This is a genomic window from Rhizobacter koreensis (genome assembly GCF_013366375.1).
In the GTDB taxonomy this organism is placed as follows: domain Bacteria; phylum Pseudomonadota; class Gammaproteobacteria; order Burkholderiales; family Burkholderiaceae_C; genus Schlegelella_A; species Schlegelella_A koreensis.
Genome location: NZ_JABWMJ010000008.1, coordinates 1 through 55793, shown reverse-complemented (window position 1 = coordinate 55793; position 55793 = coordinate 1). Strand labels below are relative to the sequence as shown.

At 69.4% G+C, this 55793-nt stretch carries 54 protein-coding genes, 4 pseudogenes and 1 riboswitch (1 of these 59 running past the window's edge); of the genes and pseudogenes, 38 read left to right on the top strand and 20 right to left on the bottom strand.

Features of this window, described 5'->3' with window-relative positions; translation table 11 throughout:
* The 4 genes in view from HQN59_RS16795 to HQN59_RS16780 are tightly spaced (at most 16 nt apart) and all read left to right on the top strand, a layout consistent with a single transcriptional unit that may run on beyond the window.
* On the top strand, positions 1-1478 hold the 3' portion of the coding sequence (locus HQN59_RS16795) for a 4Fe-4S dicluster domain-containing protein (protein ID WP_176070509.1). The gene continues 196 nt to the left of window position 1, outside the view; 1478 of the gene's 1674 nt are visible here — the last part of the coding sequence; its start codon lies beyond the left edge, outside the window; the stop codon is at positions 1476-1478.
* A gap of 16 nt (positions 1479-1494) precedes the next feature.
* The gene (locus tag HQN59_RS16790) at positions 1495-2370 is read left to right on the top strand and encodes an SDR family oxidoreductase (RefSeq protein ID WP_246294979.1); all 876 of its coding nucleotides are present in this window, start codon (positions 1495-1497) and stop codon (positions 2368-2370) included.
* Positions 2367-3257 (top strand): SDR family oxidoreductase, encoded by an 891-nt coding sequence (locus tag HQN59_RS16785; RefSeq protein WP_176070279.1) that lies wholly within the window; start codon positions 2367-2369, stop codon positions 3255-3257. The genes HQN59_RS16790 and HQN59_RS16785 overlap by 4 nt, the downstream gene beginning before the upstream one ends.
* On the top strand, positions 3254-4492 hold the full coding sequence (locus HQN59_RS16780; RefSeq protein WP_176070278.1) for a CaiB/BaiF CoA transferase family protein: 1239 nt from the start codon (positions 3254-3256) through the stop codon (positions 4490-4492). Before HQN59_RS16785 ends, HQN59_RS16780 begins: the two co-directional genes overlap by 4 nt.
* Positions 4493-4558: 66 nt before the next feature.
* On the opposite strand, the gene HQN59_RS16775 is transcribed toward HQN59_RS16780, so the two are convergent.
* The gene (locus HQN59_RS16775; protein ID WP_176070277.1) at positions 4559-5743 is read right to left on the bottom strand and encodes a CaiB/BaiF CoA transferase family protein; all 1185 of its coding nucleotides are present in this window, start codon (positions 5741-5743) and stop codon (positions 4559-4561) included.
* A gap of 233 nt (positions 5744-5976) precedes the next feature.
* On the opposite strand from HQN59_RS16775, the gene HQN59_RS16770 reads away from it, so the two are divergent.
* The 11 genes from HQN59_RS16770 (at position 5977) to HQN59_RS16720 (ending at position 18434) form a co-directional block, all read left to right on the top strand.
* A complete protein-coding gene (locus HQN59_RS16770; protein WP_176070276.1) occupies positions 5977-6441 on the top strand; it encodes a MaoC family dehydratase in 465 nt (154 codons plus the stop codon).
* A gap of 24 nt (positions 6442-6465) precedes the next feature.
* The gene (locus HQN59_RS16765) at positions 6466-7623 is read left to right on the top strand and encodes an acyl-CoA dehydrogenase family protein (RefSeq protein ID WP_176070275.1); all 1158 of its coding nucleotides are present in this window, start codon (positions 6466-6468) and stop codon (positions 7621-7623) included.
* 52 nt (positions 7624-7675) lie between these two features.
* The gene (locus HQN59_RS16760; RefSeq protein WP_176070274.1) at positions 7676-8833 is read left to right on the top strand and encodes an acyl-CoA dehydrogenase family protein; all 1158 of its coding nucleotides are present in this window, start codon (positions 7676-7678) and stop codon (positions 8831-8833) included.
* Positions 8834-8887: 54 nt separating this feature from the next.
* Positions 8888-9862 (top strand): NAD(P)H-dependent flavin oxidoreductase, encoded by a 975-nt coding sequence (locus tag HQN59_RS16755; protein ID WP_176070273.1) that lies wholly within the window; start codon positions 8888-8890, stop codon positions 9860-9862.
* A 420-nt stretch (positions 9863-10282) separates the two neighbouring features.
* Positions 10283-11074, top strand: coding sequence for an ABC transporter ATP-binding protein (locus tag HQN59_RS16750; RefSeq protein ID WP_176070272.1), 792 nt, complete (start codon positions 10283-10285; stop codon positions 11072-11074).
* The gene (locus HQN59_RS16745) at positions 11064-13037 is read left to right on the top strand and encodes an AMP-dependent synthetase/ligase (RefSeq protein ID WP_176070271.1); all 1974 of its coding nucleotides are present in this window, start codon (positions 11064-11066) and stop codon (positions 13035-13037) included. Before HQN59_RS16750 ends, HQN59_RS16745 begins: the two co-directional genes overlap by 11 nt.
* A 2-nt stretch (positions 13038-13039) precedes the next feature.
* Positions 13040-13927, top strand: coding sequence for a branched-chain amino acid ABC transporter permease (locus tag HQN59_RS16740; RefSeq protein ID WP_176070270.1), 888 nt, complete (start codon positions 13040-13042; stop codon positions 13925-13927).
* 5 nt (positions 13928-13932) lie between these two features.
* Positions 13933-15006 (top strand): branched-chain amino acid ABC transporter permease, encoded by a 1074-nt coding sequence (locus HQN59_RS16735; RefSeq protein ID WP_176070269.1) that lies wholly within the window; start codon positions 13933-13935, stop codon positions 15004-15006.
* A 47-nt stretch (positions 15007-15053) separates the two neighbouring features.
* Positions 15054-16298 carry an ABC transporter substrate-binding protein gene (locus tag HQN59_RS16730; RefSeq protein WP_176070268.1) on the top strand — a complete coding sequence of 415 codons (1245 nt, stop codon included), beginning with the start codon at positions 15054-15056 and terminating at the stop codon, positions 16296-16298.
* The gene (locus HQN59_RS16725; RefSeq protein ID WP_342451234.1) at positions 16199-17611 is read left to right on the top strand and encodes an ABC transporter substrate-binding protein; all 1413 of its coding nucleotides are present in this window, start codon (positions 16199-16201) and stop codon (positions 17609-17611) included. Before HQN59_RS16730 ends, HQN59_RS16725 begins: the two co-directional genes overlap by 100 nt.
* A gap of 28 nt (positions 17612-17639) precedes the next feature.
* Positions 17640-18434: an ABC transporter ATP-binding protein gene (locus HQN59_RS16720; RefSeq protein ID WP_176070267.1), complete on the top strand. Its 795-nt coding sequence runs from the start codon at positions 17640-17642 to the stop codon at positions 18432-18434.
* Positions 18435-18470: 36 nt separating this feature from the next.
* On the opposite strand, the gene HQN59_RS16715 is transcribed toward HQN59_RS16720, so the two are convergent.
* From HQN59_RS16715 to HQN59_RS16675, 9 genes are all read right to left on the bottom strand, one after another.
* Positions 18471-18869, bottom strand: coding sequence for a Zn-ribbon domain-containing OB-fold protein (locus HQN59_RS16715; protein WP_038200800.1), 399 nt, complete (start codon positions 18867-18869; stop codon positions 18471-18473).
* Positions 18866-20032: a thiolase domain-containing protein gene (locus tag HQN59_RS16710; protein ID WP_176070266.1), complete on the bottom strand. Its 1167-nt coding sequence runs from the start codon at positions 20030-20032 to the stop codon at positions 18866-18868. Before HQN59_RS16710 ends, HQN59_RS16715 begins: the two co-directional genes overlap by 4 nt.
* Positions 20029-20418 (bottom strand): MaoC/PaaZ C-terminal domain-containing protein, encoded by a 390-nt coding sequence (locus HQN59_RS16705; protein WP_176070265.1) that lies wholly within the window; start codon positions 20416-20418, stop codon positions 20029-20031. Before HQN59_RS16705 ends, HQN59_RS16710 begins: the two co-directional genes overlap by 4 nt.
* Positions 20419-20440: 22 nt before the next feature.
* Complete coding sequence (locus HQN59_RS16700; RefSeq protein WP_176070264.1) at positions 20441-20842, bottom strand: MaoC family dehydratase; 402 nt, start codon at positions 20840-20842, stop codon at positions 20441-20443.
* On the bottom strand, positions 20839-21252 hold the full coding sequence (locus HQN59_RS16695) for a Zn-ribbon domain-containing OB-fold protein (RefSeq protein WP_176070263.1): 414 nt from the start codon (positions 21250-21252) through the stop codon (positions 20839-20841). The genes HQN59_RS16700 and HQN59_RS16695 overlap by 4 nt, the downstream gene beginning before the upstream one ends.
* Positions 21253-21254: 2 nt before the next feature.
* Positions 21255-22406, bottom strand: a complete 1152-nt coding sequence (locus tag HQN59_RS16690) for a thiolase family protein (RefSeq protein WP_176070262.1) — start codon at positions 22404-22406, stop codon at positions 21255-21257.
* Between the two features lie 23 nt (positions 22407-22429).
* On the bottom strand, positions 22430-23545 hold the full coding sequence (locus tag HQN59_RS16685; RefSeq protein ID WP_176070261.1) for a nitronate monooxygenase: 1116 nt from the start codon (positions 23543-23545) through the stop codon (positions 22430-22432).
* A 28-nt stretch (positions 23546-23573) separates the two neighbouring features.
* On the bottom strand, positions 23574-24335 hold the full coding sequence (locus HQN59_RS16680) for an enoyl-CoA hydratase/isomerase family protein (protein ID WP_176070260.1): 762 nt from the start codon (positions 24333-24335) through the stop codon (positions 23574-23576).
* A 202-nt stretch (positions 24336-24537) separates the two neighbouring features.
* Positions 24538-25437 (bottom strand): SDR family oxidoreductase, encoded by a 900-nt coding sequence (locus tag HQN59_RS16675; RefSeq protein WP_246294978.1) that lies wholly within the window; start codon positions 25435-25437, stop codon positions 24538-24540.
* A 96-nt stretch (positions 25438-25533) separates the two neighbouring features.
* Between HQN59_RS16675 and HQN59_RS16670 the strand changes: the two are divergent.
* From HQN59_RS16670 to HQN59_RS16660, 3 genes and pseudogenes are all read left to right on the top strand, one after another.
* A pseudogene (locus HQN59_RS16670) lies at positions 25534-26498 on the top strand (IS5 family transposase).
* A 204-nt stretch (positions 26499-26702) separates the two neighbouring features.
* Positions 26703-26873, top strand: coding sequence for a hypothetical protein (locus tag HQN59_RS27045; RefSeq protein WP_425342738.1), 171 nt, complete (start codon positions 26703-26705; stop codon positions 26871-26873).
* A 184-nt stretch (positions 26874-27057) separates the two neighbouring features.
* Positions 27058-28095: a porin gene (locus tag HQN59_RS16660; protein ID WP_176070258.1), complete on the top strand. Its 1038-nt coding sequence runs from the start codon at positions 27058-27060 to the stop codon at positions 28093-28095.
* Between the two features lie 383 nt (positions 28096-28478).
* On the opposite strand, the gene HQN59_RS16655 is transcribed toward HQN59_RS16660, so the two are convergent.
* Together HQN59_RS16655 and HQN59_RS16650 are read right to left on the bottom strand one after the other, a co-directional pair.
* Positions 28479-28910 (bottom strand): Zn-ribbon domain-containing OB-fold protein, encoded by a 432-nt coding sequence (locus HQN59_RS16655; RefSeq protein ID WP_342451233.1) that lies wholly within the window; start codon positions 28908-28910, stop codon positions 28479-28481.
* Positions 28907-30133 carry a thiolase C-terminal domain-containing protein gene (locus HQN59_RS16650; RefSeq protein ID WP_342451232.1) on the bottom strand — a complete coding sequence of 409 codons (1227 nt, stop codon included), beginning with the start codon at positions 30131-30133 and terminating at the stop codon, positions 28907-28909. Before HQN59_RS16650 ends, HQN59_RS16655 begins: the two co-directional genes overlap by 4 nt.
* Before the next feature lie 150 nt (positions 30134-30283).
* Here HQN59_RS16650 and HQN59_RS16645 point away from each other — a divergent pair.
* The 4 genes and pseudogenes from HQN59_RS16645 to HQN59_RS27035 all read left to right on the top strand — a co-directional run.
* A pseudogene (locus tag HQN59_RS16645) lies at positions 30284-31225 on the top strand (IS1380 family transposase); the annotation flags it as partial.
* A 98-nt stretch (positions 31226-31323) separates the two neighbouring features.
* Positions 31324-31758, top strand: a complete 435-nt coding sequence (gene tnpA / locus HQN59_RS27040) for an IS66-like element accessory protein TnpA (RefSeq protein ID WP_425342743.1) — start codon at positions 31324-31326, stop codon at positions 31756-31758.
* Positions 31755-32102, top strand: a complete 348-nt coding sequence (tnpB, locus tag HQN59_RS16635; protein WP_176070255.1) for an IS66 family insertion sequence element accessory protein TnpB — start codon at positions 31755-31757, stop codon at positions 32100-32102. Before tnpA ends, tnpB begins: the two co-directional genes overlap by 4 nt.
* Before the next feature lie 81 nt (positions 32103-32183).
* A pseudogene (locus tag HQN59_RS27035) lies at positions 32184-32459 on the top strand (hypothetical protein); the annotation flags it as partial.
* A 651-nt stretch (positions 32460-33110) separates the two neighbouring features.
* On the opposite strand, the pseudogene HQN59_RS26550 reads toward HQN59_RS27035, so the two are convergent.
* The 7 genes and pseudogenes from HQN59_RS26550 to HQN59_RS16600 form a co-directional block, all read right to left on the bottom strand.
* Positions 33111-33629: pseudogene (locus HQN59_RS26550) on the bottom strand (TonB-dependent receptor plug domain-containing protein); the annotation flags it as partial.
* Between the two features lie 174 nt (positions 33630-33803).
* Positions 33804-34217 carry a DUF2946 family protein gene (locus HQN59_RS16625; RefSeq protein WP_176070253.1) on the bottom strand — a complete coding sequence of 138 codons (414 nt, stop codon included), beginning with the start codon at positions 34215-34217 and terminating at the stop codon, positions 33804-33806.
* 248 nt (positions 34218-34465) lie between these two features.
* Positions 34466-34963, bottom strand: a complete 498-nt coding sequence (locus tag HQN59_RS16620) for a copper chaperone PCu(A)C (RefSeq protein ID WP_176070252.1) — start codon at positions 34961-34963, stop codon at positions 34466-34468.
* A complete protein-coding gene (locus HQN59_RS16615; RefSeq protein WP_176070251.1) occupies positions 34960-35583 on the bottom strand; it encodes an SCO family protein in 624 nt (207 codons plus the stop codon). The genes HQN59_RS16620 and HQN59_RS16615 overlap by 4 nt, the downstream gene beginning before the upstream one ends.
* Before the next feature lies 1 nt (position 35584).
* Entirely contained in the window at positions 35585-35797 is a 213-nt protein-coding gene (locus HQN59_RS16610; RefSeq protein ID WP_176070250.1) for a hypothetical protein, read from the bottom strand.
* Positions 35798-35883: 86 nt separating this feature from the next.
* Positions 35884-36174, bottom strand: coding sequence for a hypothetical protein (locus tag HQN59_RS16605; RefSeq protein ID WP_176070249.1), 291 nt, complete (start codon positions 36172-36174; stop codon positions 35884-35886).
* A gap of 99 nt (positions 36175-36273) precedes the next feature.
* Positions 36274-36657, bottom strand: a complete 384-nt coding sequence (locus HQN59_RS16600; protein WP_176070248.1) for a DUF2946 domain-containing protein — start codon at positions 36655-36657, stop codon at positions 36274-36276.
* A 246-nt stretch (positions 36658-36903) separates the two neighbouring features.
* Positions 36904-37170: riboswitch (cobalamin riboswitch) on the top strand.
* A gap of 146 nt (positions 37171-37316) precedes the next feature.
* On the opposite strand from HQN59_RS16600, the gene HQN59_RS16595 reads away from it, so the two are divergent.
* From HQN59_RS16595 to HQN59_RS16520, 16 genes are all read left to right on the top strand, one after another.
* Positions 37317-39086: a TonB-dependent receptor domain-containing protein gene (locus tag HQN59_RS16595; protein WP_246294976.1), complete on the top strand. Its 1770-nt coding sequence runs from the start codon at positions 37317-37319 to the stop codon at positions 39084-39086.
* A 46-nt stretch (positions 39087-39132) separates the two neighbouring features.
* Positions 39133-40560, top strand: coding sequence for a cobyrinic acid a,c-diamide synthase CobB (locus tag HQN59_RS16590; RefSeq protein WP_176070246.1), 1428 nt, complete (start codon positions 39133-39135; stop codon positions 40558-40560).
* Positions 40557-41138, top strand: coding sequence for a bifunctional adenosylcobinamide kinase/adenosylcobinamide-phosphate guanylyltransferase (locus HQN59_RS16585; protein ID WP_176070245.1), 582 nt, complete (start codon positions 40557-40559; stop codon positions 41136-41138). Before HQN59_RS16590 ends, HQN59_RS16585 begins: the two co-directional genes overlap by 4 nt.
* Positions 41135-42106: an ABC transporter substrate-binding protein gene (locus HQN59_RS16580; protein ID WP_342451231.1), complete on the top strand. Its 972-nt coding sequence runs from the start codon at positions 41135-41137 to the stop codon at positions 42104-42106. The genes HQN59_RS16585 and HQN59_RS16580 overlap by 4 nt, the downstream gene beginning before the upstream one ends.
* 10 nt (positions 42107-42116) lie before the next feature.
* Positions 42117-43181 carry a FecCD family ABC transporter permease gene (locus HQN59_RS16575; RefSeq protein ID WP_176070244.1) on the top strand — a complete coding sequence of 355 codons (1065 nt, stop codon included), beginning with the start codon at positions 42117-42119 and terminating at the stop codon, positions 43179-43181.
* Entirely contained in the window at positions 43178-43981 is an 804-nt protein-coding gene (locus HQN59_RS16570) for an ABC transporter ATP-binding protein (protein WP_176070243.1), read from the top strand. The genes HQN59_RS16575 and HQN59_RS16570 overlap by 4 nt, the downstream gene beginning before the upstream one ends.
* A gap of 31 nt (positions 43982-44012) precedes the next feature.
* A complete protein-coding gene (gene cobO / locus HQN59_RS16565; RefSeq protein ID WP_176070242.1) occupies positions 44013-44579 on the top strand; it encodes a cob(I)yrinic acid a,c-diamide adenosyltransferase in 567 nt (188 codons plus the stop codon).
* Positions 44580-44634: 55 nt separating this feature from the next.
* On the top strand, positions 44635-44808 hold the full coding sequence (locus HQN59_RS16560) for a hypothetical protein (RefSeq protein WP_176070241.1): 174 nt from the start codon (positions 44635-44637) through the stop codon (positions 44806-44808).
* Positions 44805-45749: an adenosylcobinamide-phosphate synthase CbiB gene (gene cbiB / locus HQN59_RS16555; RefSeq protein ID WP_176070240.1), complete on the top strand. Its 945-nt coding sequence runs from the start codon at positions 44805-44807 to the stop codon at positions 45747-45749. Before HQN59_RS16560 ends, cbiB begins: the two co-directional genes overlap by 4 nt.
* Positions 45746-46846 (top strand): aminotransferase class I/II-fold pyridoxal phosphate-dependent enzyme, encoded by a 1101-nt coding sequence (locus HQN59_RS16550; RefSeq protein ID WP_342451230.1) that lies wholly within the window; start codon positions 45746-45748, stop codon positions 46844-46846. Before cbiB ends, HQN59_RS16550 begins: the two co-directional genes overlap by 4 nt.
* Positions 46843-48387, top strand: coding sequence for a cobyric acid synthase (locus tag HQN59_RS16545; protein ID WP_176070239.1), 1545 nt, complete (start codon positions 46843-46845; stop codon positions 48385-48387). The genes HQN59_RS16550 and HQN59_RS16545 overlap by 4 nt, the downstream gene beginning before the upstream one ends.
* Before the next feature lie 3 nt (positions 48388-48390).
* Complete coding sequence (cobT, locus tag HQN59_RS16540) at positions 48391-49449, top strand: nicotinate-nucleotide--dimethylbenzimidazole phosphoribosyltransferase (protein WP_176070238.1); 1059 nt, start codon at positions 48391-48393, stop codon at positions 49447-49449.
* Positions 49446-50237 (top strand): adenosylcobinamide-GDP ribazoletransferase, encoded by a 792-nt coding sequence (gene cobS, locus HQN59_RS16535; protein ID WP_246294975.1) that lies wholly within the window; start codon positions 49446-49448, stop codon positions 50235-50237. Before cobT ends, cobS begins: the two co-directional genes overlap by 4 nt.
* Positions 50234-50785, top strand: a complete 552-nt coding sequence (locus HQN59_RS16530) for a histidine phosphatase family protein (protein ID WP_176070237.1) — start codon at positions 50234-50236, stop codon at positions 50783-50785. The genes cobS and HQN59_RS16530 overlap by 4 nt, the downstream gene beginning before the upstream one ends.
* Positions 50782-51438 carry a 2'-5' RNA ligase family protein gene (locus HQN59_RS16525; RefSeq protein WP_176070236.1) on the top strand — a complete coding sequence of 219 codons (657 nt, stop codon included), beginning with the start codon at positions 50782-50784 and terminating at the stop codon, positions 51436-51438. Before HQN59_RS16530 ends, HQN59_RS16525 begins: the two co-directional genes overlap by 4 nt.
* 127 nt (positions 51439-51565) lie before the next feature.
* Positions 51566-53128 carry a hypothetical protein gene (locus HQN59_RS16520; protein ID WP_176070235.1) on the top strand — a complete coding sequence of 521 codons (1563 nt, stop codon included), beginning with the start codon at positions 51566-51568 and terminating at the stop codon, positions 53126-53128.
* A gap of 270 nt (positions 53129-53398) precedes the next feature.
* Here HQN59_RS16520 and HQN59_RS16515 read toward each other — a convergent pair whose 3' ends face one another.
* Positions 53399-55705, bottom strand: a complete 2307-nt coding sequence (locus HQN59_RS16515; protein WP_176070234.1) for a coiled-coil domain-containing protein — start codon at positions 55703-55705, stop codon at positions 53399-53401.
* Positions 55706-55793: the final 88 nt, after the last annotated feature.

Here is a 55793-nt window from a genome sequence, read left to right as displayed (position 1 = left end):
CGCGCGCCATCACCGAGCTGCTGCCTGACTGGAAGGCGCGCGACGCCCCGTTGCTGCAGCCGGTGACCGGCGACGACGTGCTGTTCCTGTCGCCCACCGGGAGCCGGCGCACGCCCGACTGGCTGGTGCCGCGCAACCTGCACAACCACGGCTGCTACGTGGTCTCGCTCGGCAACGTGGTGCGCTGGCTGGCCCAGCAGGCCGAGGCCCTGGGCGTGGAGATCTTCCCGGGCTTCGCTGCCGCCGAGGTGCTCCACGACGAGCAGGGCGCGGTGCGCGGCGTGGCCACCGGCAACATGGGCATCGGCAAGAGCGGCGAGCCCGGTGATGCGTTCCAGCTCGGCATGGAACTGGTGGGCAAGTACACGGTGTTCGCCGAGGGCGCGCGCGGGCACCTGGGCAAGCAGCTCATCGCGCGCTACCGCCTCGACGAGGGTCGCGACCCGCAGAGCTTCGCCATCGGCATCAAGGAGCTGTGGGAAATCGATCCGCAGCGGGCCCAGCCCGGCCGCGTGCTGCACACCGCCGGCTGGCCGATGACCGACGACACCTTCGGCGGTGGATTCCTGTACCACCTGTCGGACAGCAAGGTGACGCTGGGCTTCGTGATCGGGCTCGATTACCGCAACCCGCACCTGAGCCCGTTCGAGGAGATGCAGCGCTGGAAGACCCATCCGGCGATCCGCGCCCACATCGAAGGCGGCAAGCGCCTGGCCTACGGTGCGCGCGCCATCAACAACGGCACGCCGCAGGCGCTGCCCAAGACGGTGTTCCCGGGCGGCGCGCTGGTGGGCTGCGATGCCGGCTACCTGAATGCGGCGCGCATCAAGGGCAGCCACGCCGCCATCAAGAGCGGCATGCTGTGCGCCGAGGCCCTGGCCCCGGCGCTCGCCGCGGGGCGACAACGCGACGAGTTGAGCGCCTACCCCGAAGCCTTCGCTGCCAGCTGGCTGCACGACGAGCTGAAGCAGACGCGCAACTTCAAGCTGTGGTTCAAGAAGGGCAAGCTCACGGGGCAGCTGATGACGGGCATCGAGCAGTGGCTGCTGCCCAAGCTCGGCATCACCAGCCCGCCGTGGACGCTGCACGCGACCCAACGCGACCACGAAACGCTGCTGCCGGCCGACCAGGCCGCACCGATCGCCTACCCCAAGCCCGACGGCGTGATCAGCTTCGATCGCCTGGGCTCGGTGTTCCTGAGCAACACCAACCACGAAGAGAACCAGCCCGCGCACCTGACGCTGAAAGACGCCTCGGTGCCCGTGGGGATGAACCTGAAGCGCTTCGCGGGGCCCGAGACGCGCTACTGCCCGGCCGGGGTGTACGAGTTCGTCGAAGAGGCCGACGGCCCGCCGCGGCTGCAGATCAACGCGCAGAACTGCGTGCACTGCAAGACCTGCGACATCAAGGACCCGACGCAGAACATCGTCTGGGTCACGCCCGAGGGCGGCGGCGGCCCGGTCTATGCCGGCATGTGACGACGAGGATGAAGCCTTGACTCAGGAAGAAGCCCCATCGTTCGGATTCGACGACGCTGCGCTGGCCGCACTGCCGCTCGTCTACCAGCCCGGCCTCTGCGACGGCCAGGTCGTGATGGTCTCCGGCGCCGGCAGCGGCATCGGCAAGGCCATCGCCTTCCTCTACGCGCGGCTGGGCGCACGGCTCGTCATCTGCGGCCGCGACCGCGCCAAGCTCGAGGCCTGCGAACCCTGGCTGCGCCGGCTGGGCAGCCCCGACGTGCTGGTGCAGCCCACCGACATCCGCCACACCGAGGCCATCGCAGCGCTGTTCGACGCCACCTACCAGCGCTTCGGCCGCCTGGACGTGCAGGTCAACAACGCCGGCGGCCAGTTTCCGAAGGCCGCGCTGGACATCAGCCCCAAGGGCTGGAAGGCGGTGGTCGACAACAACCTCAACGGCACCTGGTTCATGATGCACGAGGCCGCCAGGCGCTGGCGCGACGCAGGCCAGCCCGGCAGCATCGTCAACATCGTGCTCACCTTCCAGCGCGGCTTTCCTGGTGTGGCGCACAGCTGCGCGGCGCGCGCCGCCGTCACCTACCTGTCCAAGACGGTGGCGGTGGAGTGGGCGCCCTACGGCATCCGCGTCAACTGCGTGGCGCCCGGCGTCATCGAGAGCAGTGGCTTCGCGGCCTACTCGCCCGAGGCGCGCGCCAAGTTCTCGCGCGGCAACCCGATGCTGCGCCACGGCAACGTGCAGGACATCGCCAACGCGGTGGTCTACCTCACGGGCCCGAGCGGCGAATTCGTCAACGGCGAGCTGCTCAACGTCGATGGTGGCGGCATCCTCTGGGGCGAGCTGTGGACCATCCCCAAGCCGGCCTACTTCAGCGCGGAGGAGACGGCATGACTGCCGCCGAAGAGCAACCCCGCTTCGGCCCAGGCGACCGCGCGCTGGCCAAGTTGCCCACGGTCTACCGCGACGATCTCTTCGCCGGCAAGGTGGTGCTCGTGTCCGGCGCCGGCAGCGGCATCGGCAAGGCCATCGCCTTCCTGTATGCCCGCCTCGGAGCCACGCTGGCCATCTGCGGCCGCAGGGCCGATGCGCTGGAGCGCTGCGCCGAGCAGTTGCGCACGCTCGGCGGCGGCCGCGAGGTCCTGGCCTTCCCGATGAGCATCCGCGACCCCGAGCAGGTCGAAGCGCTGTTCGAAGCCGTGTGGCAGCGCATCGGCGGCCTGGACGTGCTGGTCAACAACGCCGGCGGCCAGTTCGCGGCGCACGCGATGGACTTCACCGACAAGGGCTGGAACGCGGTCATCGACACCAACCTCAACGGCACCTGGTACATGATGCAGGCCGCTGCCAAGCGCTGGGTGCGGGACGGCAAGCGCGGCGGCAACATCGTCACCATCGCAGCGGCCGTGGACCGCGGCCTGCCCGGCATGGCGCACACCGCCGCCTCGCGGGCCGGCGTGATCGCGCTGTCGAAGACACTGGCGGTGGAGTGGGCCGAGCACGACATCCGCGTCAACTGCATCGGCGCCGGTGCCATCGAGAGCAACGGCTTCAACAACTACAAGGAAGAGCACGTCGGCGGGCTCTTCCGCACCAACCCCATGAAGCGCGCCGGCGACGTGCAGGACGTGGCCGAAGCGGTGGTCTACCTCACCGCACCCTCGGGCAAGTACATCACGGGCGAAACCATCAACATCGACGGCGGCATGGTGCTGTGGGGCGAGTTCTGGCCCGCCGGCATGCCCGACCACTTCCGGCCGCCCCGGCCGCCCGCTGCATGACCCCACGAGACCCTTCCCACCCGCAGCCCGCGGGGCCGCTTGCCGGCGTGCGCATCGTCGACCTCACAGGCGTCGTGATGGGGCCTTTCGCCTCGCAGATCCTGGCCGACTTCGGCGCCGACGTGATCAAGGTCGAGTCGCCCGAAGGCGACACGGTGCGCCACATCGGGCCCAGCCGCAGCAAGGGCATGGGGCCGATGTACCTGGCGCTCAACCGCAACAAGCGCAGCGTCGCGCTCGACCTGCGCCACCCCGACGCGCTGGCCGCGTTGCAGCGGCTGATCGAGGGCGCCGACGTGCTCCTGTTCAACCTGCGGCCGGCCTCGATGGCGCGCCTGGGGCTGAGCTACGACGAGGTGGCGCGCCTGAACCCGCGCGTCATCTACTGCGGCTGCTACGGCTTCGGCGAAGGCGGGCGCTATGCCGGCAAGCCGGCGCTCGACGACCTGATCCAGGGCTCGGTGGCGCTGCCGTCGCTGGTGGGCCGCGTCACCGGCGAGCCGCGCTACCTGCCCACCAACCTGTGCGACCGCACGACCGGCCTGACCGCCGTCTACAGCGTGATCGCCGCGCTCTACGCACGCGAGAAGACCGGCCGCGGCCAGGCCATCGAAGTGCCGATGTTCGAGACCATGACGCAGTTCGTGCTCTCCGACCACATGTTCGGCAAGACCTTCGACCCTCCGCTGGCCGACGCCGGCTACGTGCGGCTGCTGGCGAAGGACCGCCGGCCGCTGCGCACGAAGGACGGCCACATCTGCGTGCTGATCTACATCGACCGCCACTGGAAGAGCTTCTGCGAGATGCTCGGCCGCCCCGACATGCTGGAGGATCCGCGCTTCCTGCGCATGTCCGACCGAACGCGCAACGTCGACGCGCTCTACGCCTTCGTGGCCGAGGTGATCGCGACGCGCACCACGGCCGAGTGGATGGAGGCGCTGGCCCGAGCCGACATCCCTGTGGCGCCGATGCACACACCCGACAGCCTGTTGGGCGACCCGCACCTGGCCGACGTGGGGATGTTCGAGTGGATCGAGCACCCGAGCGAGGGCCGCATCCGGCAGATGAACGTGCCGGGGTCGTGGTCCGACACGCCACCTGCGGTGCGCCGGCATGCGCCGCTGCTGGGCGAGAACACGCGCGAGGTGCTGGCCGAGGCGGGCTACACGACCGAAGAGATCGAGCGGCTGCTGGCGGCCGGCGCGGCACGGGAGTCTGTGGCGCCAGCGAGATAAGCGTACCGCGATCGCCCTGGGGTCCGCGTACTTCAGGCCCGCCTCAACACGGGTGGGGCAGATACGTCACCCGGAGCACGTCTTTGCCGCTTGCGGCGGCCCGCCTTCGCGCAGCAGTCCGCTGCGTTGCAGCGCCTCGATCTCGCCCGCGTCGATGCCCCAGCGGCGCAGCTGCTCGAAGGCCGCCGCGTCGTCGGCGTGCGGCGGCCTCGGCAGCGCCGCGGGCGTTCCTTCGAAGCGCGGCGCAGGCGCCGGCTGGCGCACGCCTGCAATCTCGACGAAGGTGTCGCGCTCGCGGTTGTGCGCGTGCAGGTGCGCCTCCTGCGGCGCCAGCACCGGCGCGAAGCAGGCGTCGCTGCCCTCCAGCAGCTCGCACCACTGCGCGCGCGTGCGCGTGGCAAAGATCGCCGCCAGCCGCGCCTTGTTCTCGGGCCAGCGCGACACATCGTTGAAGTCCATCGCGTCGGCGGGCAGACCCAGCCGCTCGAACAGCACGCTGCGGAACTTGGCCTCGATCGGCGCCACGCTCACGAACGCGCCGTCGGCGCAGCGGTAGACCTCGTAGTGCGGCGCGCCGGAGTCGAGCAAGTTGTTGCCGCGTTCGGCCATGTGGGCGCCGGCGCCGAACAGGCCGAACATCGAGGTCATCAGCATCGCTGCGCCGTCGACCATCGCGGCGTCGACCACCTGGCCCTCGCCGCCGCGCTGCACCCGCCACAGCGCGGCCAGCATGCCGTAGGCCAGCAGCAGCCCGCCGCCACCGAAATCGCCCACCAGGTTCAGCGGCGGCGTCGGCGCCGCGCCCTCGCGGCCAATGGCATGCAAGGCGCCTGACAGCGCGATGTAGTTCAGGTCATGCCCGGCAGCTTGGGCCAGCGGACCCTTCTGGCCGAAGCCGGTGACGCGGCCGTAGACGAGCTTCGGATGCCCGGCCCGGCAGACGTCGGGCCCCAGTCCCAGGCGCTCCATGGTGCCGGGCCGGAAGCCCTCGATCAGCGCATCGCTGGCGGCCACGACGCGGCGCGCAAAGGCGATGCCCTCCGCGGCCTTGAGGTCCAGCGACACCGTGCGCTTGCCGCGGTTGAGCAGGTCGAACTGCGGCGCGCGTTCGATGCCCAGCCCGCTGGCCACCATGCGGTCCAAGCGCAGCACCTCGGCGCCGAGGTCGGCCAGCAGCATGCCGCACATCGGCCCTGGGCCGATGCCCGCAAACTCCACCACCTTCATGCCGGCCAGCGGTCCCTTGCCCATCGAAGCGTCCTCCTGTGCCAGTGAGATCACAGCCGCAGCGACGAGGCACGTCCCCGGTTCTGCCATGGCGGTTCAAAGTCCGAAATTGGTCTAGCATACCGCCAATGGCTCACCTAACGGTCAACCGTTCGATCAAATCGCTATACCGCCCGGCCTCGCTTGGGCGTGACCGGCAGCGCCGCGCCTCGCCGCCCTGCGCCACGCCGCGGCGTCGTTTCCATCAGGAGTGAGCGATGCGCGCCACCCATGCCCTCTGGCTCGACGCTGTCCGCCCCGGCATGCGCCTCGATCTGCCGGCCTTCGACTGCAGCGCCGAGCTCGTCGCGGGCTACGCCGAACTGCTCGATGCCCGCCATCCGATCCACGTCGACGCCGAGTACGCCAAGACCACCCGCTACGGCCGCCTCATCGCCCATGGCCCGCTGGTCGTCGCCAAACTGCTGGCGATGCTCGGCGGCGTTTTCGGCGACGGGCTCCAGGTGCTGCTGGGCGTGGGTGGCTGGCGCTTCTACGCGCCCGTGTTCGTCGGTGACCACGTCGCCGTCGAGTGCGCGGTGCTCGATGTGAGCGCCGCCAAGCGCAGCAGCGCCGGTTCGGTGGAACTGGAGTTCCGCGTGCTTGCTGCCGACGGCTCGCTCGCGCAGCGCGGCACCGCCAGCGTGCTCGTTGCCCGCGCGCCCTCGGCCAGCCCGGCCTGAACCACCTCTGCCTCCTCGCATCGAATGAGCAACACCGACCGCCGCACCCCTGCCAACAGCGTCGATCGCGATGCCTTCCGCGACATGGCCCGCAAGTTCGCCGAGCGCGAGATCAAGCCGCGCTGGCAGCAGGCCGACCGCGAGGCGAAGTTCCCGCGCGAGTTCTACGTCGCCGCGGCGAAGGCCGGCCTGATCGGCCTGCACATCCCCGAGTCTCTTGGCGGCGCCGACCTCGGCGTCACCGAGGAGGCGATCTCGATCGAGGAGCAGGCCAAGGCCAACCCCAACCTCGCGATCGTCGCGCTGATCCAGGGCGTGGCCGGCTCGCTGCTGGCCGAGCATGGCCACGCGCTGCATCACGCCATGGTGCGCGAGAACATTGCCGGCGAGCGCCTGCTCGCGCTGGCGGTCACCGAGCCCGAGGCGGGCAGCGACGTGCAGAACCTCAAGACCACCGCGCGGCGCGACGGCGACGACTGGGTGCTCGACGGCATCAAGTCCTTCATCACGCTGGGCGGCGACTGCGACACGATGGCCGTGCTGGCACGCACCGACCCGGCCAAGGGCCGCCACGGCATGCACTTCTTCGCCGTAGACCGCAACACGCCGGGGCTCGAAACCTCGCAGATCAAGACCTACGCCAACCGCCCGGTGCCGACCTACCGCGTGATGCTCAACGAGGTACGCGTGCCCGAGTCGCGGCGGCTGACGGCCGGTTTCGGCGCGATCATGGAAGGCTTCAACCGCGAGCGCGTGATGGTGGCCGCGCGCTGGCTCGGCCACATGCAGACCGCGCTGGCCTGGGCGATGGACTACGCCAAGGTACGCCAGCAGTTCGGTAAGCCGATCGGCGCCAACCAGAGCATCGCCTTCAAGCTGGCGCAGGGCCATGTCGACGTGGAGGCCTCGCGCCACCTCACCTACCATGCCGCCGCGCGCTGGGACAGCGGCGCGCCGGTGAAGGACATCATCCTCGACGTCTCCTCGGCCAAGCTGTTCGTCACGCAGGCGGTCTACCGCGTGACGCAGGACGCGCTGCACATCGGCGGCGGCTGGGGCATCACCGAGGAGCTGCCGGCGATGCGCATGGCGCTGGACGCGCTCGTCGCACCGGTCACGGTGGGCTCCTACGAGATCCAGCTGCGCGTGATCGCCAAGCAGCTCGGACTGCCGTGCGACTGATCGACTCCCACTGACACCCAACTTTCCCTCGACCCCCTGGAGAACCCCCGACATGGACTTCGACCCGAGCCCCGAGCAGCGCGCCATCGCCGAGACGACGCGCCGTTTCGTCGAGAAGGAGATGCCGCGCCACAAGGTGCTGCAATGGGCACGCGACAAGGTCGAGCCGCCGCAGGAGCTGTTCATGAAGCTCGGCGCGCTCGGCTACTACGGCTTCCTGCTGCCCGAGGCCTACAGCGGCCTGGAGAAGCCCGATCCGATGGGCATGCTGGCCTTCGTCGAGCAGTTCGCCCGGGCGTCGTCGGCCATCACCACCGCCTGGGGCCGTGCGGCGGTGATCCTGGCCCCGCTGGTCGCCCGCTTCGGCACCCAGGCGCAGAAGGACCTCGTGCTGCCGCGCGTGATGCGCGGCGAGGTGTTCATGGCGCTCGGCCTCACCGAGCCCGGCTCGGGCAGCGACGCCGCGTCGCTGCGCACCACCGCCGTGCGCCGCGACGACGGGCACTGGGTGATCAACGGCGAGAAGCTGTACTGCTCGCAGGTGAAGTCGGCCGGCTTCCTGATCCTGGCTGCGCGCACCGACCCGCAGGCGGTCAAGCAGGAAGGCATCACCACCTTCCTGATCCCCGACCCCGGCAGCGACCCGGCCATCAAGCTGACGCGCATCGAGACCATGGGCCTCGGCCCGGTGCCGACCTTCGCCGCGCACTTCGACGAACTGGTGCTGCCGCCCGATGCGGTGATCGGCCAGGTCAACAAGGGCTGGCAGTGTGTGCTGGGGGGGCTGGACAACGAGCGCCTGTACCACGGCGCCATCGGTGTGGGCGCCTCGCAGGCCATCATCGACGAGGTCAGCGCCTACCTGAAGCAGCGCGTGCAGTTCGGCAAGCCGTTGTCCAAGCTGCAGTCCGTGCGGCACAAGATCGTCGATATGCAACTGCGCGTGGAGGCAGCGCGGCTGCTCGTCTACCGCGGCGGCAGCGTGCTGGAGAAGACGGGCGCCTGCCACAACGAGGCCTCGTTCGCCAAGGTGGCCGGCGCCGAGTGCTACATGCACTGCGCCACCACCGGTCTGCACCTGCTGGGCGGCTACGGCTACACGGTGGACTCGGGCATGCCGATGCACTTCCAGGACGCCAAGCTGTTCGAGATCGGCGGCGGCGCGATGGAAGTGCAGCGCGACATCATCGCCCGTGGGCTCGGTCTGTAGCGTAGTACGGCGCGGCCGGGGCGGCATGCATGCCGGGCTGACCGAAGGCCGTTCATGACCCTGCCTGCCACGCTGGCGCAGCGCCTGCGCCTGCCGCTGATCGCCGCGCCGATGCTGCGCGTCTCGGGTGTGGATCTGGTGTCGGCGGCCTGCTGTGCCGGCGTGATCGCCGCCTTCCCCACCGTCAACGCGCGTTCGCCCCAGGAGCTGGACGCGTGGCTGGCACGCATCGCTGCCGACCGCGACCGCGTGGAGCGGCCGACCGCCCCGCCCTGCCCCAACCTCATCATGCGGCGCGACCCCGACGCCATTGCCGAGGACCGGCGCGTCCTGGTGCACCACCGGGTGGCGATGGTGATCGTCAGCGTCGGCTCGCCAGCGGCGGTGGTGGGGCCGCTGCACGGCGCCGGCTGCCTCGTCTTCGCCGACGTGGCCTCGCTGCTCCACGCCGAGAAGGCGCTGGCCGCCGGCCTGGTGCTGCTGGGCTCGGGTGCCGGCGGCCAGACCGGCTGGGTCAACGGCATGTCCTTCGTGCGCGCGGTGCGTGGCATCCATGACGGGCCGCTGGTGCTGGCTGGCGGCATCCACGACGGCGCAGCACTGTGGGCGGCGCGCGTGCTCGGCTGCGATCTCGGGATGATGGGCACCCGCTTCATCGCCACGCCGGAGAGCCTGGCGAGCGACGCCTACCGCCGCATGCTGGTGGACAGCCGGCTCGATGACGTGTTGCTGACGCGCGCCTTCACCGGCCTGGACACCAACATGCTGCGGCAGTCCATCGCGGCCGCCGGGCTCGACCCTGCCGCGCTGCCGACCCCCTCACCCGACGAAGCACGCCAGGTCTTCGGCTCCGAGGGCTCGGCGCACGTTCGGCGCTGGGTCGACGTGTGGAGCGCGGGGCACACCGTGTCGGGGGTCGACGCGGTGCGGCCGGTGGCCGAGCTCATCGAGCGCATCGATGCCGAGTACGCCGCGGCGCAGCGCGAGACGGCGGCCCTGCTGGCCAGGCCGCCACAGCCACAACCGTGATACGCGCCCGGGCACGTCACACCACCGTCTGCAACGGGATGTCCGCAACGTCGCCGATGGTCGACGCCCGGCAGCGCGGCGCCCATTCGTCGTCTAACGTTTGTTTGGTTTGTGGTAAGCGTGCACCACATCGACCGACCACCTGTGCGAGCGACACCAGCCGCAAGCGGGGGCTCTCTTAGAGGCATCAGGGTCGCGTCTCATCAGTGGGTCAGGCGCGCATGGGCACCCTCGGGTGGGTTTTCCGCATTGACGCCTCATCGAACGCTTGTTAGAAACGCGTTCCAGTTTGTCTTGTACCCGAAACCCTGAGCGGCGCCTCCGCGCGCGACCCGCCCGAATCACCGAAGCCGCCCCAAACCGCAGCCGACCGTACCGCATGCAACCGAATCACAGCAACGCCGAACCTTGGGCGCCCCGATGAACGCCACTGCCGTGCCCATCCTCGAGTGCAGCGGCCTCGAGCGTCGTTTCGGCGGCCTGGTGGCTGTCACCGGCGTGGACCTGCGCATCGATCGCGGCGAGATCTTCGGCCTCGTTGGCCCCAATGGCAGCGGCAAGACCACGCTGGTGAACGCGATCACCGGCTTCTACCCGCCGCAGAAGGGGCGCATCGTTCTCGAAGGCGCCGACATCACCGCGATGAAGCCGCATCTGGTGGCCAAGCGCAAGGTCGCGCGCACCTTCCAGAACCTGGCGCTGTTCAACGGCATGTCGGTGCTGGACAACATCCTGCTCGGCCGGCACGTGCACCTGAAGCCCAGCGTGGCCAAGACGGCGCTGTACTGGTGGCTGGGGCAGCCGCAGGAAATCGCCCACCGCCGCGTGTGCGAGGAGATCATCGAGTTCCTCCAACTGCAGGGCGTGCGCGACGAGCCGGTGGAATCGCTGTCGATCGGACTGAAGAAGCGCGTCGAGCTGGCGCGCGCGCTGGTCGCCGAACCCACCTTCCTGATCCTCGACGAACCGATGGCCGGCATGAACCAGGAGGAGAAGGAGTACATGGCGCGATTCGTTCTCGACGCGCGCGACGAGCGCGGCATCACGGTGCTGCTGATCGAACACCACATGGACATCGTCACCGGCATCTGCGACCGCATCATGGCGCTCAACTACGGCGAGGTCATCGGCACCGGGCTGCCGCGCGAGGTGGTGGCCAACCCGCGCGTGGTCGAAGCCTATCTCGGAAAGGGCCATCAGCATGCAGCGTGAAGACCGCGCGCTGGCGGCATCCCCGGCCTCTCCGGCGCCCACCGGCGCTGACGCGGCCGGCCAGTGGGGTCTCGACCCGAACACCACGCTGACCCGGCTTCTGGCGCTGAACGCGCGCACCCACGGGTCGCGGGTGGCGCTGCGCGAGAAGGCGCTGGGCATCTGGCAGGAGTTCACCTGGGCCCAGGTGCTCGACGAGGTGCTGGCTGTGGCGGCAGGGCTCGAGCACTTGGGCTTCACGGCCGGCGATTCGCTGCTGGTCCTGGGCGACAACCGGGCACGCCTGTACATGGGCATGCTCGCCGCCGGCGCGCTCGGCGGCTACGCGATGCCGGTGTACCCGGATGCCACGCCCGCCGAGGTGCTGCACTTCGCCAGCGAAGCGCAGGCGCATTTCGCGCTGGCCGAGGACCAGGAGCAGGTCGACAAGGTGCTCGAGTTGCGCGAGAAGGCGCCGGGCCTCTCGCACGTGGTTTACGACGACCCGCGCGGACTGAACAACTACCGGGTCGAGGGCCTGATCGGCTGGGAGAAGCTGCGCGACGCCGGGGCCGCGCGGCTGCGCGAGCAGCCGGCCCTGCGCAACGAGATCATCCAGCGCTCGCGGCCCGACGGCCCCGCGGTGTTCGTGCACTCATCGGGCACCACCGGCAAGCCCAAGGGGGTGGTGCTGCAGCAGCGCAACGTCCTGGCCGGGGTGAGCAACGCCTTCAAGGGCCAGGTCTTCGGCTTCGAGGAAACCATCCTCGCCTACCTGCCGATGGCCTGGATCGGCGACTTCGCGGTGACCATGGCCGCGGGCGTCGCGCTTCGATTCACCATCAACATCCCCGAGCGCTCGGAGACGGTGCTGCGCAACCTGCGCGAGATCGCCCCCACGCTGTACCTGGCCGCACCGCGCAGCTGGGACAACATGCTGACGACCATCCGCGTGCGCATGGAAGATTCCACGCCGCTGAAGAAGCGGGTCTTCGATCGCTTCGTCGCGCTGGGCATCGCGGCCGAGCGCCTGAAGCTCGAAGGCAAGGCACCTTCAACCGCGCAGCGCATGCTGCTGCGCCTGGGCGAGTGGATGGTGTTCGGCCCGGTGAAGGACCAGCTCGGCCTGAGCCGCATGCGCGTGGCACTGACCGGCGGCGAGGCCATGGGCGAGGACACCTTTCTCTTCTACCGTGCGCTTGGCATCAACCTGCGCCAGCTCTACGGCCAGACCGAGAGCAGCGCCTTCAACTCCGTGCAGGCGGCCGACGAGGTGCGCCTGCACACCGTGGGCCGTCCGTTGCCCGGCGTGGACTGCCGCATCGCCGACGACGGCGAAATCCTGCTGCGCTCGGGCAGCATCTTCAGCGGCTACTTCCAGAACGAGGAAGCGACCAGCAAGACGCTGGTCGACGGCTGGCTGCACACCGGCGACGCCGGCTACGTCGAAAAGGACGGGCATCTGGTGGTGCTGGGCCGCGTGTCCGAGGTCGTGCGCACGGCCAAGGGCGAGCGCTACATCCCCGGCTACATCGAGAACCGCATCAAGTTCAGCCCCTACGTTCGCGACGTGGCCGTGCTGGGCACGGGCCGCGACCACCTCTGTGCGATGGTTTGCATCGACAGCGAAGCGGTCGGGCACTGGGCCGAGGTGCGCGGCATTCCCTACATCTCGTATGCCGACCTGTCGCAGAAGCCTGAGGTCATCGAACTCGTGGCCGGCGTGATCCGGCACGTCAACCAGGCCCAGCCGGAGGGCTTGCGCATCCGGCGCTTCGTCAACCTGCACAAGGAGTTCGATGCCGACGATGGCGAGATCACCCGCACGCGAAAACTGCGGCGCAGCGTGATCGACGAGCACTACGCGGCCGTCATCCAGGCGCTCTATTCCGACGCCCGTTCCGTGCGGATGAAGGCGCAGATCACCTACGACACCGGGGACACCGGCGTCATCGAGCGTGAGCTCGCGCTGAAGGACCTCTGAACATGGATTGGCCCTTTTTCCTCGAGCTGGCGATCAACGGCGCGCTGTCCGGGCTGATGTATTCGCTGGTGGCGCTGGGCATCGTGCTGATCTACAAGTCCTCGTCGGTGCCCAACCTGGCGCAGGGTGCGCTCGCGATGTTCGGCGCCTACGTGGTGCTGGCGCTGTTCGAGACGCTCAAGATGCCCATCTGGGCGGCGTTGCCCTTGGGCATGCTGGTCATGTTCGGCATCGGCATGGGTATCGAGCGCGTGGCGCTGCGCCGCCTGGCGGGCCGCCCGTTGATCATGATCCTCATGATGACGCTGGCGCTGGACATCTTCGTGCGCGCCGCGGCGCTCGTCGCCTGGGGCGGCACGAACCGTCCGCTGCCGCTGCCGATTTCGTCGGATCCGCTGTTCATCGGGCCGGTGCTCATCAACCGCAGCTACGTCGCCGGCGGCGCGGTGGCAGTCGGCCTGTTCGGCTTCTTCCTGCTGTTCTTCCGCACGCGCATGGGCATCGTGCTGCGCGCGATCTCCGACGACTACACCGCCTCGTGGTCGGTGGGCATCTCGGTGGAGCGCGGCGTGGCGCTGTCGTGGGCGATGTCGGCCGTGGTGGCCACGCTGGCCGGCGCGCTGTGGGGCTCGATCCAGGGCGTGGACCAGTCGCTGTCGCTGCTGCTGCTGATGGGCATCACCGTTGCGGTGCTGGGCGGCCTGGACAGCATCGGCGGCACCATCGTCGCGGGCCTGCTGCTGGGCATGTTCCAGGGCGTCGCCTCGGGCTACCTCGACAGCCTCGTCGGCGGCGGCAGCCGCGAGCTGGTGGTGGCCGCCACGCTCGTGCTGACCATCCTGATCCGCCCCCACGGCCTGTTCGGCCGCGAAGACATCCAGAGGATCTGATCACCATGTTCTTTCGTCAGGCCGGCATCCACCACAGCACCTACCGCGGCGACAGGCAGCTGTTTCCCATTCCCTTCGACCGCTGGCAGATCGCCGTGCTGCTGGTGCTGGCGGTCGCTGCGCCGGTCCTGCTGAGCCCGCTGTACATGAAGAGCTACATGCTGCCGTGGCTCATCTGGACGGCCGCTGCGCTGGGCCTGAACCTGGTCCTTGGCTGGGCCGGGCAGTTCCACTTCGGCTACGCCGCCATCATGGGCATCGGCGCCTACACCGCGGTGCATGCCACGCTGAAGGGAATCCCTTTCGAGATCGCGCTGCTGCTGGCGGGTTCCGTGTCCACACTCATCGGCAGCGCGTTCGCGATCACCGCACTGCGGGTGCGCGGCCTGTACCTCGCGCTGAGCACGCTCGCGCTGCAGTTCGTGATGGACTGGGTGATCAACAAGGTGCCCGCGGTCAGCGGCGGCACCCAGGCCACCATCCAGGCACCGCCGCTGCGCCTGCTGGGAATCGAGGTGAGCTCGGATGCCGGGCTCTACTACGTGGCGCTCGTCTGGTGCGTGCTGGTCACCATCTTCATGCTCAACCTGCGCCGCTCCGGCCTCGGCCGCGCCCTGGTGGCCGTGCGCGAGAAGGACTTTGCCGCGGCGGTGATCGGCGTCAACAGCTTCTACTACAAGCTGGTGGCCTTCGCGATGTCGTCGTTCATCGGCGGCGTCACGGGCGCGATCCTGATCTTCACCTTTTACCGCGCGGTCACGCCGGAGCAGTTCGCCGTGAACGTGTCGATCCAGGTGCTGGCGATGGTGATCGTGGGTGGCTTGGGCAGCGTGATCGGCTGCTACTTCGGCGTGGCCTTCATCCTGCTGCTGCCCGGCATCGTGGCCAATCTCATCTTTGCCGCCGCCCAGGCCGCCGACCTGAAGATCGGCATCGAGCTGCTGGCGCACATCCCCGCGTTCCTTTATGGCGTGCTGATCATCGGGTTTCTCCTGTTTGAACCGCTGGGCCTGGCCAAGATCTACAGCAACCTGCGCAACTACTTCATCTTCTGGCCTTTCGGTTACGCCCGCCGCTGAGCGAACCCCATCCCACCGCAACCTCAACCCTGACGAGGAGTGTCTCCATGATCCGACGACTCAAACTGCTGATCGGCGCCGCCGCGTTCGCGATGGGGGCGCAAGCTTCGTTCGCCGCCGAACCGATCCGCTTCGCGCTGTGCTACGACCTGACGAAGGCCTACACCTTCGTCACCCCCCAGTTCGCCCAAGCTGCCAAAGACTACGCGGCGCTGACCAATCTGCGGGGAGGCATCGAAGGCACCCCGGTCGAGATCATCGTGCAGGACCACGGCAACGAGCCGCAGCGCGGCATCGAGTGCTACGAGCGGGTGAAAGGCCAGGCACTGACGGTTGACCTGTTGTCCACACCGGTGTCGCGTGCCGTCCTTCCGCGCGCCATGAAGGACGGGGAGGTCATGATCCAGGCCATGGTCGGCCGCGGTGACGCCGTTGACGGCGAAGTCTTCAAGTGGGTCTTCCCCTTGGGCCCGACCTACTGGGGCCAGGCGGCCAACATCGTCGGTCACTTCAAGAAGCAGTCCGGCGGCAATCTGAAGGGCAAGAAGATCGCCTTCCTGTACATCGACTACCCGTTCGGCCAGGAGCCCATTCCCGTCATGCAGGAACTGCAGAAGCGGGAAGGGTTCGAGCTCCAGCTGTTCCCCTACCCGCTTCCCGGCAACGACCAGACTTCGGCGTGGTCGCAGTTGCGGCGGTTCCAGCCCGACCTGATCGTGCACTGGGCCTTCTCGGCCATGCACGTGGTGGCGGCCAAGGAAGCCAAGCGCAACGGCATCCCGCTGGACCGGGTGGTCAGCGTGAACTGGCTGAACGATGTGGACATCGCCAATATCGGCGCCGAGGCGGCCAAGGGAATCCGGCGCGCCACGCCGGTGGTCAGTGGCACCGATCACCCCACCATCAAGGCCATCCTCCAGGAGCTCTACGACAAGGGCAAAGGCAATGGCGATCGGAAACTCGTGTCTGACATCTACTACGGGCTGGGATTGGCGACCTATGCCACGATCTTCGAAGGTGCCCGTCTGGCCCTGAAGAGCGAAAAGGCCCCGCTGACGGCGGAGAAGATGCGCAAGGGGCTCGAGAGCATTCTCAACTTCGACGCCGGCGGGCTGCAACCCGCCCTGACCGTGACCGGCAAGGATCATGGCGGTGGCGGCAAGACGCGCATTGAGATGTGGGACGGCACCAAGTGGGTCCCGCAGAGCGACTGGTCCGCCGAATACGCCGACCTGGTCTGGAGCACCGTCAAGCAGCACTCGGGCGAATTCGCCAAGTCAGCTGGCAAGTAAACCCAAACCCTGCAGCGGCGGCCTGGCTTCCGGGCGCCGCTCCTTCAACGAGGAGACCGCCCATGCGCGCCGGCTTGATTCAAACATTCGCAGCTGCCCTGTTCGCAGCCGCCTCGGCGGCCGCACAAGCACAGGCCGCCGATCCGGTGCGCTTCGGGCTGTGCTACGACCTCACCAAGATCTACGTCGCCGCGGTGCCGCAGGTGGCGCAGGCGGCCAAGGACTACGCCGATCTGCTCAACCTTCGCGGCGGGCTCGAAGGGCGGCCGATCCAGGTGATCGTGCAGGACCACGGCAACGAACCCCAGCGCGGCATCGACTGCTACGAGCGCCTCAAGCGCGAGGGCGTGATGGTCTTCGACTTCTTCTCCACGCCGGTGTCGCGCGCCGCGCTGCCGCGCATCATGCAGGACGGCAATATCCTCGTGCAGCCGCTGGTGGGGCGCGGCGACGCGGTGGACGGCGAGGTGTTCAAGAACGTCTTCGTACTTGCGCCCACGTACTGGGGTCAGGCCGCCAACATCATCAGTTACTTCAAGAAGCAGGCAGGCGGCAATCTGAAAGGCAAGAAGGTCGCGTTCCTCTACCTGGATACACCGTTCGGCAGAGAGCCGATGCCGGTCTTCGAAGCGCTCAAGCGCCTGGAGGGCTACGACTTCCAGACCTTCCCGTTCCCGGTGCCTGGCAACGACCAAAGCGCCGCCTTCGCGCAGATCCGTCGCTTCCAGCCCGACTGGGTGGTGCTGTGGTCCTTCTCGCCGCTGAACCCGATCTCGTTCCGCGAGATGCAGCGCAACGGCATCCCGATCGACCGCATGGTGACCGGCAACTGGATCAACGAGGTCGACATCAACAACTTCGGCGCCGCTGCCGCCAAGGGATTGAAGCGTTCTGCCGTGGTGAGCGGCGGCGCCGAACACCCTCTGGTGCAGGACATCCTGCGAGAGCTGTACGACAAGGGCAAGGGCAATGGCGACCGCAAGCTGGTGGCAGATTCCTACTACAACACCGGCCTGGCCGTGTATTCCTCGGTGTTCGAAGGTGTGCGTCTGGCGATCAAGACGCAGGGCATGCCGCTGACGGCGGAAAAGATCCGCCAAGGCATGTACGGTCTGAAGAACTTCGACGCCAAGGGCTTCATGGCGCCGATCACGGTGACTCCACAAGACCACGGCGGCGGCGGCAAGACCCGCATCGACATGTGGGACGGGACGAAGTGGGTGCCGCAGACGCCCTGGTTCGCAGACTACACCGGCTTGGTGAACACGCTCATCAAGGCCAATTCGGCCGACTTCGCCAAAGCGAACAAGTGATCGCAACCTCTACGCGCCCGAGCCTCCGATGACCCACGCGCTGACGCTCAACAACATCGAGGTCATCTACGACCACGTCTTCCTCGCCATCAAGGGCGTCTCGATCGAGGTGCCGCAGGGCGGGATGGTGGCGCTGCTGGGGGCCAACGGCGCCGGCAAGAGCACGACCTTGAAGTCCATTAGCGGGCTGCTCAAGTCCGAGCGCGGCGAGATCACGCGCGGCAGCGTGCAGTTCATGGGCCAGGACATCGGCAAGCTCGCCCCTCAAGACCGCGTCAAGCTCGGCATCGCGCAGGTGCTCGAGGGCCGCCGGGTCTTCGAGCACCTGACGCCCGACGAGAACCTGATCGCCGCCTCGGCGGTGCGCGGCGGGCGCGCCGAGATGCAGCGCAACCGCGACCGCGTGTACAGCTATTTCCCCCGCCTGCAGCAGCGCCGCACCGCCAAGTCCGGCTATCTCTCGGGCGGCGAGCAGCAGATGCTGGCCATCGGCCGCGCGCTGATGACGCAGCCCAAGTTGCTGATGCTCGACGAGCCCAGCCTCGGCCTGGCGCCGCTGATCGTGGCCGAGATCTTCGACATCCTGCGCCGCATCAACCGCGAGGACGGCATGTCGATCCTGCTCGTCGAGCAGAACGCGATCGCCGCGCTCGACGTGGTTTCGCACGGCTACCTGATCGAGAACGGCCGCGTCGTCATGCACGACAAGGCCGAGGTGCTGCGCGACAACCCCGACATCCGCGAGGCCTACCTCGGCGGGGCCGAGGGCCGCGACTTCAAGGACATCAAGCACTACCGGCGGCGCAAGCGCTGGCTGGCTTGAATCCAACGCGGTCCGAGCCTTGCCGGCCAACGAAGGTCACACCGGCACGAACACCGGCAGCGGCGACCCACCCTCGCTCGGTTGGAACCGCACCGCCACGCGCTGGCCGATGCGGATCGCGTCGGCATCGGCATCGACGATGTTGGTCATCATCGACGGGCCCTCGTCGAGCGTCACGTAGGCGACGACATAGGGCACCTCGGCACGGCGCATGACGCTGAAGCTGTAGATCGTGCCCTGCCCGCCGGCCTGTCGCCACTCGGTGTTCAGGCTGCCGCAGAACGGGCAGCCATCGCGCGGATAGTGGTGGTGCTCGCCGCAGTCGCGGCAGCGCTTGACGAGCAGCCGGCCCTCGGCGGCAGCATCCCAGAACGGCTTGGCGTCGGGGTAGACGGTGGGCGCCGGCATCTGGCGCCGGCCGATGTTCAGACTCATGCGCGCTCCAGGATCAGGGTGGCACTGCCGTGCCGGGTGCCGAGCGAACCGCCGGTGCCGTGCGCGAGCGCGAGCCGGCAGTTCGGCACCTGCACCTTGGGGTGGGCCTCGCCGCGCAACTGCCGCACGGCCTCGATCACCTTGGTCATGCCGCCGCGGTTGCCCGGGTGGTTGTTGCACAGGCCACCGCCGTCGGTGTTGAAGGGCAGCTTGCCGGTGCCGGCAATCAGGTTGCCGTCGCTGACGAAGCGGCCGCCCTGCCCCTTGGCGCAGAAGCCCAGGTCCTCCAGCGTGAGCAGCACGGTGATCGTGAAGCTGTCGTAGATCGACGCGTACTGGATGTCCGAGGGCTTCACGCCGGCCTCGGCGAACGCGGCCTTGCCGGTCCACGCCGCGCCGGTGGTCAGCAGGTCGACCTTGCCGCCGCTCTGCGCGCGCTGGTACTCGCCGGTGCCGATGATGTCGACGACCGGCCGCTTCAGGCTGCGCGCGATCTCGGGCCGCACCACCACCAGCGCGCCGCCGCCGTCGCTGATGACGCAGCAGTCCAGCCGGTGCAGCGGGTCGGCGATCATCGGCGAGCCGACCACGTCCTTCACCGTGACCACGTCGCGCACCATCGCGTGCGGGTTGTGCTGCGCGTGGTGCGAGGCGGCGACGCGGATCCACGCGAGCTGCTCGCCCGTCGTGCCGTGCTCGTGCATGTGGCGCATCGCCGCCATCGCGTACATGTTGACCGTGGTCGGCGCATAGGGCAGCTCAAAGGGCACGTCGGGCGCGGGGCCGTAGTTGCGCGGCGCGGTGCCGGTGGCCATGCCCTCGGCCTTGGGCCGGCCGGCCAGCGTGATCAGCGCGACGTTGCAGCGCCCGGCGGCGATGGCCGCGGCGGCGTGCGCCACGTGCACCAGGTACGACGAACCGCCGGTCTCGGTGGTGTCCACGTGCCGAACGCTCATGCCGAGGTAGTCCACCATCGACAGCGCCCCCAGCCCCGGCGCGTCGCCGGCGCAGAAGTAGCCATCGACGTCCTTGAGCGTCAGCCCGGCATCGGCCAGCGCGCCGCGCGCGACCTCGGCATGCAGCTGGGCCACCGACTTGTCATCGGCACGACGTGTCGGGTGTTCCCAGGCGCCGGCAATGCAGGCGGTGTTCTTCAGGCTCATGCCGATGCTCCTGTGGGCTTGAGCGTCGCCGTGCCCTTGATGACGTCCTGCCCCTTGGCGTTGCGCACCCACACGTCGTAGGCGGGCGGCTCGCTGCCGGCGCGCAGCTCGCCGCCACCGGTCACGTCGTCGTCGATGCGCACCGGCTGCACGAAGCGGATCTCGAGGTGGATGCGGTTCAGCGCCTGCACGCCGAGCGTGTTCTTCAGCGCCTGCCAGATCAGCGCCACCGACATCGTGCCGTGGGCGATGATGCCGCCCATCGGGCTCTTGGCGGCGAATTCCTTGTCGACGTGGATCGGGTTGTAGTCGTTCGTCACCGCTGCGTACTTCAGGATGGTGTCGAAGTCGACGTGCTTGGTCGATGGTGTCAGCTTCGCCTGCACGGGCACTCCTCCTCTGCTGCGTCTACTGCGCCACCAGCGTCGTCATGACGCCGGTGAACAGCAGTTCGTTCGATCCGACCGCGCGCGTCTCGCTGCGCACGCGCACCCACTTGCGGTCCTTCTTAATCTCCTTGTCGAGGCACCACACGTCGGTGTGGAGGGTCTCGCCGGTGCGCGGCATGCGCCGGATGTCGAAGGTCTGGCCGCCGTGCACGCCGCCGGGCGGGCGCGGCGAGTTCAGCGCCAGCACCGCGTCGATGACGATCATCGCCAGCATGCCGGCGGGCATCACGCCCGGATCGTCGTCGTGCGGGTAGACGCTGCGCCACTTCGCGACGGTCGATTCGTCGACCGCGAAATCGCGCGCGCCGTAATGCCTGCCCGGCTCGTAGTGGGCATAGTTGAAGATCGGTTTCTCGCTCATGCGGGTTCCACTTGAGGAATCTTCTGCTCGCTGCAGGGGCGCGACTCGAAGCACACGCGCACCGCCATGCCGATGCACACCTGCGCCGGGTCGCAGCGCAGCACGTTGCACATGAAGCGCAAGCCCTCGTCCAAGTCCACCAGTGCCAGCACGTAGGGCGTGTCGCCGGCGAAGGCCGCCAGCGGCGCGCGGTGGATCACCGAGAAGCTCGCGATGCGCCCGCCGCCCGCGGCCTTGTGCCATTGCAGATCGGTGGCGTGGCAGTGCACGCAGGCGTTGCGCGCATAGGACTGCGCCTTGCCGCAGGCGCCGCAGCGCTGGTAGCGGAACTCGCCCAGGTTGGCGCCTTCCCAGTACGGACGGCTGATGCCATCGGGCACCGGCACCGGCTTGGCTTGCGTGTCGGCCATCGTCAGGCCCTCCCCAGCAGGATCGAGCAGTGGCCAGAGAAGATGCCTCCCAGCGTGTGCGCGAGCGCGACTTCGGCGTCCTTCACCTGGCGCTGCCCACACTCGCCGCGCAGCTGGCGCACCGCCTCGACGACATGGAACATGCCGCCGGCCGGGCCCGATGAGCCGTACGACAGCAACCCGCCGTTGGTGTTGAGCGGGAACCTGCCGCCGATGGCGAACTCGCCGGCCAGCGCCGCCGGGCCCGCCGCCCCGCGTTCGTAGAAACCCATAGCCTCGAGTTGGATCAGCAGCGTGCTGGTGAAGCAGTCGTAGATGTGCGCACTGTCGATGTCGGTGTGCTTCAGTCCGGCGTGGCCGAGCGCCTCGCCCACCGATTCGCGGCAGCCGAAGTCCACCAGCGACGGCGCGGCGAAGATGTGCTCGTGCGTATGGCCCTCGCCGGTGGCGAGCAGCTCGACGGAACGCTTGGGCCTGTCGCGCCCGGTCTCGGAAGCACTGACGATCACCGCCGCGCCGCCGTCGGAGACGGGGCAGCAGTCGAGCATGCGCAGCGGCGACGCAATCACCTTGGACCTGCGCACGTCGTCCATCGTGATCGGCTTCTTCATGTGCGACTGCGGATGCAGCGCCGCGTTGGCGCGCTGGTTCACCGCCACCGCGGCGAGGTGGTCGCCGTTCAGCCAGCCTTCGTGGAAGTAGACCTGCGCGGCCATCGCGAAGGCCGCCGGCACGCTCATGCCGTAGGGCTGCTCGTACTGCGCGTGGCCCACGTCGGCGAGTGCGGCCTGCACCCTCTCGCCCATGCCGGTGAGGCGGTTGTCGCCGGTCACGCACAGCACGTGGCGGCACAGGCCCGAGCGCACAAGCGATTCGGCATGCCGCACCAGCAGCCCGCCGGTCATGCCGCCCATGCAGATCGACGCATTGACCTTGGGCCTGAAACCCAGGTACTCGGCGAGCACGCCGCCGAGCATCAGCTGCGGCGAGGCGAACGAGTACGCTGTGAGCAGGCCGTCGATGTCCGACAGCTTCAGGCCCGCGTCGGCCAGCGCGCCGAGGCTGGCCTCGGCGTGCAGCGACATGCAGGTGCTCTCCGGCAGCGAACCGACCTGCGTGTCGTAGACGCCGCTGACGATGGCTTTGCTGGCCATGGTTCTCCTTCGGTGAAGCGGGATCAGGGCAGGCTGATGACGAGGTCGCGCTGCAGGCGGCGCAACTGCTCGACCGCGCCGTCGACGAGGTCGGCCATGATGTCCTTCGCGGGCCGCCGCCCCTTGACGAGCCCGCCCGCCTGTCCAGCGATGTTGTAGAAGAGATCGTGCCGCCCGGCGGCCAGCGCCGCGGCGAGGAAGTCTTCCATCAGGATGCGCTGGTGCGGCGTCTCCAGCGTCGGCAGGCCCGACTCGGCCCAGGCCTGCGAGATCTCGCTGTGGAACGCGCGTACGGTCTTGCCCGTCCAGATCTTGCTGATGCGGAAGGCTTCCGAATCAGAGGCGACGATCTGGTCCTTGCAGGCGTCGAACAGCTCGCCTTCGTCGGCGACGAGGAAGGCGGTGCCGATCCACACCGCCTGCGCGCCCAGCGCCAGCGCGGCGACGATGCCGCGCCCGTCGGCAATGCCCCCGGCGGCGAGCACCGGCGTCGGGCTCACCGCATCGACCACCTGCGGGATCAGCGGCAGCGACGCGACCGTACCGGTGTGGCCGCCGGCCTCGGTGCCCTGCGCGACGATGGCGTCCACGCCGGTCTTCTTCTGCCGCACCGCGTTGCGCACCGAGCCCGACAGCCCGAGCAGCTTCATGCCCTGCGCACGCGCGCGGTCGAGCAGGAAATCGGGGTCGCCCAGGCCGGCGGCGAACACCGGCACGCGCTCGTCGAAGATGACCTCGAGCACGGATTTCGCGTACTCGATGTTGACCACCGTCTCGTCGGCCGGCTTCACGTCGGGCAGACCGTAGCGGCGGATCAGCTCCTGCACGAACGCGGCATGCTGGGGGAACCGGGCACGGATCTCGTCGCGCACCGCGCTGCGCGTGGGCGGCGCGTCGGCGATGCGCGCCGGCAGCAGCAGGTCCACGCCGAAGGGCTTGTCGGTCAGCGCGCGCACGGCGCGGATACGGCGCCGCGTTTCCTCCGGCGACAGGCCCGAGCAGCCGAGCACGCCGAGGCCCCCGGCCTGCGACACCGCGGCCACCAGCGCCGGCGGCGTGGCGCGGCCGCCCACGCCCATGCCGGCCAGGAAGATCGGCACCTCGATGCCCCAGGCATCGCAGAACGCGTTGTGCAGCACCGCCCGACTCATCGTGCGCCGCGACCGGTCACTTGAAGACGGGCTTGCGCTTGGCGCGGAAGGCGGCCACGCCTTCCTTCACGTCGTCGGTCTGGAACAGGAACGGGAAGGCGTCGATGGCATAGCGCATGTCGTCGCCGCCGATGCCCTTGTTGTAGAACGACTTGGCCATCTGCAGCGCCATCTGCGGCTTGGCGGCCAGCTTCTCGGCGAAGGCCATCGCCTCGTCCATCAACTTCTCGGGCGCCACCGTGCGCAGTGCGATACCCAGCGCCGCCGCATCGGCGGCGGAGATCGGCTCGCCGAGCATGCTCATCTCCTTGGCCTTCGGCCGCCCGACGATCTGGTGCAGCCGCAGCAGCGCAAAGCCGGGCAGCAGGCCGAGCTGGATCTCGGGCACCCCGAACCTGGCGCGTTCGGAGGCGAGGATGAAGTCGCAGGCGATCGCCAGCTCGAAGCCGCCGCCGAAGGCGATGCCGTTGACCGCGGCGATCAGCGGCTTGCGGCAGCGCTCGGGCGCCTCGAGCACCGGCAGCACGCCGGCGATGAAGTCGCGCGCCTGCTCGGGCGTCTCAGGGAAGCTGCTGATGTCAGCGCCAGCGCAGAAGGCTTTGTCGCCGCGGCCGGTGAGGATGCCGACGCGAACATCGGGGTCGGCGTCGATCCTCGCCAGCCCCTCGGTCAGGCCCTGGCGGATGCCCAGCGAGATGGCGTTGAGCTTGGTCGGCTCGTCCAGGGTGAGGACCGCGATGCGACCCACTTTCTCGAATTCGACGCTGCCGATGCGCATGCGATGCTCCCGCGTGGGCGGCGACGCTCGCGCCGCCCGACAGGCTGGCGCTGTACTCCATCGCCTTGGGACAACAACGTGCCGCGCGGACGGCGCGGCACCCGAATGCGCAGACTAACAAACGTTCGGTTGTTGGTCAATCCGCATCCGGCCCACGGCATCCGCACCACCCAACGGGTGGCGGGCGCGATGGCCGTTGCCGCTACCGCGCGACCCAGCCGCCGCTGACCGAGAAGACCTGGCCGACGAAACAGTCCGCGGCTGCGCTGCACAGGTGCGCGGCGAACCCGGCCGCCTCGCGCGCGCCGACCAACCGGCCCAGCGGCACCTCGCGCTTCAGGCGCTCTTGGAAGCGCGGGTTGGCCTTCACCTCAGGCGGGAAGTAGGTGGGCGTGTCGACGAAATTGAACGCCAGCGCATTGACCTGCACGCCGTGGCGCGCAACTTCGGCGCCCACGGCCTGCGCCCAGGCAAGCTGCGCGCCCCGGGCCGCGCTGTAGGACGACGCGCGGTTCTGCCCGCGCAGGGCGGCCGCGCTGCCGAGCAGCACGATCTTGCCCGAGCGGCGCGCGATCATCTGTGGCAGCACGGTGCGCGCCAGCCTCGGCAGCGGATCCACCATCGCCGCGAAGGCCTCGCGCCACTCGGCGTCGCCGACCTCGGCGGCCAGCGTGCCGGCGGCCGGAATGCCCAGGTTGATCACCAGCGCGTCGATGGTGCCGGCGTCCCGCACGACGCGCTCGGCTGCATCGGGGGCGTCCAGCCGTTCGTCGTTGGCGACGACCTCAGCGCCGCGCGCGGCCAGCACCTCGCACAGCACAGGGCCGACGAAGACCGTCGATTGGGTCACCAGCACGCGCCGGCCTTCCAGGCTTTCGGGTTCCACGGCATTCATCTCCTCGTTCGATCGGACACGGCAGTGGCTCGCGCTGCCTGATCGCATCTTCGCATTGTGCGACCGGCCGCCGGCACGGCCGCACCCGTGATGGTCTTGCCGACGAAGTCGCGGCAGGCCATTGCGGTGGGCGGCAATCGTTGCCGCCGCCGCAAGCAGCGAGAAGGCCGCCCAGCTGGACGACCGGAAGATTGAGCGGCCTTGCATAATCTCCTCCAAAGGGCCGAATGACTAAGGAAAGTCTGCAAGACCTCTGGTCATTCCGACTGGTGCGCTGCGTGATGGCGCATGACGATGCGGGGCATGGATCAGATGACGTTTGGCCTGAACCCGCTGCCCAAGAAGATCCGCAAAGAGGTCTTCCTCGACGAGATGAACCAGGGTCGTGCCTTGGGCTGCGCTGGTCGCGTTGATCAGCCACATGCCCGAGGCGCGCATCAGGCGCTGGGCGGACGACCGCCATTTCCCATTGAGACCATGCTGCGCATCCACTGCCTGCAACTGTGGTGGAACCTGAGCGATCCGGCCATGGAGGAGGAGTTGCACGAGCGCCCGCTGTACCGCCGCTTCGTGGGCCTGGACGGTGCAGCCCGCATGCCCGACGAGACCACCATCCTGAGGTTCCGACATCTGCTGGAGAAGCAAGAGCTCGCGCCGCAGGTGCTGGCCACCATCAACGCAGGTTTGGCGCAGCACGGCCTGATGCGCAAGACCGACACCGTGGTGGACGCCACCATCATCGCTGCGCCGCGTTCGACGAAGAACACGCAGGGCGAGCGCGACCCCGAGATGCACCAGACCCGCAAGGGCAAGCAGTGGCACTTCGGCATGAAGGCGCACTTCGGGGTGGATGCCGAGTCGGGACTGGCGCACACGGTCATCGGCACGGCGGCCAACGTCGACGACGTGACGCAGGCCGGTGCGCTGCTGCACGGCCAAGAGCCAGCCGCCTTCGGCGACGCTGGCTACCGCGGCGTGGACAAGCGCCCGAGGCCCAGGGCCCCACCTGGTTCGTAGGTATGCAGCCGGGCAAACGCAGGGCGCTGAACACGACCCACAAGTGGGCCAGGATGCTGGAGAAGGCCGAACAACTCAAGGCCAGCGAGAGGGCCAAGGTCGAGCACCCGTTCCGGGTCGTCAAACAGCGGTTCGGCTATGCGAAGGTTCGTTACCGTGGCCTGTCCAAGAACACCGCGCGGCTGACGATGCTGTTCGCTTTGAGCAATCTGTGGATGGTCCGGCGGGAAGTGCTGGGAGCGCGGGGATGAGTGCGCCTGCGACGCGGCGCAATGGCGCTGAGCGGGCTGAAATCGCCTGCCTCACGCCGCAAAGCGCCGTCAAAAGGCCTGCCGATCCCACATCACGACACGATCCGCCCCCGCCATGCCTCGCCTCGCCTCGAAAGCAGGGTTGTGCAGACTGTCCTTAGCCTCGTTGGCCGCGCCGGCACCCCGAGGCCCATCCTGGACAAGTTGGCCCAGGCCGTCACGCGCGGCCTGCAGGCCGACGGCATGCGCCAGACCTTGCTGGCCAAGGGCGTCGAGCCAGTCGGCGGCACGCCCGAGCAGTTCGCGAACTTCATGAGCGGAGAGATGCGGCGCTACGCGGCCGCCGCTAGCGCCGCCGGCCTGCAGCGCGAGTAGTCCCCGAACAGGGCGGCTCCACGGTTTCGAAGTCCGACCGCCTTTCAGCACCGTCCGCGGGAAAGCCCGCAGTTCAGCGCGAGCGATGCTGTCTAACATACGTTTGGTAGCCGACTTGTGATGTAAGCCACACCGCAAGGCTTTCCACCGACCTCAACTACACAACATTCTTCTTGGCAGCCTGATGGCGACCGCCTCGCTGGCGGCGCAGGCCCAATCGAGCGTTACCCTCTATGGTTTGATTGATATCGCGCCCGCGATGGTCAGTCGCACCAACACGGCCGACGACCGCCAGTTCCGGCTGAACTCGGACACGGGCAGTTCGTCGCGCTTTGGCGTCAGGGGCACGGAAGACCTCGGCGGCGGCCTGGCGGCCTTCTTCAACCTGGAGTCTCCGCTCGACGCGAAGAACGGTTCGGTAGCTGGCGGCGCAGCTTCGGGGGCATGTAACGTGGCTGCAGCCTGCGCTTCCGCCACCACGCCTGCGTTCTGGCGGCGCAATGCGTATGTCGGTCTCCGCGGAGGCTTCGGTGAAGTCACCTTCGGGCGCAACTACACCGCCGCGGTGATCAAGCAGGCCGCGACGGTGAGCGCGACGCCCTCCGGCATCAATACGGGCATGGCGACAAACCTGGCGGCGCAGGGTATCAGCAACGACTTCTGGAACAGCAACCAGATCCGCTACGACAGTCCGAAGTTCGGCCCTATCGACTTCTCCGCACACGTCGCGCTCGGGGAAGGCGTGACGGGGCGCAACGTCGGCGGTAATGTAGGCTACAACGACGGACCGCTGGCCATCTCGCTCAGCTACCAGCGCGACGAGAACCTCGCTGGCGATGCGGTGAAGTGGATGATCCTGTCGGGGTCCTACAACTTCGGCTCGTTCAAGGTCCATGTCGCGTTCGACGATGTCAACAACGACGAACGCGTCGTAGGCTTCCGAGACTCGAAGTTCTGGACCGTCGGCGCGAGTTTCAAGGCAACGCCGCTGCTGACCGTCGCTGCGCAGTACTGGAACCTCAAGGATTCCGCCTCTTCGAATTCGTCCAAGCAGGTGGTGTTGAACGCCGACTACCTGCTGTCTCGCCGGACGGCGCTGTTCGCGATGCTCGGACATGTGAACAACAAGGACATCGCGGTACTGCCGCTGTGGAACTCCGGCGTGACTGTCGCGAATGACAAGGTGTACGGCCTGGCGGCAGGGGTGCGCCACTCCTTCTAGGCCATCATGAACGATTTCCTAGGTTGATGGTCTCTTGACCGGCAACCCTTTCGGCGGCGGGACTCGCTCCCGCCGTCTTTCTTTTCGTCGCTCGACCCCTGCGGTTCGAGTCATGGCGGCGAAGGCATCGAGGTGTCGCCGACTATCCGGCTATTGGCGCGCCCCAGCCTCTCGAGAATGCGCGCGAAGAGGATAGTCCTGCCGGCACACATCGTCCAGCGCATCGAGCTCGACTCGTCCGTCAGAACCACACGGAATTTGCAGCGCCCGACCCGGAAATGGCACGTCGATGCGAAAGCGAATTTCCAGCAACTGCCGGACGGGCTCGGTAGCCCCGGACTTGCGTCCCGAAGCGTCGCCGCACATGCCGAGTGCTCCACGAGTCATCGATTCGCCCGCCGGAACCGCGGTAATACAGCGCCCATGCCGGCTGGTTCGCAGACCAGCTCGACGGATGCGTCGAAGTCGATCGACATCGGGTCCTCATCGACCAGCGAACTGATCATGCGCGGCCCTTCTTCGAGCTCGACCAGCAGCACGGCATAGGGCGTGTCCTGTTTGAAAGCCGGGCCCGGAGCCCGGTGCACCACGCTGAACGAGTGGACTTTTCCGCGACCGCTCGCGGGCCGGTGAACCAGCTGCGCGCCGAGGCACCGCCGGCAGACCGCCTGCTGGTACAACTGAATATGGCCGCAGCTACCGCAGTGCTGCAGCAGTAGCCGGCCTTCCTTCATGGCGTTCCAGTAGGCTTGCGAGTCGGCGTCAGGTGTGGGCAGCGGCTTGATGTGTGCCTCGCTAGGGTCAATGCGTCTCACAGCGTGGCCTCCGTGCCGAGGATGGTGGTCGCCTGCGTGGCGAAGCCGGCGCCCAGGCTATGCACGAGGCCGAGTTCGGCACCCGCCACCTGCCGCTCCCCGCAACGCCCGCGCAATTGCTCGACCACTTCCAGGAAGTGCAACAGGGAACCCGGCATGCCCGGATGGGCGAACGACAGCAGACCGCCGTGCGTATTGATCGGGATGCTCCCGCCGTAGGTGATCTGGCGGTCGTCAACGAAGCGCCCGCCCTCACCCTTTGGACAGAACCCCAGGTCCTCGAGCATCATCACCACCGTCCCGGTGAAACAGTCGTACACACCGGCTACGTCGATGTCGCGCGGGGCCACGCCGGCCATCGCATACGCCCGCGCGCTGGACTGAACGGCGCCGGTCGTCGTCAGCGACGGCATCAGGAAGATGTGCTCGTGGGTGTAGCACTCGCCACCACCGAGGATGTAGATCGGCTTGCTTCGACCCGCGGCAGCACGGTCAGCGGCACTTACGACGAACGCCGCGGCGCCGTCTGAGATGAGCGAGCAATCGAGCTTGTGGTATGGCGTGGTCACCCAACCAGAGTTCAGCACGTCCTCGACCGTGATCGGCATGGTCATCTGCGCGTCGGGCGTGCGCATCGCGTGCTCGCGGTGGATAACGGCGACCTTCGCGAACTGCTCGGACGTGGTGCCGAACTCCTTCATGTGCCGGTGCGCTGTCATCGCGAAGGTGTTCGCGACCGGGATTCCGAACGGCATCTCGTACTGCTGGTCGCGGCTCTCGGTCATCGAGCGCAGCGCCAAGTCGGGGGACAGCCCCGTCAGCAGGCTGTCGGCGCCGAGCACGAGTACGTTGTTCGCCAGGCCCGCCGTGATCGCCGCCGCGGCCATGTTGAACATCGTCGCCGCCGTCGCACCGGACACCTGCAGTGTGTTCGAGAACGTCGGGGCGATGCCGAAGTACTCGCTGAAGGCCACGCTGAAGCGGTGGAACGGAGCCGCGAAGGCAACGCTCGTCAGCACGCCGTCGATGGCGCCACGATCGAGCCCGGCATCGGCCAGTGCCGCCTGAGCGGCGTCGGTCGCCAGGGCCATGACGCTGCGGCCCTCCACCCGGCCCACCGCCGATCGCCCCGCCCCGGTGATCGCGGATCGTCCGCGCAAACTTCGCGTTGCTGACGTTGACCCACTCAAAGCCATGGCCGTCGACCTCCGTGCGCTTTGCACTGCTTGCTCGACGGAATTCTATACCTAACAAGCGTTCGTTTGTTACGCGACCGCGTTAGCCCGGATATTTCACGGGCAGTAGGTCGGCAGCCTCGTGCCGAGGCGCGTTGACATAGGACTCTTACCCCCTATGACAACCGAGGACTGCCGATGCCAAAGTGTACGCACGCGAAGGTCGATTTCGGGCGCAATGGTCGGCGCGTCATCGAAGCCGATTTCACCGGAGGAGATCTCAGCAGCGACGGTGGCTTGCTGTTGTTGTGTCAGCTCGATGAGCGTCTGGGGTTGAGCCGGGCCACCGCGGCGGCGATCCCCGATCCGCGCGATCCCGAGCGCATCCGCCATGGCCTGCGCGAGATGCTCGCGCAGCGCTTGTACGGCCTGTGCTGCGGCTACGAGGACCTCAACGATCACAAGACACTGCGCGACGATCTTCTGATGCAGACGGCCGTCGGCCGCGATGAGGCCCTGGCCTCGGCGCCGACCTTCAGCCGGCTGGAGAACCGGGCCACCCGTGCACAGGCCGTGGCGCTGCATGGCGTGCTGCTGGACCAATTCGTGCTTAGTCACGCCAAGGCGCCCGAGGAGTTGGTGCTCGACATCGACGCCTCGGACGTGCCGTTGCACGGCCAGCAGGAGCTGTCGCAATTCCACGCCTACTACGACCATCACTGCTACCTGCCGCTGTACGTGTTCTGCGGCCAGGCGCTGCTGGCGTGCGTTCTTCGGCCCAGCAAGATCGATGGCGTCAAGCATGCGGCGGCGGTGATCAAGCTGATCGTCACGCGACTGCGCCAGGCCTGGCCGAACACCCGGTTCATCGTGCGCGCGGACTCGGGCTTCTGCCGCCGCCGGCTCCTGCAATGGTGCGAGCGCTCGGACGTGAGCTACATCGTCGGGCTGGCGCGCAATGCGCGGCTGAACGCGGCGGTGGAGGTGGCCGAGGCCTGCCTGGCCGATGCCTACGAGGCCAGCGGATCGAAGCAGCGGCTGATCGGTGAGTTCAGCTATGCGGCCAAGAGCTGGAGCCACGAGCGGCGCGTCATCACGCGGCTGGAGTACGGGGACCAGGGTACCAACCCGCGCTTCGTGGGTAAGCGTGGCCCCAGTACCCTCTGGCGCGACGGCGAGGCAGTCAGCAGGATCGCGTGATCCTGCGCACCTGGGACGGTGTGCATCAAGACTTGGCAATGCACATCATGGCCGACACGAAGATCTCGACCCGCCGGCGTCGCCGCGCCCACAGCATCGCGTTCAAGCGTGAGTTGGTCGCACGCAGCCTTGAGCCTGGCGTATCGGTGTCGGCCATTGCGCTGGAGGCCGGCATCAACGCCAACCTGTTGTTCGCCTGGCGGCGCGCGCACCTGCGTTTGGCCGTCCCAGCCGTCACCTGCCGAGCATCGAGCGCGGGTGAGCGCACGGCCGTGTTGCTGCCCGTGGAGGTCGTTGCGCCGGGCGCGGCTTCCGCGGCCACCTCATCTTCCCCGACTGCCCCGCGCCCCGCGGCCGCCCCCTCGACCTCCGGCAGCATTGAGATCGAGGTCGGCGCTGCCCGCATCCGTCTGCGCGGTGCCATCGACCCGGCCAGCCTGCGCTGCGTGTTCGAGCTGCTGGGCTCGCGATGATCGGCGTGCCGACGAACACCCGGGTGTGGATCGCAGCCGGGCACACCGACATGAGGAAGGGCTTCGATGGTCTGGCCGCACTCGTGCAGACCGCACTGGCCGCCAACCCCTTCTGCGGCCACGTCTTCGTCTTCCGTGGCCGCCGCGGCGACATCCTCAAGGTGCTGTGGTTCGACGGCCAGGGCCTCGTGTTGCTGTCCAAGCGCCTGGAGCGTGGCCGCTTCGTCTGGCCCCAGGCCACCTCCGGAAGCGTGTCGCTGACGCCGGCGCAGCTGTCCATGCTGCTGGAGGGCATCGACTGGCGCATGCCCGCACGAACGTACACGCCCGAACTGGCCGCCTGAGCGCGCGGCCGAGTACTGTATGAACTGACCTCGGGGAACCCCCGGGTGCGCAGGGCCTGCGCCACTGGGCACAGTGAACCCATGCCGCAAGACGCCGCGCCACCCCCACCGCCTGAGGACAGCGCCGAGGCGCTGCGCCTTGTGGTGCAGGCGCGCGACGCTGAGATCCACATGCTCAAGCTGCTGGTGCAGAAACTGAAGCTGCAGGTCGCTCGGCGCAACCGCATGCTGTTCGGCAGCGCCAGCGAGCGCTTCACCGAGGGCGTTAAGAGCGCGCAAGGCACCCTGCTGGAAGGTGAAGTACTGGATGGACATCTTGCTGGACGTGCGCAAGGGCGAGCCACTTCGGCCCCCGTGTCGCCGGCGGCCAACAGTTCTGCGGCGGACCGCAGCCTGCCGGCTCACCTGCCGCGCGAGGCGCACATCCACCGACCGGAGACCACCGAGGCCCATCGCGATGCCGCAGGTCAGGCCTGTGGTTGCGCCGAGTGCGGCGGCCGGCTGCGCGAGATCGGGCGGGACGTCGCCGAGCAACTGGAGTACGTGCCCGGGCGCGAGCTGCCACTCGATGATCGAGCGCGCCCAGGTGACATCCTGTTGGTACTTGCCGTCCAGCACGTTGTAGTTGACCTCGCGCGTGCGCGGGTCGATCGACACCGCGCCGACGACGGCATTGGCTGCGTCGCGCAGCAGGGGCGTTCCCCAGTAGGGCTGGTCGACGCGTTCGTGCTGGCGTTCGACGGCCAGCGTGTGGCCGAGGTCCGATGTGAGGGCCGCGCGCCACGACCCCGAAAGCTGCCAGCTCTTGCGGTCGTCGCCCATCGCCGGGTGCGTGCCCTGGGTGGCGTTCACGTCGGCGCGCAGCACGTGGCCGTCGCCCGGGCCAGCGCCGAAGCCGCGCTGCACGCTGGCGGCGAGCTGCCGCTGCGTGCCTGCCATGGCCCGGCCATAGGTCTCGTCGCCTCGCACATCCGCGATCTTGGTGATGACGTTGATCGTGCCGCCGACGGCACCGCTGCCGTGCAGGAAGCTCGAGGGGCCGCCGATGGCTTCCACGCGGTCGACGATCCAGGCATCCACGGGCCGCGCCGCGATGGCGTCGTACTGGACCGTGATGCCGTTGTACAGCTGGGACAGGCTCGCGGCGCCGAAGCCGCGATAGAAGGCCGAGCCCGAGGCACCGGGCTGGCTGGAGAACGTGACGCCGGGCACGGCCTTGTACACGTCCTGGGTGTTGAGCGCCCCCATGGCGTCGATGGCCTCGCGGTCGATGACGGCCACGCTGGCAGGGGTCTCGCGAAGGGTGACTGGCAGGCGCGAGGAGGTGGTGGGCCGCGCGTCGAGTTTGGGCGAAGCGGTGCCGGTGATCTCGACGCGCTGCAGTGTGCGTTCGGGCGAGGCAGCCGGGTCGGCGCCGTCGCGCTCGGGTGAGGAAGCCGATGTCTGGGCGATGGTCGGTGCGGCCGACAGCGCGAGCGTGGCGATCGCGCCGAGGCAGATGGCGATGCGGGGGTAGCGAGTGGACATGGTGTCGTGGTCCTGGATGCGATGCGTGCCGGGGCCGGGTGCGAGGCGACTGCTGCGCTCGCGCGGGCCCTCGGAGGAACGGCTCGGCACACGCGAAACGACGAAGGACACGTCGTTCGGCGTTGTCGGCGTCGAAACCGCTGGCAGGGGCGATGTCGTAAGGACGTCGCGGCGTCAGGACCATGTGGGCGGGCCGCGCGGAGCGGCCGCGGTGAGCGGGCGGGCTTGGGCCACGCGGGCGTCGAGAGGCGGGAGGGCGAAGCTGCGCAGCGAGACCGGAAGTGGGCGCGCACCGGCCGCGGGAGGCGGTGCCGGCATGGGCACGCCGGTGCCGCAATAGGGGCAGACGTCGCCGGCGATCATCCAGCCGCCGCGCGAGCCCGAAGACGCAGCGGCATCTGCGGCGCCACTGCGCGACGACGCCGACACGATGCGCATGCCCTGCGGCGTGCACACCTCCACCCAGTCGCCACCGGACAGCGTCGCCGCGATGACGAAGCGGGACAGCGACGGCGCGAAGGTCGACGCGACGAGCGCCAGCAGGGCCAGCCAGCGTGCCCAGCGGCGGCGGCAGGAGGCGAGCCTCATGGCGGGAACGGCGATCCCAGGAGTTCGGAACGCTCGCCTGATGACTCACGCGTTATCTGATGCACGACGCTCCGATCGCGCCATGTGCGGCGCGTACAGGCAGTATGCGATCGACGCCGATCAATCCCGCCACGCTTCCCGAGTGCGCCGACGTGTCGATGCAGTCGGTTTCTCGGACCTGGGCTCGCGGCAGCGTTCGTTGGACCATGACGACTCCCTCCTCGTGCGGTTCTCTTGACCTTCATCGCTCAATGTCGATGCGGGCTGGCTTCTCGCGGCACCTGGACCCAGACCGTGACCTCCCGCTCTCCGGCCTTCTGGAAATGCAAGGTCATCGGAAGGCGGTCGCCGTACTTCAGCGGCTGCTTCAGATCGATCAGCCTCAGGTGGTGCTCGCCGCTATGGCGCAGCCGCACCTCGGCCTTGTGCGGCAGGTCGATGCCGTCGACGGCGCGCATGCGCATCACCTGCCGGGCATCGACGACGCTGCGGTGGATCTCCACCGCGCGCGCCACCGGCGTGCTGGCGCCGACGAGGCGGTCAGGCTCCTCGCCCGTGTTGCGGATGGCGCGCAGGTAGGCGGCGCCGTTGGCGGCACCGGCCGGCGCCGACGTGGCACAGGGGTGGTCGATGCGCAGCGGCCCGAGCTTGAAGTCATGTGCCGCCGACGGCAACGCGAAAGCGGCGAGCAGCGCTGCCGCCAGACTGGACAAGGCCTGGCGCCGCAAGCCGTTCGAACGGTTCATGGGTTCTCCTTCGACAGGCGGGCGATGTCGGCGGCCACCGATGCGGCGCTTTGCTCGTGCTTCACCGCCAGGCGCAGCCGGCCCTTGGGATCGAACAGGTAGCTCGTGACCGTGTGGTCCATCGTGTAGCTGCCGCCGGTAGACACCTTGCGGTAGAAGACCTTGAAGGCCTGCGCGGTGGCCGCGGTGGTGGCCAGGTCGGCGTGCAGCCCGATGAAGCTCGGGTGCAAGGCGCGGGGGTACTCGCGCAGCACGGCCGGCGTGTCGCGTTCGGGATCGACGGTGACGACGATGACCTGCAGCCGCGCAGCCTGCGGTCCCAGGTGCCGCATCGCGTCGGTCGCGCGGTCCAGCGCCGTGGGGCACACGTCGGGGCATTGCTTGAAGCCGAAGAACAGCAGCACGCAGCGGCCTCGGAAGTCCACGAGCTGCACGCTGCGGCCGTCGGCATCCAGCAAGCGGAAGTCGCGGCCCCAGTCGGCGCCCGTGATGTCGATCGACTGGAACGCCCGGTCGTCGGGCTGTCGGTCGCAGGCGGCCAGGGCGAACGCCGCCGCCAACGCCAATGCGCCGCGGCGGCTCACCGAGGTGAAGCGATGACGGCCGAGCGCGCACGCCATGTCAGCGTTGCTCCCAGGGCGCCTGGGTTTCGACACGCTCTGCCCAGGCCGGCAGCGGGTCGGGCGCGGACGTAGCCGGCGCCGGGGTCTGCGTGACCGGAATCAGTGGCGCTTCGGCCTTCTGCGCCACGGCGGCCAGCGCGTCCGGTGCAGGCATCGATGGCCCGGCAAAGCCCCCGCCCACCGACCATGCGATGGCGTAGATCATCGCCAAGGCCCCCAGGTGAAGTGCCACGAAGATGCGGACGCGGCGACGCTGGTCAGCGCCGAGCGGTTCGGCAGCGGAGTCGGCATCGGACCTCACAGGTCTTCTCCCGAAAGCGGCATGGCGGACTCGCGGGAGGCCGGCTGCGGCTCATGGCATGGCGCCAGCTGAGCGCCACCTGCTCCCACGGGCACAAGTTGCATCGGCACCGCCTGGCCGCCATGCGTCAGGCTCGCGAGCGTCACGGCTTGCGCCACCCGTATCGACGGGTTGATCTGGCCGGTGACTACCTGCCAGCCGGACCAAGCGACCCATGCTGCCAGGCCGAGCGCAGCCCCGATGTTGAGGTGCGTCATGACCCGCATGACGCGTTCGAGGAAGTTCACGGAGTTCTCCTGCAGCCGGGCGCCTGCGAAGCGAGTGCCCGGCGATCGACGGGTGCGAAGGCCGGTCAGTTCGACCGGCGCCTCGCAGCGTTCAGGCGATCAGGAGAACAGCGGGGGCGCGCGCGGCTGCGCACTCGCCCAGGCGTGCAGGGTGCGCGGTGCGGCCAAGAAGGCCTGGGGGACTTCGTGGGCCAGTCGCAGCGGCAGATGCGCCGCGATGGCCGCAGGCGGCATACCCAGCGCGGGCGTGTTGAGCGAGCAATAGGGGCAGTGCTCGAACGGGTGCGCCGAGCCTGGCGCACGCTCGGAGCCGTCATCGCCAGCCCGAATCCACTTGGAACCCTGGGTCGTGCAGATCTCGATCCACGATGCCCCCATGGACGATCCCAAGGCGTACGTCACCGATGGCGCGAGCGAGCCCAGTAGCATCGCCAGCACAGCGATCCAGCTGGTGAACCGGGCGTGGACACGGAATGCGCGCATCGGAATGCATTGTAGTCGTCGGCCTGCGCACGGCTGACACCCGAACAAGTTGAGGACTGCCCCCACCAGCGGCGGCCAGACCTGCAACCACCCAACGATGTTCCGGTGCCATCGCCGGCAGTCACTGTTCGGATCGGTGCTTGGGAATCGCATCGAGTACTGCTGCTCGAGCGGGCCGGCGTCAGCTAACTTGAGCGTTCGTGAGCGGCTGACGCTCGATGTCAGGAAGCCAACTCTGTCACAAAGGGTATGATGATTCGCGTTGGTGCTCGTCGAGGTGTTCAGCCAAGACAGTTCAACGGGAATCAGGGGGAGGCCGATTCACCACGAATCGATCTCCAACCTGAGCTGCCCCCGCAACGGTAAGCGGACGGCAAGCCACCATGGCTTGCCGGCTCGTGACAACAGGCCACTGGGAGCGCATCGCCGGTCAGGACCCGGGCGATGGCACCTGGGAAGGCGTCACGGGTAGTCTCCGTCAGCCCGGATACCGGCCAACGAGGTGGCGCACGGCCCTGGGTCGTGCGCTGTGAGGCGCAGGACTGCGGGGAAGCGGTCGAGCGCGACTGGTCTGTTTCCTCGTCATGACTTCACTGTCTTCCGGCCACGCGCTGCGCGCCGTCGCTGCCTGCGCAACCCTTGCCCTTTCCCCCATCGCCATGGCCCAGTCGGCGCCGCCGGCCGCGCTCCAGAAGGTGGTCATCACCGCCAGTCGGACGCCGCAGCCGCTGTCCACGGTGCTGGCCGACCTGACCGTCATCGACCGCGACGAGATCGCGCGCGCGGGCGTCACCGGCGTGGCCGACCTGCTGGCGCGCCAGCCGGGGGTCGAGTTCGCGCGCAACGGCGGCCCGGGTACGTCGACCAGCGTGTTCATCCGCGGCAGCGAAACGCGCCATACGGCCGTCTACATCGACGGGGTTCGGGTGGACTCGCAATCCACAGGCGGTGCGGTGTGGGAGCAGATCCCGCTCGACCAGATCGACCGCATCGAGATCCTGCGCGGCCCTGCGGCCGCCATCTACGGCTCGGACGCCGTCGCCGGCGTGGTCCAGCTGTTCACCAAGCGCGGCCAGGGGCCGGCGCGCCCGACGGCCTCGCTCACCGTGGGTTCGTACCACACGGCGCAGGGCCAGGTCGGCGTGAGCGGCTCGGACGACGCGCTGAACTACTCGCTGTCGGCAGCACATGGCCGCAGCGACGGCTTCGACGCCAAGAAGCCTGGCGCCTCCGGCCACAACCCCGACAAGGACGGCTGGGAGCGCAGTTCGGTGCAGGGCCGCGTGGGCTACCAGATCAACGCCGACCATCGCGTAGATGCGTCGCTGCTCGCCAGCAACCTCAAGTCGGGCTACGACGGCTCGGCCACGACCGACGACGAGAACCGTCACACGCTGCGCAGCGGGAACCTGGCGTGGCAGGGCCGCTGGAACGCCGACGCGACGACCCGCCTGCAAGTCGGTCAGACCAAGAGCACCTACGAGACCCAGCCGAGCTTCTACCGGACCGAGACGACGCTGAGCGACTACACGCTGCTGCACGAGCAGAAGGTCGGCACCAACGTCTTGACCGGCACGCTGGAGCGCCGGGAGGACAAGCTCTTCAACCCGGCCACGGCCTTCGGTGCCGCCTTCGGTGGCAAGCGCCACCAGGACGCCATCGGCCTGGGCTGGCGCGGCGACTTCGGCGGCCACGGCCTGCAGGCGCACGTGCGCCGCGACAACGTCAGCGAGTTCGGCGGCAAGAGCACCGGCAGCCTGGCCTGGGGCTGGAAGTTCCTGCCCGATTGGCGCGTGAGCGCTGCGGCGGCCACCTCCTTCCGCGTGCCCACCCTGTTCCAGCGGTTCAGCGAGTACGGCGTGCCCAGCCTGGTGCCCGAATCCGGGCGCAATGTGGAACTGGGCCTGCGCTGGGCTGCGGCCGGCGGCGAAGCCAGCGTGACGGCATGGCGCAACAAGGTCAGCAACCTGATCGTGTTCGGCGCGCCCGGCCCCTGCGTCAACAGCTTCGGTTGCTACGAAAACGTCGGCCGAGCCGAGTTGCAAGGCGTGACGCTGGCGGGTCGAACCACGCTGGCCGGCGTCACGCTGCGCGGCTCGCTCGACTGGCATGACCCGCGCAATGCCATCACGGACAAGGTGATGCAGCGTCGTGCCAAGCGCCTGGCGACCTTCGGCGCCGAGACCGTGCTGGCCGGGTGGACGGTGGGCACCGAGGTGCAGGCCGCCGGTCAGCGCTACGAGAACGCATCCAACACGCAGGTGCTGGGCGGCTATGGTCTCGTCAACCTGTACGCCAGCACGCAGCTGACCAAGGGCTTGTCGCTCGAGGCGCGCATCGACAACCTCGGCGACAAAACGTACGAGCTGGCACGCAACTACGCAACAGCCGGCCGCAACGGCCAGGTGTCGCTGCGCTGGTCGCTGTGAACAGCCGAAGCACCGCCTCGTGCAGATTGCTGTGTGAGTCGTCGCCATGGCCATCACGCTGCTGATCGCTGCCCCGGCCTCCGGTCAGGGCAAGACCACGGTGGCGGCCGCACTGGCGCGTCTCCATGCGAGGCAGGGTCGGCGCGTGTGCTGCTTCAAGTGCGGACCCGACTTCCTCGATCCGATGTGGCTGGAGGCGGCGAGTGGTCGCCCGGTCGACTCGCTGGACCTGTGGATCAACGGACCCGATGACTGTGCGAGGAGGCTTGCCGCGGCGAGCCGCGAGGCCGACCTTGTCGTCATTGAAGGGGTGATGGGGCTCTTCGACGGCGATCCGAGCGCGGCGGACCTGGCCCAGCGCTTCGACATTCCCGTCGTGGCCGTGATCGATGCCGGCGCGATGGCCGGCACCTTTGCGGCGCTGGCCCACGGCCTGCGCCATTGGCGACCCGCGCTCCCCTGGGCGGGCGTCTTCGCCAACCGGGTGGGCAGCGCACGGCACGCCGACATGTTGCGGGACGCGCTGGACCCGGCAAGGGAGGACGACGGCGGCCCTTGGCTGGGTCACCTGGCGCGCAACGACGCGATCGTCCTGCCCGAACGCCACCTGGGCCTGACGATGCCGGCAGAAGGCGGCGACACCCTGGCGCGGCTTGACGCAGCGGCGGACGCGCTGGCGAATCAGCCGCTCGGTCGCGACCTGGCAGAGTGGCCGCGCTGGCCACTGCGTGGCGTATGCGACGCCAACGCCGAAACGCTCTCGCAAACCCTCGCAGATTCGACGGCCCGGACCGGCACGCACCATCGTCCCCTCGCAGGGCGACGCGTCGCCGTCGCACGCGACGCTGCCTTTGCGTTCATTTACCCGGCCAACCTCGAGACGATGCGCGACCTGGGTGCGCAGTTGCTGTTCTTCTCGCCCTTGGCTGGCGACCCCCTCCCGGTCTGCGACGCCGTGTGGCTGCCTGGTGGCTACCCTGAGTTGCATGCAGCCCGGCTGTCGGAGCTGGTGGGCTTGCGCGCGCAGATCGCCGCGCATGTTCAGGCCGGCAAGCCACTGTGGGCGGAGTGCGGTGGGCTGATGGCGCTGGCCGAGCGCCTCGTCGATGCGGCCGGCCGATCGCACGCTTTGTGGGGCCTGCTGCCGGGCACGGCCGTGATGGGCCGCCGGCTGGCGGCGCTAGGCCCCCACGCATTGGCGATCGAATCGGGCACCCCGGAGGATGTGCCGCCGCTGCGCGGCCACAGCTTCCACTGGTCGCGGTTCGAGACGCCGCTGGGACCAGCCGCGTCCACCACGCCGCAGCGCCGGTCAACGGCCGCAGGCGAAGGCGAAGGCGAAGCGGTCTACGAGCAGGGTTCTCTGCGGGCCAGCTGGTTCCACCCGTGGTTCCCTTCGTCTCCAGCCGCCGCGGCCCGCCTGTTCGATCACAGGCCCGTCTTCGCGGCGCCCGGTTCACCATCCAGGCCATGAATCCCTCACGACACGAACTCATCCTCGGCGGCGCCAAGAGCGGCAAGTCGCGCACCGCCGAAGCCCGCGCGTCCCGCTGGCTGGCCGAGGGCGACGACCGGCGCGCCACCCTCGTGGCCACGGCGCTGCCCGGCGCCGTCACCGGCGATGCCGAGATGGACCAGCGCATCGCGCGGCACCGTGCCGACCGGGCCGCACGCGTTCCCCGATTGCAGACCATCGAGGCAGCCGACGATCTGGGCAGCACGCTGCAGCGGCTGGCCGACCCGCGGCAGCTCATCGTGGTGGACTGCCTGACCCTGTGGCTCACCCAACTGCTGATGCCCCCCGCCGGCCGCGTCCCCTCGCCTGCGCTCTGGCACCACGAGCGCGTGGCCCTGCTGGCGGCCCTGCGCGACAGCCCCACTCCCGTGGTGCTGGTGTCCAACGAGATCGGCCTGGGCGTGCTGCCGTTGTCGCGCGAGGCGCGCGACTTCGTCGACACGCTGGGCCTGCTCCACCAGGCCGTCGCCGGCCTGTGTGGGCGGGTGACCCTGATGGTGGCCGGCTGCGAACTCACCGTGAAGGACGCACCTTGATCCGCTTCCGACCAACGGCACCGCCCCTCCCCGTCTGGGCCAGCCCGCCGCGCTTCGCGCGCCGGCCCGCGCAGCCACGGTGGATCCTGTGCGCACGGTGGCTGCTGGCGGTCGCGTGTGTGTGGCTCGTGCCTACATGGGCGGCCGCGCAGCCGATCCAGGTCCGGGACGACCGCGGGACCGAGCACCGCCTGAGCGCGCCACCGCAGCGCATCGTGAGCATGCTGCCTTCGCTCACCGAGACGGCCTGGGTGCTGGGGGTGGGTTCCCGCCTGGTCGGCGTGGACCGCTATTCGAACTGGCCGGCCGAGATCGCCAAGCTGCCGCATCTGGGCGGGCTGGACGATGCGCAGATCGAAGCGATCGCCGCCCTCAAGCCCGACCTCATCCTGGCGTCCACGTCGTCGCGTGCGATGGAGCGGCTGGAAGCGCTGGGCTTCACCGTCGTGCGCCTCAAGTCGGAGAGCCATGCCGACGTGCGCCGCACCCTGGACCTCGTCGCGCGGCTGCTGGGCAACCCGGACGAAGGCGCCCGCGTCTGGGCCGGGCTGATGCGCGAGATCGATGCCGCCGCCACGCGTGTGCCCGGCGCACTGCGCGGCCAGCGCGTCTACTTTGAGATCGGCGGCGGTCCCTATGCCGCCGGCACCACGTCGTTCATCGGCGAGACGCTGGCGCGACTGGGCATGGGCAACATCGTGCCGCCGGAGCTCGGGCCGTTCCCGAAGCTCAACCCCGAGTTCGTCGTGCGCGCGAAGCCCGATCTCATCATGGGCGTGCAGCGCGAGCAGGCGGCCCTGGTGGCCCGCCCGGGCTGGAATGCCCTGCCGGCCGTGCGCGACCGGCGGCTCTGCGGCTTCGAGACGCCGCAGTACGAGATGCTGATCCGGCCCGGCCCGCGCATGGGCGAAGCCGCCGGCCTGCTGGCGGACTGTCTGGCACGCCTGGGGTCGGCAAACAGCCGATGAGCACCTCCGAATGAGCACCCTACTCAGCGGTACAGACACGCAAGCTCTCGATGCCGGCGCGACGGTCGACGCTGCTGCGCGCCGCCGGCTCGCGGCCTGGATCGTGCTGGCCGTGGTGGCGGGCCTGGCCTGCGGCCTGGCCACGGGCTCGGCGGGCTTCTCTCCGCTAGCCTTCTGGACGGATCTCAACGGTGCCGACGCCGGCCTGCTGATCGGGCAGATCCGCGCCCCCCGCACGTTGGGTGCGGCGCTGGTGGGTGCGCTGCTGGGTCTGGCAGGGGCCATCGCGCAGGGCGTCTTCCGCAACCCGCTGGCCGACCCCTACCTGCTGGGCAGCGCGGCCGGCGCCGGACTGGGCGTCGTGCTGGTGCTCGCGGCGGCTGCGCTCGGTGGCGCCACCATCAGCCTGGCCACCGTGGCCTGGATCGAGCGCGTCGGCCTCGTCACGGCCGCCTTCGTCGGTGCGTTGGTGGGGGTCACGCTGACGCTGTCGCTGGCACGCGGCGCCGCACACACCTTGCGCCTGCTGCTCGCCGGCGTGGTGATCGGCGTGCTGCTGGGCGCCGTCAGCGACCTAATCACCGTCGTCTCGCCCGATGCGCTGCGCGGCAAGCAGGCCTTCATGCTGGGCAGCACGAGCTTTCTCGGCTGGAACGCGCTGGCGCTGATGCTGACCGGCCTGGGCCTGCTGCTGCTGCTGGCGCGCCGCCACGCGCGGGCACTGGACGCCCTGACGCTGGGCGAGGACAGCGCCACGAGCCTCGGCCTGCACCTGGGGCGGGTGCGGCTCGCCCTGGTGCTGATGCTCAGCTTCGGCACGGCGCTGGCGGTGTCGCAGGCCGGCCTCGTGGCCTTCGTCGGCCTGGTGGCGCCGCACCTCGTCAGGCGCCATGCGCCGGGCACGCATGCCTGGCTGCTGGTGGCCAGCGCCGGCATGGGCGGCGCCGTGCTGCTGTGGGCCGACGTGATCTCGCGCTCGCTGATCGCCCCGGAGGAACTGCCGGTGGGCGTGGTGACGGCCGTGCTCGGCGGCGGCTACCTGGTGTGGCTGCTCAAGCAGAGGACGAGCACATGACTCCCACGCTGCGCATGCAGGACGTGACCGTCCGCCTGGGTCGGCGCGATGCGCTGCAGCGGGTGAGCCTGGAGGTCGGGGTCGGCTGGACGGCGCTCGTCGGTCCGAATGGTGCCGGCAAGTCGACGCTGCTGCGCGCCCTCGCGGGCCTGCAGCCCGTCGCCTCGGGGCAGGTCACCATTCGCACGAACGAGCCCGGGCCGCCCATGGACGTGCACCGGACGGCACCCGCCGACCGGGCACGCCTGCTGGCCTGGCTGGCGCAGCAGGGCGACGTCACCGGCGAGCTCACCGTGCGGGAGACGGTCGAGCTCGGCCGCATCGCCCGCCTCGGCCTGCTCGGCACGCCGGGCGCTGCCGACCGCACGGCGGTCGACCATGCGATGGCGCTCACCGAGTGCATGCCGTGGCAGCACCGCCGGCTGCACGAGTTGTCCGGCGGCGAGCGCCAGCGCGTGCTGTTGGCACGCGTGCTGGCCACGGAGGCGCCGATGCTGCTGCTGGACGAGCCCACGACCCACCTCGATGCCCCGCACCAGGTGGCGCTGGCGCGTCTGTTCCGCAGTCTGGCCCACGCCCCCGCGGCGCCGCGCGCCGTGCTCAGCGTGCTGCACGACCTGCCGATCGCGCTGCAGGCCGATCGCCTGCTGGTGCTGGATGCCGGCGCGCTGCAGGCCGATGGCCCACCCACCGACCCGGCGGTGCAGGCCGCGCTCGTGCGGGTCTTCGGCGGGGCCATCCGGATCGAGTCCGATGCCCACGGACGCCCGCGCGTGGCGCTGGCCCTGGACCTGGGCTGACCGCATCGCAAACCCGCCGAGAACCCGAATCATGGACATCGTCGCACCCCCCACCGCGCCCAGCCCCAAGGCCGAAGGCGAACGCCGCGGCCTGATCCTCGTGCACACCGGCCACGGCAAAGGCAAGAGCACGGCGGCCTTCGGCCTGGCGCTGCGCGCCCACGGCCGTGGCAAGCCGGTGAAGATCTACCAGTTCATGAAGGTGCCGTCGGCCCGCTTCGGCGAGCACCGCATGTTCGAGCAGCTGGGCATCCCGATCGAGGGCCTGGGCGACGGCTTCAGCTGGAAGAGCCGCGACCTCGAGCACAGCGCGCAGCTGGCCCGCGACGGCTGGACGCGCGCCGAGGCGACCATCCGTGCCGGCGAACACTTCCTCGTCGTGCTCGACGAGATCACCTACCCGCTGCGCTACGGCTGGCAGCCGCTGGAGCCCGTGCTGGCCTGCCTGCGCGAGCGGCCCGCGCATGTGCACGTGGTGCTCACGGGCCGCGACGCACCGCGGGAGCTGATCGACCTGGCCGACACCGTGACCGAGATGGCGCTCGTGAAGCACCACCACCAGCAAGGCGTGCCGGCCCAGCGCGGCATCGAGGATTGACGGACTCGGCGCGCACCTGGCGCTCAATCGACGTTCAGCGACGAAAGGACCCGCCATGGAACTGATGCAACTCGTGTACCGCAGCCTGGCCGACCCCCTGTCGCACTGGAAGGCGATGATGGTCGGGCAGGCCACGCTGAACGATGTGATGCTGCAGATCCAGCGGCGCCGCTTCGGCACCCCCGAGGAGCGCGCCGCAGGACACGCAGCCGCCACAAAGCTCAGATGACCGACTGGACACACGCGAGCGGCGCCTTGCTGCTGGCATGGATGGCAGACCGGCTCTTCGGTGAGCCGCGCTCCGCCTGGCATCCGGTGGCGTGGTTCGGTCGGATCGCTGCGCCGATGGGGCTTCGCGCTCGAGCTTGGGCGCCGCGGGCAGCGTTCGCAGCCGGCACGGTGTTCTGGTTGGCGCTGGTCGGATCGGTCGCCGCAGCGGCCTTCGCCGTCGAGCAAGCCTTGTCCTCGGTTCCCGCGGGGGCGGCCATTCCGCTCCTGACCCTGGTGCTGAAGCCGACCTTTGCATGGCGGATGCTGGAGGACGAGGTGCGCGCCGTCGACATGGCCCTCGGGCGGGGCCTGGACGAGGGTCGCGCCCAGGTGGCACGCCTGTGCAGTCGCGACGTCAACCAGCTCGACGGGAGTGGCGTGCGCGAGACCGCCATCGAGACGCTGGCCGAGAACTTCAACGATTCGCTGGTCGCACCGCTGTTCTGGTTCATCGTCGCCGGCCTGCCAGGGGCCTGGGCGTGGCGCGCCGCGAACACGCTCGATTCGATGTGGGGCTACCGCGGCCGCTGGGAATGGGCCGGCAAGTGGGCGGCACGTGCCGACGATGTCCTGGGTTACGTACCTGCGCGTCTGTCGGCGGCGCTGCTGTGGCGGCCGGCCGGGTGCATGAGCTGGCTGGCCAGCATCACCCATCTCGCGCGCGAGGCACACCAGACGCCGTCGCCCAACGGTGGCTGGCCGATGGCGGCGATGGCACTGCGCATCGGGGCCCGGCTCGGCAAGCCCGGCGTCTACACGCTCAATGCACGAGCGCCGAGGCCGGATGCCGCATCCATCGCCAGCGCCCTGGTCGTGGCAGGACAGGCCGCTCGCCGGGCGGTCGGCTGCACGTTGATGCTGCTGGCGGCGACGGGGCTGATGAAGGCAGCGCCGTGGTGAGCCATCCCGCGACGAGCCACACGTCACCACACGCCCAACAGCGCGTGCATGGCGGCGCCGATGCCCGTGGTGCCGCGCGCTGGGATTTCTCCACCTGTGCCAACGCGGCGGGCCCGTGCCCGACGGCGCTGGCCGCCGTGCAGGCGGCGGATGCCACGCGCTATCCGGACCCCGCTGCCAGGGCCGTCCGGCAAGCCCTGGCAGCGCTGCATGGCGTCGAGCCCGAACGCATCCTGCTGGCGGCCAGCGCCAGCGAGTTCATCCAGCGCATCACCGCCGTCACCGGCCGGCTGTGGCCCGGTGCCGTGCAGGTGCCCCGGTGGGCCTACGGTGACTACGCGGTGGCCGCCGCCGCGTGGGGGCGCGCCTGCCATGTCGAAGGCGAGCAAGGTGCCGAGGGTGCGTCGGGGGAGGAGCGCGTAGGCAGCGCCTGCCGTAGGCAGCCTTGCACGCTGCGCTGGTACGCCGATCCGACGAGTCCGATGGGCCTGGATGGCGACCCGCCCGATGTGGATGCCCGCCGCTTTCCGGCCGTACTCGATGCGGTGTATGCGCCGCTGCGGCTGCAGGGAACGTCGGCGTGGACGGCATCCGGGCGCGATGCAGTGTTCGTCCTGCACAGCCCGAACAAGGCACTGGGGCTGACCGGCGTGCGCGGCGCCTACGCCGTGGCCCCAGCCCATGACAGCGGGGACGGCGTGGCGGGCTACGACGTGACCGCCTGCCGCAAGGCCCTGCAGGCCGCTGCACCCTCCTGGCCGCTGTCGGCCCACGCCGATGCGATGCTGCGGGCCTGGGCGCTGCCCGAGACGCAGGCCTGGGTGGCGGACTCGCATGCCGTGCTCGCCGGCTGGAAGTCGGATCTGCTGCGGCGCCTGTCCGCCCGCGGCTTCGAGGTGCGGGCCAGCGTGACCCCCTACGCGGTCGTGCGCCCGAGGATCTGGGTCGAGCCGGCGCTGCTGCGCGAGCACGAGGTGGGCGTGCGCGATACGTCGTCGTTCGGCCTGCCCGGCTGGTGGCGCGTCTCGGTGCAGGCGCCGGCGGCCCAGGATGCGTTCATGCACGCGCTCGATCTGGCGGAGAGACGACCGGGATGAAGACAGCCTTGATGGTCTGGGGTGCGAGCAGCGGGGCGGGAAAAAGCCTGCTGGCCACCGCGCTGTGCCGCTGGGCTGCGCGCGAGGGCCTGGACGTGGCGCCGTTCAAGGCCCAGAACATGAGCAACAACGCGCGTGTCGTGCCGTTGTCCATGCCCCCGGACGCGAACAGGTCGGCGTCGGGACTCGAAGGCGAATGCGGCGAGATCGGCTCGGCCCAGTACTTCCAGGCCCTGGCTGCACGCGCGATGCCGCACGTGGACATGAACCCCGTGCTGCTCAAGCCCGAGCGCGACACCGCCAGCCAGGTGGTCGTGCAGGGCCGCGTCGATGCCGCGCTGTCGCGCATGCCCTGGAGGGAACGCAGCGCCCGGCTCGCGTCCGCTGCGCGAGCGAGCTTCGAGCGCCTGACCGCCCGGCATGAGGTGCTGGTGATCGAGGGGGCCGGATCGCCCGCGGAGATCAACCTCGCGCCGCAGGACTACGTCAACCTGGGCACGGCACGCTGGGCAAGCGAGATCTCCACCCTGCGCGCGCTGCTGGTGGTCGACATCGACCGCGGCGGCGCCTTCGCCCACCTGCACGGCACCTGGGCTCTGCTGCCCGACGACCTGCGCGGGAGCGTCACCGGCTTCGTGCTCAACAAGTTCCGCGGCGACGCCACGCTGCTGGCGCCGGGGCCGCAACGGCTGCAGGCCCTGACCGGCGTGCCGATGCTGGGCGTGCTGCCGATGCTCCGCGACCATGGCCTGCCGGAGGAAGACGGGCTGTACGGCACGGCGAGCGGCGCGTCCGGAGGCCCGCGCGTGGCCATCGTCGCCTGGCCGCACCTCAGCAACCTCGACGAGTTCCAGCCGCTGGCGGCCGTGGCCTCGGTGCGCTGGGTGCGCACGGTCGGCGAGCTCGACGGCGCCGACTGGATCGTGCTGCCCGGCTCCAAGCAGGTCAGCGGTGACCTGGTCTGGCTGCAGGCGCAAGGCCTGGGCAGGGCGATCGTGCAGCATGCGCGCGCCGGGCGGCCCGTGCTGGGCATCTGTGGCGGACTGCAGGCGCTGGGCACCTTACTCGGCGACCCCGACGGCGTGGACGGCGAAGCCCATGGCCCCCTGCCGGGCCTGGGTCTGCTGCCGCTGGCCACGCACTACGCGGCACCCAAGCGGCTGCGCGCGGCGCCGGTGCAGTTCGCGGAGCTCGCTCGGGCTGTCGCCCCCTGGAACGCGCTCTCATCGCAGCGCTGGCCCGCCTACGAGATCCGCTGCGGGCGCACGCAACCCGTGGACGGCGCTGCCCTCGCCGCCACGCCGGCCCTGCACGATGCCGACGGCCAGCCGATCGGCTGGTCGGCCGCCGGCGACCCGGCGCAGCCGCACCGGCACAACGTGCTCGGCATCGCCACCCATGGGCTGTTCGAGGACGCTGCGGTGCTGCGCGCTCTCTTCGGCCAGCAGGTCCGCACACTGGACGCCAGCTTCGATGGCCTGGCCGACTTCATCGACACCCACCTCGGCGCGGCCACGCTGCGCGCGCTGTTCCACTGCTGAGCCATGAATACTGACCTCGAAACGACACTGCCGCTGCCAACCGGTGATCGCGACGCACTGCGCCTGCGCGTGCAGTCGCAACTCGATGCCAAGACCAAGCCGCTGGGCGCCCTGGGCCGGCTCGAATCGCTGACGGTGCAGCTCGCGGTCGCGCTCGGTACCGACCAACCCGCGCTGCACGCGCCACAGATGGTGGTGTTCGCCGCTGACCACGGCATGGCCGCGCGCGGCGTGTCGGCCTATCCGGCCGAGGTGACGAGGCAGATGGTGCTGAACTTTCTGGCCGGGGGCGCGGCCGTCTCCGTGCTCGCACGGCAGCACGGTCTTGCCTTGACGGTGGCCGACTGCGGCGTCGCCGCCGAGTTCGAGCCGCATCCGATGCTGGCCCGGCTGAAGGTGCCCGGCGCCGAGCGTGGCACCGCCGATGCCAGCCGAGGCCCGGCGATGAGCGACACGCAATGCCGCACGGCCATCGCGCAGGGCCGGCGCCTCGTCGCGGGGCTGCCCGGCAACGTGCTGCTGCTGGGCGAGATGGGCATTGCCAACACCTCGGCAGCGGCCCTGCTGATGGTCCGCCTGACCGGCGAACCGCTGGGGGCCTGCACCGGGCGCGGGACCGGCCTGGACGATGCGGGGCTCGCCGCCAAGCGCGCGGTGCTGGCCGAGGCGCTGGCGGCCAACGCCCAGGCCACGCACCCGCTGCAGGCCCTGGCCGCGCTCGGCGGCCTGGAGATCGCCACCATGGTCGGGGCGGTGCAGCAGGCAGCGGCCAGCGGGCGCGTGGTCGTGGTCGACGGCTTCATCACGACGGCCGCGGTGGCGGTCGCGGCGGCATTGCAGCCGGCGGTGCTCGCACATTGCGTCTTCGCGCACTGCTCGCAGGAGACCGGGCACAGCCGCTGGCTGAAGCACCTGGGCGTGCAGGCTCTGCTGGACCTGGACCTGCGGCTCGGAGAGGGCTCGGGCGCCGCGCTGGCGTGGCCACTGCTCGAATCCGCCTGCCGCGTGCTGGCGGAGATGGCGAGCTTCGCCTCGGCCGGGGTCAGCCAGCGCACGTCATGACGATGATGGTGCGCGAACTGCGCCTGTTCCTGCTGGCGCTGCAGTTCCTGACGCGCGTGCCGGTGCCGGCGTGGGTCGGTTTCGACGCCGATCTGATGCGCCGCGCCGTGCGGCACTTTCCGCTGGTGGGTGCGCTCGTCGGGACGGTCGGGGCCGGCGTCCTGCTGGCTACCCGTCACCTGTGGTCACCGGCGGTGGCCGCCGCGCTGGCGGTCGTGTCCACCGTGTGGCTGACCGTGGCCCTCCACGAGGACGGCCTGGTAGACACCTGCGACGCGCTGCTGGGCGCCGCCTCGCGCGAGAAGGCGTTGGCGATCATGAAGGACTCGCGTATCGGCACCTATGGCGCCGCGGCGCTGGGGCTGGTGCTGCTGCTGCGCGTGCTGCTGGCGGCGGCATTGCTGTCCCAGGGTGTATTGGCTGCCGCGGCCGCGCTCGTCGCCAGCCACGCCGCAGGACGTGCGCTGGCCGTCGCGCTGATGGGCACGCTGCCCTACGCGGGCGAGCAAGCCCAGGCCAAGACCCCTGCGTTGACCCGGGACGCGAGCGCCGCTGATGTCGGGTGGGCCGTGGCCACCGGCGCCCTGCTGCTGGGCGGTGTCGCGGCCCTGCAGCCGGCGCCGTGGCTGTCGGGCGGCATCGCCGTGGTCCTGATCCTGCTGCTCTTCAGCGGCATGCGCGCCGTGCTGCAGCGCCGGCTGCAGGGCTACACGGGCGACACCCTGGGCGCGGCGGAACAGCTTGGCGAAGTGGCGGTGTTGCTGGCGATGGCGGCGTGGCCTCGATGACCGCCAGCCTGCTGCTGGCCTGGCGCCATCCGCGGGCCGAGGGTGCCGAAGGTCGCTGCATCGGGCGTACCGACCTGCCGGTCGATCGTCGCCGCGCCAAGCGGCTGGCCCACCGCATCCGGGCGGCAGCTCGCCGGCGCGGGCTGCCCCGCATCGTCGTCACATCGCCCTTGCAGCGCAGCGTGGTCGTCGGACGCATCCTGGCCCGCTGGGGATGGGTTCACCGGCTGGATGTCGCCCTGGGCGAACTCGACTTCGGCCGATGGGACGGGCTGCGCTGGAACGATGTGCCACGCGCGGAGTTCGATGCCTGGTGCGCCGCGTTCGGGTCACATGCGCCGGGCGGGGGTGAGTCCGTGGACGCACTCCTGCTGCGCGTGCGCGCGTTCGATCCGGGTTCCGCACGCATCCTCGTCACCCATGGCGGATGGCTGTCGGCGGCCGCATGGCTGCAGCACGGATCCGGAGCTCCCCTCAGCGACCGCTGGCCCCCGGCGCCGAAGCATGCGACTTGCAACGAGGTGCCCCTGCCCTGGCCGCTGCGGTGACAGACCCGACGCAAGCGTTCACGCTCCCGAGCGAAGCGCGGGACTTCTCCGAGTGGCACCGCGGGCGACCACGCTTCTCGGTGTGGGCCATTGCGGTCGATCACGTCGAGGTCGAGCAGCGGCTCGAACATGTCCGTGCCGCGCTCGAGCCGCTGCTGCTGCCCGGCTACGCGCGTCAAGCGCACGTCACGGTGCACATCTGTGGGTTCGTGGCAGACGAATGGCGTCAACCCGACGACTTCACCCCGCATCAACTGCAGCGGCAGGTCGAAGCGATGCAGGCGCTGCGGCTCGAACCGTTCCGGCTGCGCATTGCCGGGGCGTTCAGCTTCTCGTCGGCGGCCTGCCTTGCAGTGCACGACGACTGCGGCAGCCTGGCACGCCTGCGCGATGCCTGCCGCAGCAGCGCGCCCTCGTTCGACGCCACACCGTTCGTGCCCCACGTCACAGCCGGCTTGTATGCCGGTGCATGGCCGATGGCCGAGATCGAACGGCGGCTGCAGCCGCTGGCATCCCTGCCGGCGATCGATCTGGAAGTCGGCGTACTCGATTGGATGAGCTTCGACAGCCGCCACATCGGCGAGACATTGCGCACGGATCGGCAACTCACCCTAGCGCCACGCACAGCGGCCCACGAGACGCGCACAATCTGACCACCGCCCAAGGGGATGCAGCGTGAGCGTCACGCCGGACCGAGCCGTTCCTTCGCGAGCATCGCGCCACGCGCCAGCGCTCGCTCCGCGGACGGGTGCGAACCGTCACCTTTTGCACCGAAGTCAAGTGGACCCCTTCAGCGGCGACCTCGTCGTCCTGAGCCAGCTGAACCCGGGCTATTGCCGGTGTGGCCGAATGGCGTTCGTCACCCGCCAGACATGCCGGCGTCCGACGCTGCGACACGATGAGGTGGCGCCGATATCGGTGATCGCAGCATGGATGGAGCGGTTGACGGGCGTTGTGCGGCCGTTTCCGGCCGACAGGCACCGCCAGCAGGCACACGACGAGTTGTTCCTGGAGTCGGTCCACGCATGGTGTGCCGAACTTGGACTGGGCACCCCTGGCCCGCATCGGGTGACCGACAGTCTGCCGTTACCGGCGAGCTTCAGCGCAGCTTCGTTGTCGACGATCGAGCGGGCCGGCGCAGAGCCTCGCCCTGCCACCGGTGTCCGATCTGCAGCGACGAGCCGCCGCAGTCACAGCCCGTACTGGTCGACCGACGACGCGACGACCATCTACCGGGCGTTGGCACGCCACATCAGGCGGCATGTGGCTCGGGGCACCGAGGCTCACGCGATCGACTTCATGCTGAATCCCGATCCCCTGCAGATGGGCGCCAGGATGTGCGACCAGCACGGGGCACTGGTGGCGTTCGCCGACCTGTTGTTCACCGAGTGCATGGAGGCCCATGCCGGCCTGCGGCGATGGCCCTATCGTGATCCGCGGACCGGTGCGAACCGAGCAGTCCGGGACGGGCTGGTCCAAGGCGCCCTCGACGGCGGAAATGCGTGGCCACCCGAGTCGCGGGCCGCATGGTTGGCCTGGGTGCGCAGGCAAGCGGCCTGCTCTGCGATCACGCACGCTTGGCGACGAGCACAGAGGCTCGCCATCCACGCGGCCGCGACCGGCTTCGCCGACTGGAACGCGGCGATCGAGCAGTACGGCCCTGCTGGAGGCTCCTCTTCAGCCTACATTGACCAGCTCAAGCCGAGCGGAACGGCCCTGTGGTTCAGCGCCCCGCCGCCGTACCAGGTGACCTGGGCGGCAGCGGTCGTCGGCGAACACCTGCGCTTCGTCAGCGCGCCCGCGACATCAAGGATCGACTGGACGCTGCCGCGCGCGAGCAAGGCCGAGCGGCGGGCCACCTGGTCCGCGGCCCAACAGCAAAGGGCGGCGAATCTGCTCGTATCTTGCAGCGGCCCGTGCCTCACCTGGTCGGCGCACGGCGGCTGGGGCGTGTGCGCATCGGCAAAACCAGAGATCGCGCCGCCCAAGCGCCACCGGCTGCTGGGCGTCGCCGGCACGCCGCGGTTCTGGGTCTTCCCGTGGGAGGGCGGCTTCGCGGCCAGGGCCTGCGAGGTCAGGATCCAAGGCTTCGGTGCCACGGCTCGTGAGGCCGTCGACGCACTGAGAGCGGCCGTTCGGCAGCACCGCAAGCAGTTCCCACAGGAACATCCCAGGCCAACCAAGCTGACGTCCAACCCGTTGCCGCTGCGTCCGGATTCTCATCCGGGGTACGAGGCGCAGGTCAGTCTGGAACTGCAGGCCCACGGCTTCTGGAAGCGGGCCTGGATGTTCGGCAACCTCGCCCGCGAGCACTTGGCATCCGGCCAGCGCTCGCGACGCTGACGAACCTGATGCGCCGGCTGAAGCCGATGAAGCGCAGCGACGAACGCCCGCCACCCGACGTTGGCGACGTTGCTGTGCCGAGTGAATCGGCGTAGTGTGGAAAGTTGAGCGCCGCGGTCCCCGGGCCAAGCATCAAACTTGGTTGCAGGGTGGCATCAACATTGGTTGCATGAGCGGCGACGTTGCCCCTCAGATAATTAGCATCGCGAAATGACGTCCTGATAAGTCCACTTGGCAGGACGTGGCTTAACGTGGCACGGCGGAGGCCGATCACCCAGGACACCGCGCCGCGCTTATCGCTTCGAGATCGATCACCGCATCCGCCATCGCCGTCAACTCCGGTGTCTGCGACACGAAGAACTCTCGCGCGTAGCCACCCAGTTCCAGCACTCGCCGCTTCATCGCCATGAACATGCGCTTGCGCTCCGGGTCCAGCGGTCCATCGGTCTCGTCGGAGAACAGGGTGTCGTAGCGCCGCCCGGTGTTCTGCGCCAGGTACAGCGCCACGGCCCGCACAAGGCACTCGTTGATCCAGACCCTCTCGCCGCCGCTCATCGCCGTGACGCTCTTGTCCTCGCCCGACTCTGCGTCGCAGACGCGGATGTCGAAGCCCTCGCGCTGCTCGCCCTTGGCCGTCTCCTGCAAGGTCTCGATGGCCACGGTGAAGCGCGGGCCATAACAGGCCAGCAGCAGGTCGTTCACCAGGCCGGACAAGGTCGGCCCTGCATCGTCGATGGCCAGCGCGATCAGGCCATCGTTGCCCATGCAGCGGGCGAACAGCAGCCAGTTGGCGAGTTCCTGCTCCACCCGTGCCGTGCGGGCCACGGCTGCGTCGCGCCTCCGGCCATGCTCCTCCATCTGGGCCGACAGCGCGGCAAGCGCCTGCGCGTCGCGGACAGCGACCAGATACGAGCGCTCCGCCTCGTCCAGGACACCCTGCCAGCGCTCCACCTGGGCTCGGGCCTGTGCGAGCAGCGCGGCGTCCAGCGGCGACGGCAGCGCGTCGATCGCCGTCTGGATTCGCTCGATGGCCGTCTGTGTCTGAGTTTCCAGCAACGAGACACGCTCGGCAACGCGCATCCGGCTGGCGATGATCTGCTGGCGCTCGGCCGCTTCGGAGTCGGTGTCGATCGCGATGTCCGCCCCGGCCGACGGGTCTGGAGCGGAGGAAAGAGCGGCGAGTTCGTCCTCCGCTTCGACAAGACCCGCGCGCGCCTGGCCCATCTCCGCCCTGCGCGCCGCCAAGGCGGCATAGGCCGTCTGACGGGCCAGGGCTCGCCTCGACTGGCACTCGGCCCGGCTCAGGCTCTTCGGTGCGCCGACGTCGAGGCTCACCGCCTCTTGCAGGGCTTGCAGTTCAAGCCGAAGACTGTCCCGCTCCACAGCGAGTTGACGGATGCGCTGCTGGGCGCTTGGCGCCAGCGCGGCCGCTTCGCGTGCGTCCGACAGCAGGGTGCATTGCCCCTGCATGGTCATGCCGCTGCAGGGCACCCGGTCGCTCAGGGCCAGGCGGCGACTCAGGTCCTCCGCCTGGAGCGCCGCCTGCCCCGCCTCGCGCTCGAGCGATGCCAACCGCTGCCCGAGTCCTGCGACAGCATCGCGACGACGCGCAAGGTCCTGGACGGCATCGCGAAGCGACTGCACGCGGTCCTCGCGACGACGCGCCACCTCTGTAGCCAGCGGCAGACGGCGTCCGGCTCGGGCCACCACGGCCCAGTCCGCCAGCACCCGTTGCAGGGAATGGATGCGGCCCTCCAGTCGTTCGCGCTGCGCCATGGCCTGCGCGACACGCTGCGCCACACCGCTGTCGAGCCGTGCGAGCCGATCCGTTGCCTCCCGATCCTGCGCGCGCAGGTCCTGCAGGGTGCGATCACCCACGGCACGGGCGCCGGCCAGTTCCTCCATCAACTGCGCTCGCCGGCTCTCGACAGCCTTCGCCTGCTCCTGCAGGGCCATCAATGACACCTCGTGCGTTCGCGCAGTCTCCAGTTGTTCGTGGGCTGCCTGCCGGCTGGCTTGCGCCGCCTTGACCCTCTCGTCCGCGCCCAGCCATCGACGAGCGTCTTCCTCCGACCGCCGGCGCTCGGCATCGAACGCGGCTCCCTCGGCGCGCAACGCCGCCAGCGCCGCCTTCAGCTGCCGCGCCGTCTCGCCCGCCTTCTGACCGAGCGCTCGGATGTCCTCCTGCCCCAGCAGATCGGCCAGCAGGGCCTTGATCTCGCCATTGCGGTAGGTGCTGAGCTGCCGCTTCCCTTGTGCCGAGAAGACCGATGTGAAGAAGGTGTCCGCCGGCCCGCAGATGGCCTCTACGCATCGCGCATAGGTCTCGACCTTGCCATCGGAGACGGTGCCGTCGGGCAGTGCGGCCGGAGACCACGTGCCGGCGTCATCCAGCGTCAGCAGATAGGCCTCGGTCCTGCGACGGCTTGCGGTGCGGCCGTTCATGCGGATGACCACCTGCGAGCGGTAGCAGCGCCCGGCGTGGGCCCAGTGCAGGTCCTTCTCGTTCTCGGGCAGACAGACCTGGTCGTAGTACGAGAAACCGCCCGGCCCGGCCTGCGCCGCCCGCGACGGCATGGTCAGGTAGGGATGTTAGGTTGCATTCGCGAGTGTCAACAGAGTTGGCTCGCTCGACGCCACGACCTACAGTTGTTCATGCCCGAGG

What these genes read in the sequence shown, in the direction of transcription:
- HQN59_RS16785 (WP_176070279.1), top strand. Translation starts at nt 2,367, where the DNA reads ATGACTGCCGCCGAAGAGCAACCCCGCTTCGGCCCAGGCGACCGCGCG.
- HQN59_RS16780 (WP_176070278.1), top strand. Translation starts at nt 3,254, where the DNA reads ATGACCCCACGAGACCCTTCCCACCCGCAGCCCGCGGGGCCGCTTGCC.
- HQN59_RS16775 (WP_176070277.1), bottom strand. Translation starts at nt 5,743, where the DNA reads ATGGGCAAGGGACCGCTGGCCGGCATGAAGGTGGTGGAGTTTGCGGGC.
- HQN59_RS16770 (WP_176070276.1), top strand. Translation starts at nt 5,977, where the DNA reads ATGCGCGCCACCCATGCCCTCTGGCTCGACGCTGTCCGCCCCGGCATG.
- HQN59_RS16765 (WP_176070275.1), top strand. Translation starts at nt 6,466, where the DNA reads ATGAGCAACACCGACCGCCGCACCCCTGCCAACAGCGTCGATCGCGAT.
- HQN59_RS16760 (WP_176070274.1), top strand. Translation starts at nt 7,676, where the DNA reads ATGGACTTCGACCCGAGCCCCGAGCAGCGCGCCATCGCCGAGACGACG.
- HQN59_RS16755 (WP_176070273.1), top strand. Translation starts at nt 8,888, where the DNA reads ATGACCCTGCCTGCCACGCTGGCGCAGCGCCTGCGCCTGCCGCTGATC.
- HQN59_RS16750 (WP_176070272.1), top strand. Translation starts at nt 10,283, where the DNA reads ATGAACGCCACTGCCGTGCCCATCCTCGAGTGCAGCGGCCTCGAGCGT.
- HQN59_RS16745 (WP_176070271.1), top strand. Translation starts at nt 11,064, where the DNA reads ATGCAGCGTGAAGACCGCGCGCTGGCGGCATCCCCGGCCTCTCCGGCG.
- HQN59_RS16740 (WP_176070270.1), top strand. Translation starts at nt 13,040, where the DNA reads ATGGATTGGCCCTTTTTCCTCGAGCTGGCGATCAACGGCGCGCTGTCC.
- HQN59_RS16735 (WP_176070269.1), top strand. Translation starts at nt 13,933, where the DNA reads ATGTTCTTTCGTCAGGCCGGCATCCACCACAGCACCTACCGCGGCGAC.
- HQN59_RS16730 (WP_176070268.1), top strand. Translation starts at nt 15,054, where the DNA reads ATGATCCGACGACTCAAACTGCTGATCGGCGCCGCCGCGTTCGCGATG.
- HQN59_RS16720 (WP_176070267.1), top strand. Translation starts at nt 17,640, where the DNA reads ATGACCCACGCGCTGACGCTCAACAACATCGAGGTCATCTACGACCAC.
- HQN59_RS16715 (WP_038200800.1), bottom strand. Translation starts at nt 18,869, where the DNA reads ATGAGTCTGAACATCGGCCGGCGCCAGATGCCGGCGCCCACCGTCTAC.
- HQN59_RS16710 (WP_176070266.1), bottom strand. Translation starts at nt 20,032, where the DNA reads ATGAGCCTGAAGAACACCGCCTGCATTGCCGGCGCCTGGGAACACCCG.
- HQN59_RS16700 (WP_176070264.1), bottom strand. Translation starts at nt 20,842, where the DNA reads ATGAGCGAGAAACCGATCTTCAACTATGCCCACTACGAGCCGGGCAGG.
- HQN59_RS16695 (WP_176070263.1), bottom strand. Translation starts at nt 21,252, where the DNA reads ATGGCCGACACGCAAGCCAAGCCGGTGCCGGTGCCCGATGGCATCAGC.
- HQN59_RS16690 (WP_176070262.1), bottom strand. Translation starts at nt 22,406, where the DNA reads ATGGCCAGCAAAGCCATCGTCAGCGGCGTCTACGACACGCAGGTCGGT.
- HQN59_RS16680 (WP_176070260.1), bottom strand. Translation starts at nt 24,335, where the DNA reads ATGCGCATCGGCAGCGTCGAATTCGAGAAAGTGGGTCGCATCGCGGTC.
- HQN59_RS16675 (WP_246294978.1), bottom strand. Translation starts at nt 25,437, where the DNA reads ATGCAAGGCCGCTCAATCTTCCGGTCGTCCAGCTGGGCGGCCTTCTCG.
- HQN59_RS16660 (WP_176070258.1), top strand. Translation starts at nt 27,058, where the DNA reads ATGGCGACCGCCTCGCTGGCGGCGCAGGCCCAATCGAGCGTTACCCTC.
- tnpA (WP_425342743.1), top strand. Translation starts at nt 31,324, where the DNA reads ATGCACATCATGGCCGACACGAAGATCTCGACCCGCCGGCGTCGCCGC.
- tnpB (WP_176070255.1), top strand. Translation starts at nt 31,755, where the DNA reads ATGATCGGCGTGCCGACGAACACCCGGGTGTGGATCGCAGCCGGGCAC.
- HQN59_RS16625 (WP_176070253.1), bottom strand. Translation starts at nt 34,217, where the DNA reads ATGAGGCTCGCCTCCTGCCGCCGCCGCTGGGCACGCTGGCTGGCCCTG.
- HQN59_RS16620 (WP_176070252.1), bottom strand. Translation starts at nt 34,963, where the DNA reads ATGAACCGTTCGAACGGCTTGCGGCGCCAGGCCTTGTCCAGTCTGGCG.
- HQN59_RS16615 (WP_176070251.1), bottom strand. Translation starts at nt 35,583, where the DNA reads ATGGCGTGCGCGCTCGGCCGTCATCGCTTCACCTCGGTGAGCCGCCGC.
- HQN59_RS16600 (WP_176070248.1), bottom strand. Translation starts at nt 36,657, where the DNA reads ATGCGCGCATTCCGTGTCCACGCCCGGTTCACCAGCTGGATCGCTGTG.
- HQN59_RS16595 (WP_246294976.1), top strand. Translation starts at nt 37,317, where the DNA reads ATGGCCCAGTCGGCGCCGCCGGCCGCGCTCCAGAAGGTGGTCATCACC.
- HQN59_RS16590 (WP_176070246.1), top strand. Translation starts at nt 39,133, where the DNA reads ATGGCCATCACGCTGCTGATCGCTGCCCCGGCCTCCGGTCAGGGCAAG.
- HQN59_RS16585 (WP_176070245.1), top strand. Translation starts at nt 40,557, where the DNA reads ATGAATCCCTCACGACACGAACTCATCCTCGGCGGCGCCAAGAGCGGC.
- HQN59_RS16575 (WP_176070244.1), top strand. Translation starts at nt 42,117, where the DNA reads ATGAGCACCCTACTCAGCGGTACAGACACGCAAGCTCTCGATGCCGGC.
- HQN59_RS16570 (WP_176070243.1), top strand. Translation starts at nt 43,178, where the DNA reads ATGACTCCCACGCTGCGCATGCAGGACGTGACCGTCCGCCTGGGTCGG.
- cobO (WP_176070242.1), top strand. Translation starts at nt 44,013, where the DNA reads ATGGACATCGTCGCACCCCCCACCGCGCCCAGCCCCAAGGCCGAAGGC.
- HQN59_RS16560 (WP_176070241.1), top strand. Translation starts at nt 44,635, where the DNA reads ATGGAACTGATGCAACTCGTGTACCGCAGCCTGGCCGACCCCCTGTCG.
- cbiB (WP_176070240.1), top strand. Translation starts at nt 44,805, where the DNA reads ATGACCGACTGGACACACGCGAGCGGCGCCTTGCTGCTGGCATGGATG.
- HQN59_RS16545 (WP_176070239.1), top strand. Translation starts at nt 46,843, where the DNA reads ATGAAGACAGCCTTGATGGTCTGGGGTGCGAGCAGCGGGGCGGGAAAA.
- cobT (WP_176070238.1), top strand. Translation starts at nt 48,391, where the DNA reads ATGAATACTGACCTCGAAACGACACTGCCGCTGCCAACCGGTGATCGC.
- cobS (WP_246294975.1), top strand. Translation starts at nt 49,446, where the DNA reads ATGACGATGATGGTGCGCGAACTGCGCCTGTTCCTGCTGGCGCTGCAG.
- HQN59_RS16530 (WP_176070237.1), top strand. Translation starts at nt 50,234, where the DNA reads ATGACCGCCAGCCTGCTGCTGGCCTGGCGCCATCCGCGGGCCGAGGGT.
- HQN59_RS16515 (WP_176070234.1), bottom strand. Translation starts at nt 55,705, where the DNA reads ATGCCGTCGCGGGCGGCGCAGGCCGGGCCGGGCGGTTTCTCGTACTAC.